The sequence below is a fragment of the Asticcacaulis sp. W401b genome (genome assembly GCF_046503825.1).
Lineage (GTDB): Bacteria > Pseudomonadota > Alphaproteobacteria > Caulobacterales > Caulobacteraceae > Asticcacaulis.
Window position 1 is genome coordinate 113669 of the sequence record NZ_JBKFEE010000002.1, and the last position, 56614, is coordinate 170282.

Sequence of the window (56614 nt, forward strand, 5' to 3'; positions counted from 1 at the left end):
GCCCTTACGGCTATGGAAAAACGCACCTTCTGAACGCCATCGCCTGGGAAGCGAAGGCCCGTCGTCAGGACGCGAAAGTCGTCTATCTGACCGCGGAAAAGTTCACCTCGACCTTTGTGAAATCGCTTCAGGACCGCTCCACCGCGGCCTTCAAGGATGAGCTGCGCAGCGCCGACCTGCTTCTGATCGACGATGTGCACTTTATCGGCGGCAAGACCTCGTCGCAGGAGGAGCTGTTTCACACCTTGACCGCGCTGCTGGAAAACAATAAGCGCGTGGTGTTTACGGCGGACCGTCCGCCGTCGCACCTCAACGAAATCGAAGCGCGTCTCAGATCGCACCTGTCCTCCGGACTGGTCTGCGCTCTGGATGTCGCCGATCAAAGCCTGAGAATGGGCATTATCGAGCGCAAGCTCGATCAACTCGCTAAGCGTCTGGGCGTCGCCCAGAAGCCGCAACATGATGTACTGCAATTTTTAGCAGATCGCGTACCGGGTTCTATCCGAGAGCTGGAAGGGGCCGTTAATACCCTGGCCGCTTCGGCTGGTGCGCGTCTGGGGAGTTTGACTTTGGACGAAGCTATGGCCTTGCTGCAACCCAACCTGAAGGTATCGGCTGAGCGCCGCGTGACGGTCGATGAAATCCAGAAGCTGACGGCGGATCACTTCGCCCTTAAGCAGGCGGACCTTCTTTCGGAGCGCCGCACGCGCTCGGTCGCCCGCCCGCGTCAGGTGGCGATGTGGCTGTGCAAGCAGCACACGACGCGTTCCTATCCGGACATCGGACGCCGTTTCGGCGGGCGTGACCACACCACGGTTCTGCACGCCGTGAAGAAGGTTGAGGAGCTGCTGCAAAGCGACGAACAGATCGCCAAGGACGTGGAAGCCCTGACCCGCAAACTGCGTGGCTGATTAACCGGTTTAACCGGTTGACGCCGCTTAATAAACATTTAAGGTCTTGCGGAGCGCCGGGGCAACTGCCCCGGCCTTTTGCTCTATACCTACACGGCCGCAAAGGCTGGCTAATGATTCGGCCAATAATTTTGGCCAATAGCTCTGGGATGCCAAGATGCAGCTAATCATTGAACGTGGCGCACTCCTGAAGGCACTGGGCCACGTCCAGAACGTGGTGGAACGCCGCAACACCATCCCCATACTGTCGAACGTGCTCCTCTCGGCCGAAGGGTCTCAGGTGTCGTTCTCCGCGACCGATCTCGATATGGAGATCGTGGATTCGGCCGAAGCCATCGTTGCCGTGCCGGGTCAGATCACCGCACCGGCCCACACCCTCTACGAAATCGTGCGCAAGCTGCCCGACGGGGCCGATGTCGAACTGCGCTATCAGGCCGGTGACGATCCGCGCCTGTCGGTTCAGGCCGGGCGGTCGCGCTTCGCCCTGCCCGTTCTGCCCGCCGGCGACTTCCCGGTCATGTCGGGCGACCACGACGGCACGACCTATGCGCTGCTGAAAGAAGACTTGAAGCGCCTGATCGACAAGACGCGCTTTGCCGTCTCGACCGAAGAGACGCGCTACTATCTCAACGGCCTGTTCCTGCACACTCTGACCGAAGACGGTTCGGGTTATCTGCGCGCTGTGGCCACCGATGGTCACCGTCTGGCCCTTGCCGAAATGCCGGCGCCGGACGGCTCGATGGGCAGCGCGGGGGTCATCATCCCGCGCAAGACGATTGATCAGGCCCGCCGCCTGCTGGACGACGGCACGGGCTATGTCGAACTGACGGTCTCGCCCGCCAAGATTCGCTTTAACTTCGGCACCGCCGCCCTGACGTCGAAAATCATCGACGGCTCCTTCCCGGACTACGGCCGCGTGATTCCGAAGAACAACGACAAGCTGATGCGTATCGACACGGGCATCCTGTCGCGCGCCGTCGATCGCGTTTCGACCATCTCAGCGGAAAAGAGCCGCTCGGTGAAGATGGCGATCGAGCCGGGCCGTCTGACGCTCACCGTGCGCAATATCGAAGCCGGTCAGGCCGTCGAAGAAGCGGAAATCGACTACGATTCCGACGCGCTCGAAATTGGCTTCAATGCCCGCTACATCCTCGACGTGATGGGTCAGATTGCCGGTGAACAGGTCGAACTGCGGCTCAACGACGCGGCCTCACCGACCCTGGTGCTTGATACCGCCGATCAGGGCGTTCAGTACGTACTAATGCCGCTACGGGTCTAGGCTCAATTCTTCGCCCCGCTCACATCTTGGCAATGAGACAAATGGTCAGATCGAAACCCGGGGTTACCGTGTGTTTCGATCTGACCTTTTCGTTTAAAGGGCGCACATGAAAACCCGCCTTCACGCCCTGAGCCTGACTGATTTTCGCGGCTATGACCGGCTTGATGTCGATCTGGCCGGGCGGTCGCTGTATCTGTTCGGGCCTAATGGCGCGGGGAAGACCAATTTTCTCGAAGCGATCAGCGTCCTCAACCCCGGTCGGGGTCTGCGCGGGGCCGCCGTCAGCGATCTGGGGCGTCGCCTGCCGCAGGAGGCCAAGGGGCGCGCCTGGGGCGTGTCGGTCGAGCTGAAAAGCGCCGAGGACGACATCCGCATCGGTACGGGGTCCGACCCACGCAGCCTTGAAAAACGTCTGGTGCGCATCGACCAGCAGACCGTCCCGGCGGGCCGCCTGCTCGACCACATTCGCCTGGTTTGGCTGACCCCGGCTCAGGACCGCATCTTCCTTGAGGCGCGTGCCGAGCGGCTGCGTTTTTTTGACCGGCTGGTCTTCGCCGCCGCGCCTTCACACGCCACGACGGTAAGCGCCTATGAAAAGGCCCTGCGGGAGCGCCTGAAACTGCTGGTGCAGGGGCCCGCCGACGCCGTATGGCTCGATGCGCTGGAGGAGCGTCTGGCGGAAGCGGGAAGCGAGATGATTGTCGCCCGACGTCGCGCCTTAAGCGATCTTCAGGCCGAGATCGAAGCGCACGAAAGCGCCTTCCCCAAGGCCGATCTGGGGCTGACCAACGAGGCGTCGGATGCCCATGAACCCGATGCCCTGAATATCGCTTTGCGGGAAGGATTTGCCCGCGCCCGCGCCCGTGATTCGGCGGCGGGACGCTCGCTTTTTGGCCCCCATCGCACCGATCTCAGCGTCTTTCACCGCGAAAAGGACCGTCCGGCGGCGGACTGTTCCACAGGGGAGCAAAAAGCCCTCGTTCTGAACCTGATTTTGGCGCAGGGGTCGAGACTTTCGCGTGTCAAAAGCGCGCCGAATCCTGTAGTGTTACTTGACGAAGTCGCAGCCCACCTCGACCCGATTCGCCGGGCGGCGCTGTTTGATGAAACCGATCGTCTGGGCCTGCAAACCCTGTTTACAGGCACGGACGAAAGCCTCTTCAACGGATTGTCCGGGCGTGCGCTTGGGGTTCGTGTCGAAGGGGGCCAATGGGTAGAATTTAGGGACTAGGCATGGCCGAAAACGAAGAGCATCCGGAAATCGTCGAAAACGCCTATGGCGCGGATTCGATCAAGGTTCTCAAGGGGCTGGATGCGGTGCGTAAGCGCCCCGGCATGTATATCGGCGACACGGATGACGGGTCGGGCCTGCACCACATGGTCTACGAAGTCGTCGATAACGCCATCGACGAAGCCCTGGCCGGTCACGCGACGCGCGTGGAAGTGATCCTCAATGCAGATGGGTCCTGCTCGGTGTCTGACGACGGGCGCGGGATGCCCGTCGATATCCACGCCGAAGAAGGCGTGTCGGCGGCCGAAGTCATCATGACGCAGCTGCATGCGGGCGGCAAGTTCGACCAGAACAGCTACAAGGTCTCCGGCGGCCTGCACGGCGTCGGCGTCTCGGTCGTCAACGCCCTTTCCGATTATGTTGAGCTGAAAATCTTCCGGAATGGCAAGACGCACGAAGCGCGCTTTGAGCTGGGCGAAACCGTGCGTTCGGTTGAAGTCACCGGCGACGCGCCGCTACGCGAAAACGGCAACCCTCTGACCGGCACCATCGTCACCTTCCTGCCGTCGCTGAAGACCGGCCCGGACGAAGGCACCTTCACCTTTATCGATTTCGACCGCAAGACGCTGGAACACCGCCTGCGTGAGCTGGCCTTCCTCAATTCAGGTGTCCATATCCGCTTCGCCGACCTGCGTGAAGCCGAGCCCTACGACATCATCCTGCATTACGAAGGCGGCATCGTCGAATTCGTCAAGCATCTGGACAAGTCGAAATCGCCCATCATCAAGGAGCCGATTGCGGCGCGCGGCCTGCGCGACAAGGTCGAGGTCGATCTCGCCCTGCAATGGAACGACAGCTATCACGAGACGATGCTGTGTTTCACCAACAACATCCCTCAGCGCGACGGCGGCACCCACCTGGCGGCCTTCCGTGGCGCCCTGACGCGGGTGATGTCGGCCTATATGGACTCCTCTGGCCTCGCCAAGAAGGAAAAGGTGTCGGTATCGGGTGAAGACGCCCGCGAAGGCCTGACCTGCGTGCTGTCGGTCAAGGTGCCGGACCCCAAATTCTCGTCGCAGACCAAGGACAAGCTGGTCTCTTCCGAAGTGCGCCCGGCCGTTGAAGGCATCGTCTTCGAAAAGCTGTCGCAGTGGTTTGAGGAAAACCCGGTCGAAGCCAAGCAGATCGTCTCCAAGATCATCGAAGCCGCCGCCGCCCGCGAAGCGGCGCGCAAGGCGCGCGAACTGACCCGCCGCAAATCGGCGCTGGACATCAACTCGCTGCCGGGCAAGCTGGCCGACTGTCAGGAACGCGACCCGGCCAAGTCTGAATTATTTATCGTCGAGGGTGACTCGGCCGGCGGCTCGGCCAAGCAGGGTCGTAACCGTGAAAATCAGGCCATCCTGCCCCTGCGCGGTAAGATTCTGAACGTCGAACGCGCCCGTTTTGACAAGATGCTGTCGTCGGAAATGATCGGCACGCTGATCACGGCGCTCGGCACCGGCATCGGGCGCGACGACTTCAATATCGAGAAGCTGCGCTACCACAAGATCATCATCATGACCGATGCGGACGTGGACGGCGCGCACATCCGTACCCTGCTTCTGACCTTCTTCTACCGTCAGATGCCGCAGATCATCGAAAACGGCTACCTCTATATCGCCCAGCCGCCGCTGTATAAGGTCGCCAAGGGCAAGTCGTCGCGTTACCTGAAGGATAATACCGAAATGGACGCCTTCCTGATCGAGGAAGGCACGTCTGAGGCGGTTCTGGAACTGCGCACGGGTGAGCGCATCACCGCTCAGGACCTTGAGGCTCAGGTGCGTATCGCCAAGACCTTCAAGGGCAGTGTGGACCGTCTGGCCAGCCGCGCCCCGGCCTTTGCCATTGAACAGGCGGCTCTGGGGGGCCTGTTCGGCGACAAGCCCGATCTGGCGCTGGTCGCCAAGCGTCTCGATCGTCTCAAGGAAGACGGCGATGGTGACTGGAGCGTCGAAGCCAATACGACCAGCCACGGCGGTTACGTGTTTACCCGCGTGCGTCGCGGCGTGTCGGAAAAGATCGTGCTGGATGACGGCCTGATCCATTCGCAGGACGCGCGCCGCCTCAATGAGCGGACGCTGGAACTGGGCGACCTGTTCAACGAAGTCTCGACCTTCCGCCGCAAGGACAAGGCCGCCGACATCCGCGGGCCGCTGGACCTCGTCGCCGCCGTTCTCGATGCCGGACGCAAGGGCCTGAGCATCCAGCGCTATAAGGGTCTGGGCGAAATGAACCCGGATCAGCTGTGGGAAACCACGCTGGATAAGGACGCCCGCACCCTGCTTCAGGTCAAGGTCAACCTGACCGATGAAGCCGACGACCTGTTCGTCAAGCTGATGGGCGATCTGGTCGAGCCGCGTCGTGAGTTCATTCAGGACAATGCGCTCGATGCCGAGGTGGATGCGTAAGGACGGGCAGGGGTTAGGCCCCGCCCCCTTGTCATGAGCAAGATCATTCACCTCGCCACGGCCGTTGTGGTCGATCCGCAGCGCAAGCGGGCGCTCGTCGTGCGCAAGCACGGCTCAGCGACCTTCATTCAGCCGGGCGGCAAGATAGACGCCGGTGAGACGGCCATCGAGGCTTTGCGCCGCGAATTACGCGAAGAAATCGGGCTGGAGATCACAGAAGACGAAGCTGTCTACCTGGGTCATTTCACGGCTCCGGCTGTCCATGAAACCGGCTTTACGGTCGCGTCGGAAGCCTTTTGGGTTGAGACAGACAAACCCGTCTGTGCGGCATCAGAAATCGCCGAAATACAATGGATTGATCCGCTTGAGACACCTAACTTGCCGCTGGCACCACTCTCGAGGCAGCTCATGGCGCTGGTGGTGGAACGACTCAAGTTAAGGGGTGTGGGGTCCGCGACCCCACGAACCTTTGAGCCATAAAAAACCCTGCTTAGTGAAAGCAGGGTTTCTTATTGCTTGAAAAGACTCTGGGGCCGCAGGCCCCAGACCCCCTACTTCGCGTCGCGCGCGTCGCGCTTGGCCGCCACACGCAGGCGCAGCGCGTTGAGCTTGATAAAGCCCGCCGCATCGCGGTGATCATAGGCCACCTTACCTTCTTCAAAGGTCACCAGATCCTGATCATAGAGGCTGTAGGGGCTCTCGCGGCCGATGACCGTCACGTTGCCCTTATAGAGCTTCACCGTCACGCGGCCCGTAACCTTGGCCTGCGAATAGTCGATGGCGGCCTGAAGCATTTCGCGCTCCGGCGAGAACCAGAAGCCGTTATAGACCAGCGAGGCATATTTCGGCATCAGCTCGTCCTTCAGGTGCATGGCTCCGCGGTCCAGCGTGATCGATTCGATACCGCGGTGCGCCGCCAGCAGGATGGTGCCACCGGGGGTTTCATAAACGCCGCGCGACTTCATGCCGACGAAGCGGTTTTCGACGAGGTCCAGACGACCGACGCCATTGTCGTGACCCAACTGGTTCAGCCTGGTCAGCAGCGCCGCCGGCGACAGGGCTTCGCCATTGATAGCGACCGGATCGCCTTTTTCGAAGTCGATGGTGAAGACCTCGGCCTTGTCCGGCGCGGCTTCCGGGGAGATGGTGCGCTGATAGACGAACTCGGGGGCTTCGACCGCCGGGTCTTCCAGCACCTTACCTTCGGACGAAGAGTGCAGCAGGTTGGCATCGACCGAGAAGGGCGCGTCACCGCGCTTGTCCTTGGCGATGGGGATCTGATGCTGTTCGGCAAAGGCCAGTAGGGATTCGCGCGACGCAAAATCCCACTCGCGCCACGGGGCGATGACGCGGATATCGGGCTCAAGGCCGTAATAGCCCAGTTCGAAACGCACCTGATCATTGCCCTTGCCCGTCGCGCCGTGGCAAACGGCATCAGCACCGACCTTGCGGGCGATTTCGATCTGCTTCTTGGCGATCAGCGGACGCGCGATCGACGTGCCGAGCAGGTATTGGCCCTCATAGACGGTATTGGCGCGGAACATAGGGAAGACGAAATCGCGCACGAACTCTTCGCGCAGGTCTTCGATATAGATGTTTTCCGGCTTGATGCCGAGCAGTTCGGCCTTCTTGCGCGCCGGTTCCAGCTCCTCACCCTGACCGAGATCGGCGGTGAAGGTCACCACCTCGGCATTATATTCGGTCTGAAGCCACTTCAGGATGATCGAGGTGTCGAGGCCACCCGAATAGGCAAGGACGACTTTCTTGACGGGCTTTTCAGTAGGGGAGGTCATGGGGCAACCACTCCGGTCAGGGGGTAAAAACAGTTGCTCGCGCCTTTAAGACCTGAGGGGGGCGGATGCAAGTTTGTTTGTCGTTCGCGGCAAACAAATTACTCAGGTCAGGAAACGAAAAAAGTCTCACCGAGCGGGCCCGTGAGACCTTTCGTGTTGTTGGAAGGGAGCACGTGGGGGAAAGCCTTTCCCCCACGATCAGACGGAAACCTGCGTCCCAAGCTCGACCACGCGCCCCGGCGGGATATGGAAGAACTCCGTCGGGTTGGTGGCGTTGCGCATCAGGAAGATGAACAGGCGATCCTGCCACAACGGCATTCCCGACGTCGCTGAGGCCACCACGCTGCGGCGGCCGAGGAAGAAGCTGGTGGCCATGATGTCGAACTTCAGACCCTGCTTGCGACAGATGCCCATGGCCTTGGGCAGGTTCGGGCTTTCCATGAAGCCATAGTGCACCGTGACGCGTTTGAAGTCCTCATCCAGCTTTTCGATAGTGATGCGCTCGGACTCGTGCACGCGCGGGATGTTGCGTGTATCGACCGTCAGGATGATGTTCTTCTCATGCAAGATCTTGTTGTGCTTGAGATTGTGCATCAGGGCCACGGGTGCGACTTCGGAGTCGGAGGTGAGGAAGATGGCCGTGCCCGGCACGCGGTGCGGCGGGCGCGCCTTCAACATGTCGATCAGGTCGGTCAGCAGGACGCTGTCGCGGCGGGACTTTTCAAACAGGATGCCCGAGCCGCGCACCCAGGTCGCCATGATGGTGAACAGGCACGCCCCGATCAGCACCGGCAGCCAGCCACCGGAGAAGAAGCGCAGCATGTTGGCGCTGAGGAAGGACAGGTCGAGGATCATGAATGGGACGATGAAGGCCAGAACGCGCGGCCAGCCCCACTTCCACATCTGACGCATGACGATGGCCGCCATCATGGTGGTCACCACCATGGTCCCGGTCACAGCCAGACCGTAGGCGTGTGCCAGAGCCGAGGAGGTCTGGAAGGTGACCATCACCACGACCACGCCGACCAGCAGCATGGTGTTTAGCTGCGGGACGAAGATCTGACCTTCCTGCGTTTCCGACGTGCGCTTGACGTTCAGGCGCGGCAGGAGACCCAGTTGAATGGCCTGCTGTGTCAGCGAGAAGGCCCCGGTAATAACCGCCTGAGACGCCACGACCGTGGCCATACCCGCCAGCAGCACCAGCGGCAGGCGCAGGGCCAGTGGCGCCATTTCAAAGAACCAGTTGAGTTCCTCAAACGGACGACCCGCCGCCTGAGACGCGTCCAGAACCGTCAGCGCCAGTGCCCCTTGCCCCAGATAGTTGAGAGTAAGACATGGCAGCACAAAGAACAGCCACGCCGCCTGAATAGGCCAGCGACCGAAATGGCCCATATCCGCCGTCAGGGCCTCAGCCCCGGTCACGGTCAGAAAGACCGCGCCAAGCACGATAAAGCCGGCCATGCCGTGTTCAGACAGGAATTTTATGGCGTAGTAGGGATTGATAGAGGCCAGAATCTGCGGATTAGCGATAAACTGGCTGATACCCAGCACCGCCATGGACGCAAACCAGACGGCGCAGATGGGGCCAAACAGCAGACCCACCTTGGCCGTGCCGTGGCTTTGGAAGGCAAACAGGCCGATCAGCATGACCCCGGCAATCATCAGCACCAGTTCATTGGAGATGCTGTTTTCCAGAGCCGGAATGGTACGCAGGCCTTCGACGGCCGACAGGACCGACATGGCCGGGGTAATCACCGCGTCACCATAGAACAGCGCGGCGCCGATGATGCCGAGCGTAAAGACGACCGCCGTGCGCTTGCCGATGGCTTGCTGCGCCAGCGCCATCAGCGACAAAACGCCGCCTTCGCCCTTGTTGTCGGCACGCATGATGAAGCCGACATATTTGACCGTCACCACAAGGATCATCGCCCACAGGGCCAGCGATACGACACCGAGAATTTCCGGACGCGTCACACCATCACCCGCCGCCGCGTGCAAGGCTTCCTTGAAGGCGTAGAGCGGCGAGGTGCCGATATCGCCAAACACCACGCCGATGGACCCCAGAGCCAGCGCCCAGAAGCCCGCATGTTTGGCGTGGCCTTCGGTGGACTGCGGTTGTGAGGGTTTGTGCGCGGACGCAACGTCCGCTCCGGGCCTGTCGCCGGTGGAGACCGAAGCGTCCGGGGAGGGACTGGCTTCGGGAGGGGTATCCCCGATCATGCAATATCTCCTGAGAGACCACACAGGAGGGTCCTCGCTTGAACGGCGGGCCTCTTACGCCCATTTCTAGACAGATTCAATCCACATTGCATCAGGCCTCTGCTCAGGCACGCCGATTCCACTAGTATCGTGAATTTGAAGTTCGCATCATCTTTATATCCAGAGCTGTGCGAACTTCAAATTCAAAACGATACTAGATACAATAAGTTGCTAGTGTCCTGTTGAATCTGAAATTCGCCAGAGGTCGATATCAAGCGCACGCGAATTTCAGATTCAGGACACTAGGAATGGCAGTCAAATTATCGTAATTACAGAGAGATCATGTCCGACAGTCAGAGATTTCCCGTCGCCGCGCACACCCTGGCCTATCTGGCCCACAAAGGGGCCTATTCGCGCGAACAGGCGGTATCTTCGTCTGTGCTGGCGGCCTCTATCCCGACCAACCCGGTGGTTATCCGTCGCATGACCACGCAACTGGCCAAGGCCGGTCTGGTCGATACCTGCTCAGGTGTCTCCGGCGGCACGTGGTTGCTCAAACCCGCCGAAACCATCCCGCTGGATCAGGTGCTGCACGCCGTGCACGGTTGTGCTCATCTGGGCTCGGCCCCGCCGGGGGCCGATGGCTGCCCCGTCGGTCAGGCCATCCCCAAGGCGGTATCGGGCGCGATGAAGGCGGCCAATGCCGCCGCGACTGAAACACTGTCGAAAATTACCGTCGCCGACCTTATCCGGAATATCTGATGCGCAGACTGGCCCTCATTACCGGCGCAACTTCGGGCATTGGCCTGGCCTTCGCCCGCGTCTATGCCAGCCACGGCTGGGACGTGGTGGTGACGGGCCGCCGTCAGGAGCGGCTGGAAAAGCTGGTTGAGGAAATCCGCCTGCGCTTCGGCGTCGAAGCCTATTTCGTCGTGGCCGACCTGTCCGAATCGGGCGCGCCGCAAAAGCTGATCGATTATGTAACGTCTCTGGGGCGCAAGGTCGATGGGCTGGTCAACAATGCCGGCTATGGCCTGCCCGAAGGCTTTATCGGCAATGCCTTTTCGTCGCATGAGGCCTTTTTGCGGGTACTGATGCACACGCCGACCGAACTGGCCTATCTGGTCCTGCCCGGCATGATCGAACAGAAGTTCGGCCGCATCGTCAATGTGTCGTCTCTGGCCTCCTACCTGCCCGCCTCACCGGGCGACACCCTCTATGCCCCGGTCAAGGCCTATCTGACGCGCTTTTCGCAAGGCCTGCACCTTGAGGCGCGCGACCACGGCGTCCACGTCAGCGCGCTCTGCCCCGGCTACACCTACTCAGAGTTCCACGACGTCACGGGCTCGCGTGAGCGCATCAGTCAGGCGACGCCGGAATGGATGTGGATGGGCGCTGATGAGGTGGCCCGCGAAGGCTATCAGGCCGCCGAGGCCAATCGCGCCATCTGCGTGCCAGGCGCGCCTAACAAGTTCCTGTCGGCGCTGTTGAAGATTATCCCCGACGACTGGGCGCTGGAGCTGATCTCCAACCACCTGCGCAAGATGGTGCGCTAGAGCGAAATGACTTTCAGTCGAATCGCCATTTCGCTCTAAATTTTTGTTTTGTCGCGATGGTTTTTTCGGAAAACCGCTCACACTTTTCCGCACATCGCTCTAAAACTAAGACCCGCTATAGGGGTGCGCGGCCGCCGGGACGATAATGTCGTGCGTGACGGTCGAAATGGCTGAAATGATGATCTGCACCGACAGGGCACAGAGAATAAGCCCCAGCACGCGGATGACAACCACCATGCCGACGCGACCGAGCATCTTGGAAATATGGCCCGTAAACAGGAAGGTGAGTAGCACCGCCAGCGAGGTGGTGACGATGGCCCCAAGGCCAACCGCCATGCCCGTAATGCCGTATTTCTGAGCCTCGCCCGCCTGAATGATGACAGTCGAGATGGCCCCCGGCCCGATCAGCAGCGGGATGGCAAAGGGCACGACGAACTTTTCAAAGGTCTTTTTGGCGCGATCGCGGCCACGGATAGGCGCGCCATGGGCATCGACAGTATCTTCGGTCAGGGATTCGGTCTCTTCGAACATGGCCAGAAAATCGCCGCGCGTCATATCGAGCCCCAGCAGGAACAGCAGGATGCCGCCGGCGATACGGAAGGCGTCCATCGAAATGCCAAAGAACTGAAGCAGGGCCAGGCCGGTAAAGAAGAAGAAGCTGAGGAACAGGGCGGCAAAGGCCGAGATATAGACCACCAGCCAGCGCCGCGCCGATTCCGACTGCGTGCGCGTGGCCGCCGCAAAGATCGGCACATTGCCGATGGGATCGAGTAGGGCGAACAGGGTGATGAAGAAGTTCACATAAAGCTCAATCAGACCCAAGGAGCCACCCGACATCATTCACCCTCCTGCAACCGATTCATTTTGTAACAGACCCGTCTATCCGGTTACAGGAAAAACTTTCGCCGCGACAGAGGCCATAAAGGGCGCGTTTTCCCATTGTGCCCCGCAAAATCCGGTGTATGTGAAACCGACTGTTACCGGAGCGCCGTTATGACCCTGCCCGCCGATCCCCGTATCATCGTTGCTCTCGATGAGCCCGATCTAGCGTCTGCCCGCCATCTGGTCGAGGCGCTGGGCGATCACGTCAGCTATTACAAGATCGGCCTGACGCTTCTGGGACAGGGCGGTCTGTCTCTGACTGAAGAACTGGGGGCGCGCGGCAAGCAGGTGTTTCAGGACTGGAAGCTGCACGATATTGGCGCTCAGGTCGAAGGGGCCGCTGAGGCCATTTCGCGCGGGGCCTGCGATATGCTGACCGTTCATGCGGAGCCGCAGGTGATGAAGGCCGCCGTGCGCGGCCGTCAGGGCCACACCAAGCTGCTGGGCGTCACGGTTATGACGACGTTGAAGCAGGACGATCTCGATGAGATGGGTTATGGCATGGCGCTGGAAGATCTGGTCAAACGCCGGGTCGATCAGGCGGTCGAAGCTGGAATGGACGGCGTGGTCGCCAGCCCGCACGAAGCGGCCATGATCCGCGCCCGCGTCCCGGCGGACTTCCTGATTGTCACCCCCGGCGTGCGCCCGGCCTGGGCTTATGCCAATGATCAAAAGCGCATCGCCACACCGGCCGATGCCATCCGCAATGGCGCCTCGCATATGGTGATCGGTCGCCCGATCACCCGTGCGCCTGATCCCGTGGTGGCAGTGCAGGCCATTCTGGCGGAATTGCAGGGGTAAGCCCCTGTAATTAGGGGGTTCCGATTAAAAATCGCTGACGATGCCCTTGCGTTCCCAGTCGCCAAAGCGCGTGGGTTCCAGACCGGCCGGGCCACCCTCTTCGTAGGGACGCTCAACAGCCTCTTTTTCGGCTTGCGCCCGGCGTCGCGCCGCTTCGGCCAGAGCGCGTTGCGCCGCCGGGGTCAAAATACGCTCCGGCGCCTCAGCTTTTTCAGCATCATCAATCGATTGCGAAGTCGTTTCGTCGTTTTTTTCAGCTGACATTTTCGTAAGTGCCTTAAATTTGTCTGCGCTTTCCTTATATGTATTTCGCAAGGGCTGCTGTCGCAAGCCTAATACTTAACATTCAGGAGAGCTTCTTACCCATGAACCCGTTCAAGACCTTTATGCTTCTGGCGGGTATGACCGCGCTGTTTGGCGCGATCGGACTGGCGATTGGCGGGCCTGCGGGTATGCTGATCGCACTTGGCCTGGCCCTGGCCGTGAATGCGTTTGCCTACTGGAACTCCGACAAGATGGTGTTGAAGGCCTACCGGGCGGAACCCGTCGATCCCACCACCGCTACCGGCCTGATCCGTACCTATTACGATGATATCGCCGAAATGAGTCACCGCGCGGGCTTGCCCATGCCGGCGGTCTATATCATCCATAATGATCAGCCCAACGCCTTCGCCACCGGACGCAATCCGCAAAACGCCGCCGTCGCCGCCACAACCGGTCTGTTGCGTATGCTGGATCGCAGCGAGATTCGCGGCGTGATGGCACATGAACTGGCGCACGTGAAAAACCGCGACACCCTGATCATGACGGTGACGGCGACGCTGGCCGGTGCCATTGCGTCGATCGCCAACTTCGCCATGTTCTTTGGCGGCAGCAATGACGACGAAGACGGTATCAACCCGATTGCCGCCATCCTGATGGCCATTGTCGCGCCTCTGGCCGCCATGCTAGTGCAGATGGCCATTTCGCGGGTCCGCGAATACGAGGCCGACCGCGTCGGGGCCGAACTGTGCGGCGATCCGGAAAGCCTTGCCCGTGCCCTGCACAAGATCGAGCAGTACGCCCACGGTATCCCGAACCACGAGGCCGAGCGCAACCCGGCATCGGCGCACATGTTCATCATCAACCCGTTGTCGGGTAAGCGGATGGACAATCTCTTCTCAACCCACCCGGCGACGGACAATCGCGTCAGGGCCCTGATGGAGCTGGGCGTGCGGATGGGCAATCGCCGTGGCGGCATAACCAGCGTGCCGACGACTTAGAGCGCAATCCGATAAAGTGGACACCACTTTTCAGAAAAAGTGCGCAACTAAACAAAGACGAGGCTGTCTTATACGTATCAGCGACATAAGACAGTCTCGAAAGGCATACCCAGAGTCATTTCCAATGACCCTGGGCATAAGCGGGTTGGGGTGCGGGCCTTTTGCTGATATAGCGGCGCCTCATCCGGCCTTTAAGCCCACTGTCTTCCCTTCAAACGGGAGACAGACGTAACGCACAGCATCTTCTGAGAGTTTGCATGTCCCAACATTCCGGCCGCCCCTCTGGCAAGCCTTCCCGCACCCCCGCCGCCAAGCCCCGACCTTCCGCCCGCCCCAGCCGCCCGAAGCCGGACGCTTCGGAAAGCATGGAAAACGATATCGGCATCGCGGCCCGCGTAGCGGCCATTAACCTGATCGAAGCGGCGCTTGAAAAGCGCAGCGGCTTTGATGAGGCGGCGGCGAGCGCCGACTTCCTCAAACTGTCGGAAACCGAACGCGCCTTTGCCCGCGCCCTGGCGCTACTGGTCCTGCGCCGTCTGGGGCAGCTTGATCACGTTATCCACAAAAAGACGCAGAAGATGCCCCCCGAAGCGGTGCGTCAGCTTCTGCGCATCGGCATGGCGCAAATCTTCTTCATGCAGGTGCCCGATTTCGCCGCCGTTTCGACCACGGTGAAGATCGCCGAGCGTGAGAACAAGACCCGCCCGTTCAAGGGGCTGATCAATGCCATCCTGCGCGGTCTGATCCGCGACGGCAAGCTGTCCGACGTCAATCCGAAGCGCCTTTTGCCCGACTGGCTATGGCAGCGCTGGGTGCAGACCTATGGCGAAGACACTGCGGCGGGCATAGCCAGCGTCCTGACCGAGGAACCGGCGACCGACCTCAGCTTCCGCAATGCCGCCGACCGCGACGCGCTGGCCGAGGCCCTGCAAGGCGAAGCCGTCGGTCCGGTTAATCTGCGCTCAAGCCTGCGCGGTGATCTGCGTCAGTGGGCGGACTACGAGGCGGGGAAGTGGTGGGTGCAGGACATTGCGGCCGCCACCCCGGTCAATCTGCTGGGTGACCTCAGCGGCAAGACCGCGCTCGATGTCTGCGCCGCACCGGGCGGCAAGACGCTGCAACTGATCGCCAAGGGCGCGCAGACCGTCGCCATCGACCGCTCCAAAAACCGCCTCAAGCGCGTTGAGGACAATCTGGCGCGCATAGGTATGAGCGCCGAAATCCACAATGCCGACGCCTCGACCTTTGATGATCCACGCACCTTCGACGTGGTGCTGGTCGATGCGCCCTGTTCGGCCACCGGCACCTATCGCCGTCAGCCGGACGTACTGTGGGCCACCCGCCCCGCCGATGTCGCCAAGCTGGCCGATGTTCAGCACCGCCTGCTCGATGCGCTGGCCCCGCGCGTCAAACCCGGCGGGGACTTCCTCTACTGCACCTGCTCGCTGGAGCGCGAAGAGGGCGAAACGCAGATTCTGGCCTTCCTGCGCCGGAACAAGGACTTTACTCTGGTCAAGCACACAGCCGATCAGCACCCGGACATACCCGCCGCCTCATTTGCGCCCGAAGGCTGGTTGAGATTGCTGCCGCATCAGCGTAAGGGAGGGCAGGACGGGTTCTTCGTCGCGCATATGAAACGCAACCCCGCTTAAGAGTTCTGCATGACCACGCCGCTGATTTGCCCCTCGATTCTGGCCTCCGACTTTTCCAAGCTGGGCGAGGAGGTGCGCGCCATCGACGCCGCCGGGGCCGACTGGATTCATATTGACGTGATGGACGGGCATTTCGTGCCCAACCTGACCATTGGGCCGGATGTGGTGAAAAGCCTGCGTCCGCATACGCAAAAGACCTTCGACGTGCACCTGATGGTGACGCCGGTTGATCCCTACCTTGAGGCCTTCCGCGCCGCCGGGGCCGATTATATGAGCGTTCACCCGGAATCGGGCCCGCACCTGCACCGCACGCTGAAGCAGATCCGCCACCTGGGGGCCAAGGCCGGGGTGGTGCTCAATCCCGCGACGCCGCTCGACGGTCTGGAATGGATCATGGACGACCTCGATCTGATCCTACTGATGAGCGTCAATCCGGGCTTTGGCGGCCAGAGCTTTATCGAGAGCCAGCTGCGCAAGATCGAAGCCGTGCGCAAAAAGCTGGACGCGCTGGGTCATCCCGCCGTGCTTCAGGTCGATGGCGGCGTGAATCTGCAAAACGCCGCCGCCTGTGTGGCTGCCGGGGCCACGGCGCTGGTCGCCGGGACGGCGGTCTTCAAGGGCGGGCCGGACGCCTACGCCGCCAATATCAAGTCGCTCAAGGGTCTCTGACCCGATGCAGGTCTATGAGCAGCCCATTGCCATAGCCGGTCATGCCGCGGTGCGTACACCGTGGGGCAAGGTCGTGCGGGCGTGGGCGCGCCGTCAGGCCGCTGCCGAAATCTTCGGGATGCCGGGCTATCGCCTGTCCTTACGCGGCCCCGCTATCGAAGGCTTTATCGCCGCCCCCCACGAAATCCGCCCGCCCAATCCGCATCTGGGCAAGGCCATGATGTCGGGTCGCTATAGCCTCGGTGGCGCGCGCATGAGCGTGCAGGGCACAGGTGATCCGTGGAACCGCCCCTCGCCCACCCGCGCCTTTGCGATTGAGCTTCACCGCTTCTGCTGGCTGCGCCACCTGTTCACGCAGGGCGAGGACGGGGTGAAGGAAGGCCTGCGCCTCTTCCTCTTGTGGGACAAGACCTTCCGCAAATGGACGCCCTTTGCCTGGGATCAGGGGGTGCTGGCGCGCCGCCTGATTAACCTGAGCGTCTTTGCGCGCCGCCTGTCGGCCTACGCCTCCGAAGCCGAAGCCCACTGTCTGGCGCAGTCGATGGCCGAACAGGCCCGCCACCTGTGGCGACTGCCGCGCAATCTGGCCTGGTATGCCCAAAAAGCCACGGCGCTGGTGCTGGTCGGTTGCGTCCTGTCCGGACGCGCGGGCGACAGTCTGCGGCGCAAAGGGCTGCACATCCTGCCCAAGGCGCTGAAGCGCACCATCCTGCCCGACGGTTCGCACGCCTCGCGCAGCGTGCAGGCCGGGCTGGAACTGCTCTACGATCTGCTGCTGATCGAGGATGGGCTGAATCAGCGCGGGCTGGCCATTCCGGAATATCTCGAAACGGCTATCGAACGCCTCAGCCGCTTTGTGCGCACCCTGTCGCATCCGGACGGTTCCCTGTGCGCCTTTCAGGGGTCGGAATCCCTGCTGGCCGAACAGGTCGCGCCCGCCCTGCTGCACGAAGAAAAGCGCCCTCTGGCCCCGACCTCCCTGCCGGTATCGCTGGAGCATGGGCGTTATCAGCGGCTGATCGGGCGCTCGCTGACCGTCTTTGTCGATACAGGCGAACCGCGCTTTGGGCCTCTGGGTTACGCGGCTTGCGACCACCCTATGAATTTTGAAGTGTCGGGAGGCCGCGACAAGCTGTTTGTCACGCCGGGCTGGGCACCGGGGCATTCGGACCACCACGAATTCCGCATCATCAATGCCGCCAACACCCTGACACTGGGGGATCTGCCCATCCTCAGCCCCATCACCGGGCGTTTCGGGGAGTTGCTGCATTTCGGCCTTGAGGGGCTGCGCTATCGCATCCGCAGCCGCCGCATCGAATCCGAAGACGCCGGTTCGCTGATCGAGATGGAACACGAAGGCTGGCGCCCCGTCTTCGGCCTCAAGCACGAGCGCCGGCTCTATGTCGATCCGCAGCGCGACGAACTGCGCGGCGAGGAAAAGCTGATCCCCGTCGAGCCGAAGAAGGACCTGCCGGAACAGGCCCCCTACGCCCTGCGCTTTGTGCTGCACCCGGAGGTGCAGGCCTCACTGGCGCGTGACAAACGCTCGATCCTGCTTCGCGGTCCCGGCGGGCGCGGGTGGTGGCTCAGGCACGACGCGCGTGAGGTCAGTATCGAAGAGTCGAGCGTCTTTGAACGCGGTCAACCGCGCAAATCGACAACGCTTCTGCTGCGCGGCACGGTGCGGCTGGCCACCCCCCTGCGCATCCGCTGGAAGCTGTCACCGGCGGAGGCGTGATTTATGCTGAAATTACATCGCATATTTGTGCCGGTAGAAGGCTCAATTAAAATCTATTATTGTTATGAGAACCTGCTGACAAATAGGTTCTACGTGCAATTGTCGCATATTGCTCGTCTTCCACTCGAAGAGGGTGGGTATATTCAGGCCGAGCGAGAACACCATGAAAGTTTTGATGTTCTCACTGAATATCAGAGTTTTGAATGGCAGGATTCCATCGCTGAAGCCATCCGACACCACGACGAAGAGTTCGGCGAAATGATTGCCGATATTAAGGGTGGAAAGTTTGACACATCCCACTGAGTAGCTGTGAACTTGGACGAAATTCAGCGTGACACAAACTTAAACGTTTAAGCTCAGCGCCTCACATTTTCCGTTACAAATGAAGGGGGATTGTGGGTTTTCTTTTGTGCCCCCCTTGTGTAAACCGCGCGCATCTTTCCCCCTCTTCTGTACGGATGCGCCCATGCCCGCCGCCCCTGATTTCCCGCCCGCTCCCGATCTGGTTACGCCGAAGCGCGCGCTTATTTCCCTGTCGGACAAAACCGGCCTGATCGAGGTGGCGCAGGCTCTGGTGGCGGCGGGTGTCGAAATCATCTCGACCGGCGGGACGCGCGCCGCCATCGACAAGGCCGGTATCGCCGTCAAGGACGTGTCAGACCTTACGCAGTTTCCGGAAATGATGGATGGCCGGGTCAAGACTCTGCACCCCAAGGTGCATGGCGGTCTTCTGGCCTATCGTGACGCCCCGGAGCACGCCAAGGCGCTGAACGATCACGATATCGCCCCTATCGACATCGTGTGGATCGACCTCTATCCCTTTGAAAACACTGTGGCTTCGGGCGGTGGGTTCGAAGCGGCCATTGAGAATATCGACATTGGCGGGCCGGCCATGATCCGTTCGTCGGCCAAGAACCACCCCTACGTCGCCGTCTGCGTCGATAAGTCGGGTATGGACGAGGTGATCGCCGCTCTGCAAAGTAGTGGTCAGACCCCTCTGTCTCTGCGAAAATCGCTGGCCGCGCGCGCGTTTGCCCGCACTGCCGCCTATGACAGCGCCGTTTCGACCTGGTTCGCGGCGCAACTGGGCGACGATTATCCGCTGCGCAAGACCCTTGCCGGGGCGCGCCTGCAAACCATGCGTTACGGTGAAAACCCGCATCAGTCGGCCGCCTTCTACAAGACCGGCGAGGACCGTCCGGGCGTCGCCACCGCCAAACAGCTCCAGGGCAAGGAACTGAGCTATAATAACGTCGCCGACACCGACGCGGCGATCGAGCTGGTGGCCGAGTTCGAGCAACCGGCGTGCGTCATTGTTAAGCACGCCAATCCCTGCGGCGTGGCCGTCGGCCCGGACCTGCTCACCGCCTATAAGCGCGCACTGGAATGCGACGACGTGTCGGCATTTGGCGGCATTGTGGCGCTGAACCGCAGGCTGGACGCGGCCACGGCGGAAAAGATCGTCGAAATCTTCACTGAGGTGATCGTCGCCCCCGAAGCCGATGACGAGGCGCTTGAGATCGTCAAGGCCAAGAAGAATCTGCGCCTGCTGGTCACTGGCTCTCTGCCCGATCCGCTGTCGGGCGGTCAGGTGTTCCGCAGCGTGGCTGGCGGGCTTTTGGTGCAGTCGCGCGACACGGCGCGCATCACCGCCACCGACCTCAAGATCGTCACGAAGCGTCAGCCGACCCCGACCGAGATCGAGGACATGCTGTTCGCCTTCACCGTCGCCAAGCACGTCAAGTCGAACGCCATCGTCTATGCCAAGGACGGCCGCACGGCGGGCATCGGGGCCGGTCAGATGAACCGTCGCGATTCGGCCCGCATCGCCGCCCTGCGCGCACAGGAAGCGGCTGAGAAGATCGGCCTGAGCGAGTCTCTGGCCAAGGGTTCGGCCTGCGCTTCGGAAGCCTTCTTCCCCTTCCCGGACGGGCTGCTCGAAGCCGCCGCCGCCGGGGCCACAGCGGTGATCCAGCCGGGCGGCTCGATCAAGGACGCCGATGTCATTGCTGCCGCCGATGAGGCGGGCCTGACCATGGCGTTTACCGGCGTCCGCGTCTTCCGCCACTAAACCGGCTACATCCCTCCCTGCAACAGCGGGGAGGATGTACAAAGTCATATCGCGTGGTATCTATCCCTCGGGGACGTGTTTCCGAGGGATTTTTCATGCCTGAGACCCTGGCTGAGCGGTGGGCGCGCCTGTCGCCCTGTACCGAGACGTTCGGACCGGCCGATGCCGTACCGCGCCCGGCCCTGATCCTGTTCCACGGCTGCGGCGGCGTGCGACCGCACATCTATCACTACGCCGAAGCCGCCGCCGCCATCGGTGTGCGGGCCTATGTGGTCGATTCCCTGAAAGCGCGCGGCTGGGGCCGGTCGCACGGCGTGTCGCTGGTCTGTACGGGGCTGGCCCTGCAAGGCTATGAGCGTTCCGGCGACGTGCTGGCGGCCATCAAGGGCATTTCGGCCCTGCCGGAGGTGATATCGGATCAAATCGTCCTGTCGGGCTGGAGCCACGGCGGCTGGTCGATCATGGACCTGATGACCGAACCCCTCAAAAGACCCGGCGAGGCCAAGCTGGCCGATCCCGACCCCACCCTGATCGACCACGTGCGCGGCCTGTTCCTCGTCTATCCCTATATCAGCTTCCCGGCGCGCAGCCTGCGTCACCCCTGGCTCTATCGTCCGCGCACCCGCGTCGCACTGGCGCGAAAGGACCATCTGACCCCCTATGCCCGCGCGATTTCAATGCTGGAGCGACTGAAAACCGACGGCCTTCCGGTTGATATCCTCAGCTTCGACGCCACCCACGCCTATGACGAAGAAAGCTTCGGCGGCCTTAACCCCATGCACCACGATCAGGCGGCGGTGGATGGCACCACCGAAGGCCTGATCGGCTTCCTGCGTGAGGTGTTTAAGATGGAGGCCTCCGCTCCGGCTCAGGCCGCTGCGGTTGGTTGATGGACAGCCTGCAACAGCGCTTTGAGCGGTTATGGCCGCATGTCACGGTGCGCGGCGCGCCCGACTCGACGCCGCGCCTGACCGTTGTGCTGTTTCATGGCTGCGGCGGCGCAGGTCGAAACATCACCCTGTTTGCCGACTACGCTGTCTCGCTGGGTCTGAGAGCGGTGATCGTCGATTCCTACGCCCCGCGCGGTATGAAGCGGCGCCTGGCGGCCTTTCTGGCCTGCAATGGGCTGTGGCTGAGGGGCTATACGCGCTCCGGCGACGTGCTGGCCCTGCTGTGGGGCCTGTCGCAACGGCCGGAGGTGAACGGCATCCTGCTCGCCGGCTGGAGCCACGGCGCATGGGCGATTATGGACCTGATGACGCAGCCCCTGACCCGCCCCGGTGAAGCGCGGCTCAGCGACCCCAGCCCCGAACCCCTGACCCAGGTGCGTGGCCTGTTTCTGATGTATCCCTATGTCAACTTCCTCGCCCGTTCGATGGATAAGGCGTGGCGGCGGCAGATCCCGACCCTGATGGTCATTGCGCTTAAGGATCATCTGGCGCGCTTCAGCCTGTCTTTGAAGGCCGTGCGTCGCCTGCGGGCTCAGGGCGTGCCACTTGAGACGGTCGTGGTCGATTCCACCCACGCTTTCGATGAGCTGGGGGCCGATCGCTTCGGCTTCATGAAATACGACCCGCAATCGGTATCCACCGTGCGGGCCGCTCTTGCCGAGTTTGTAAGGCGCTTTAAAACTTAATGCCCGCTGTGCTCCGCCGCACCCGAAAGAGGCGCGTTCGACACAGGGGCCTCGATCTTCACCGCCCCGGCCTTGGCGAAGTTGAGCGTCAGGCTGAGCGTTTCGCCATCGGCGGGACGGGTCTTAAGCCCCATCAGCATGATGTGATTGCCACCGGGCTTCAGCTCGAGCGTCTGACCGGCCTTGACCTCAAAGCCTTCGGGCACCGGCGACATCATCATCTTGTTACCGTCCATCCTCATGGTGTGCAACTCGACCTTTTCGGCGCAATCACAGGCCACGGAGACCAGACGGTCGTCGTCCTTGCCGATATTCTTGACGGTGACATAGCCGCCCGTATTCGGGTTTTGCCCAAGCGCCGCGCGCACCGCATAGTGCGACAGCTCAAGACCGCTTTCGGTCTTGACGCCATCGACGTCGGTCTTGGTCTTCACGGTGGTGACGCCGTGGGATTCCGTTTCGGTCTTGACCTCAGCGGTCGAATGGCCGCCGTCACAGGCCGCCAGAGCGCCCAGCGAAAGCGCCGCCACTGACAGAACGATAAACTTACGCATGGTATCCTCCCTAAAAAGCACCTCCCCTGATTTCAGGGGAGGTGGATTCGACGCCGTTAGGCGGAGAAAACGGTGGGGTTAAACTGAGAATGTTAGCCCCACAGTCCAACGATCTTTTTGACGTCCCTGACCACCGGTTCCGCCGCCGCTTCGGCCGCTTCGGCACCCAGCTTTAGCACGCGGTCAACCTCTGCCGGGTCGTTCAATAACCCACGCAGGCGCTCGGAGATAGGCGACATCTTGTCCACCACCACCTCGGCCAGCGCCGGTTTGAACGCGCCAAAGCCCTTGCCGCCAAAGTCGTTGAGCACGTCCTGCACCGACACCCCGGCCAGAGCTGCATAGATACCGACCAGATTCTTGGCCTCCGGGCGCTCAGACAGACCGGTCTCCTCGGTCGGCAGCACTTCGGCGTCCGACTTGGCCTTCTTGATCTTGGAGGCGATGGTGTCGGCATCGTCGGTTAGGTTGATGCGCGAATTGTCCGAAGGATCGGACTTCGACATCTTGGCCAGCCCATCGCGCAAAGACATGATGCGCGCGCCCGGCCCCTGATAGAGGGTGTCCGGCAGCGGGAAGTAGTCCACCTTATAGTCGTGGTTGAACTTCTTGGCCACGTCTCGGGTCAGCTCAAGGTGCTGACGCTGATCCTCGCCCACCGGTACGTGGGTGGCCTTATAGAGCAGGATGTCGGCGGCCTGAAGCACCGGATAGGTATAGAGGCCGATCGAGGCGCGTTCCTTGTCCTTGCCCGCCTTGTCCTTGAACTGAGTCATGCGGTCGAGCCAGCCCAGACGCGCCACACAGTTAAAAATCCACGCCAGCTCCGAATGGGCGCGCACCGCCGATTGCGGGAAGATGGCCGACTTCGCCGGGTCCACGCCCGCCGCGAGGTAACAGGCGGCGATTTCGCGCGTCTGCGACAACAGCTTGTCCGGGTCCTGCCAGACGGTGATCGCGTGCAGATCGGCAATCATGTAGAAGCGCGTGGCCTCAAGGGACTGCATGTCGGCGAACTTTTTGAGCGCACCGAGATAGTTGCCGAGGTGAAGCGAACCGGACGCCTGAATACCGGACAGAATACGCATGTGTGGACCCTCTTACCCCTTACGCAGGGCTTTCCTGATGTCGGACGGGCGGACGGCCCGTGTTGCGAACAGAAGGGCGATATAAACGAAAAGTCCGACGAGACAAACGCCCACAATGGCGATTTCCTTGGTCAGATGATGCGTCAAAGGCTCAATCACCCCTTCGATCACCGCGCGATAGTGCGAAGCCAGCGCGCAGAAGGCCCCCATCAGCGCCCCGGCCATGATGATCTTCAGCAGGCCCGCTGCGGCTTTGGGGCCCAGCGACCATGTCTTGCGGCGGCTCAGCGTCCACCACATCAGGCCGACATTGACCCAGGCCGCTGCCGAAGTACCGATGGCCAGCCCCGCCACGCCGATCAGCGGGAACAGGGTCAGGCCGCAGGCCAGATTGACCACCACCGACACCATGGCGAACTTCATCGGCCCATAGGTGTCCTTACGCGCAAAAAAGGCCGGGGTCAGTACGCGCGCCAGCACGAAGGCCGGCACACCCCACCCGTAATGCAGCAGGGCGCGGGCCGTTTCCTGCGCGTCGTGCTGCAGGAACTCCCCCCGCGTATAAAGGCCGTCGATCAGGAAGAAGGGCATAGCGATCAGCGCGGCTGCGGCGGGCAGGGTCAGGGCCATGGCAAACAGCACGGAATCGTCCATCACGCTTTGCGAGCGTTCCGTATCGCCCGACTGCACCGCCCGCGACAGGGTCGGCAACAGCGCCACACCAATGGCCACCCCGACCAGCCCCAGCGGCAACTGATACAGGCGATCGGCGACGCTCAGCCAGGTACGCGCCCCGTTGACGCCCGACGCCAGAAGCGAGGAGACGAAGACATTGATCTGCGTCGCGGCGGCGGCCAGCGCGCCCGGCACCGCCAGCAGCAGCAGGCCGCGCATTTCCGGGGTCAGCTTCGGCCATACAAACCCGATGCGAGCCCCTGTCCTGCGGCAGCCCCAGACGAGCAGCGCCGCCTGCGCCAGACCGGCGGTCAAAACCCCGATGGCCGCCAGATAGGAGGCGTGTATCGGGTCCTTACCGAACCACACGAACACCAGCATGAACAGGTTGAGCAGGGTCGGCACAAAGGCCGACAGGGCAAAACGCCCGCGCGCATTCAGCACCCCGGACAGAAGCGCCACCATGGTCATGCACGGCAGATAGGGCATGGTGATCTGCGTCAGTATGATGGTCAGGCGCATCTTCGCCGGATCGTCGGCGTAACCGTGCGAGAAGACGGCCATTACCTGCGGCATGAAGATCATGGCCAGCGCGCTCAGCACAATGGCGATCATCGTAATGGTGGCCATTGCGTCGCGCGCCAGCCGGTCGGCGGCTTCGGGGCCTTCTTTTTCCAGCGCCGCTGAATAGGCCGGGACAAAGGCGGCGGTAAACGCACCTTCGGCAAAGATGCGGCGGAACAAATTGGGGAAGGTCAGCGCCGTGGCATAGGCATCGGCGGCGATATTGCCCGACGCCCCCATGACGGCGGTGATGACCAGATCACGGGCAAAACCCATGACGCGGCTGACCAGAGTCATGCCGCCAAAGACAAGCGAGGAACGCACAACGCTGGTGGGTTTCGACCCGGTTTCCTGAGACACGCGGCATGGCCTTAAAGGGGAGCAATCGGTTTCGCTCTTACCCTAGCCGCAGGAATTAGCAAGCGCGGAGGGGTTAATGGGGAGGAAGACCGTTGGACGGCACAGGACATCGAATCATTTGTGACCGCAACGGGCGCAAAGCGGTCAGCACCCAACGCCAGTGAATGGGTGCGTAACGGGTTGCGGATTATTGAGGCGCGGGAATGCCGTCTCGCTGAGCTGGACCGCGCGTTGCACACCGGCCTGCCCAAAGAGGTCGCCGGAGCACTGATCTCGCACGATACCCTGATGAATGAATTAAAGCAGCGCTACACCCGCATGGCGGCTGAGCGGAGCGAATAATTTACCACCGGTTCCATGGGCCGCGTCGCCGTTTCTGCTATGTAGGCGATAATGGCTTAAATTTTGTCACTCAAGCCACGAGACCATGCTGGGTTGATCACTCGATTTTTAGCGCTCAGGCGGCGCGGACGATGTTTTCGGCTTCCGAGGAGGCAATCTGCATATTGCGCGCCATGTCCTGAGATGTGGCGCTTTGTTCTTCGACCGCACCTGCCGTGAACAGGACCTGCTCCTGCACATTGGAAACGGTGGCGCGGATGGCATCGAGCGCATTGACCACGGCGGCAGAGGAGGCGCGCACGCCGGCGATTTCGCCGACAATCTGTTCGGTGGCCCGTCGCGCCTGCGTCGCCAGATTTTTAACCTCGGTCGCCACGACGGCGAAACCGCGCCCGGCTTCGCCTGCGCGGGCCGATTCTATGGTGGCGTTCAGAGCCAGAAGATTGATCTGGCTGGTGATATTGCTGATCATCTCGACGATGCCGTCCATCTGCGCCGCCGCAACGGCGAGTTGCCGGGCGCTGTCGTCGGCCTCGTTTACGGACTGATTGGCCTGATCGGCCGCCGCCTTGGTTTGCGACATGGTGTCGGAAATCGACCGGCCCGTGGCCGCCATTTCCTCAACCGCCGCCGACAGGTCCTGAAGCGAGTGGGACAGTTCGGTCGTCCGGTTGAGCGCTATGCGTCGGGCGGTGACGTCGGTGGCGTATTTCATGACCTTGTACGGCTTGCCATTCACGTCGAGAATGGCGTTGTACGAGGCCTGAATATAGATGGTTCGCCCACCCTTGGCCTGACGCTGAAACTCTGCGGAAACGAATTCACCGTGCGCCAGCCGGGTCCAGAACGCGCGATAGGCGTCGCTGCTGGCCGTGGCCTCATCGACGAACATCCGGTGGTGCTTGCCACGGATTTCGTCCAGTCCATAGCCCATGACCTTCAGGAAGTTGTCATTGGCGTTGAGGATGGTACCGTCCAGACTGAATTCAATGACCGCCTGCGCGCGCGACATGGCCTCCACCTGGCTCAGAAGGTCTGCGTCCTTCTGCGCCTGCTGAGTGATGTCAGAGGCGAATTTGACGATCTTCAGGAGGCGACCATCTATGCCCAGTATGGGGTTATAGGTGGCCTGAAGGATGACCTCACGCCCGTCCTTATTGATCCGCTTGAACTGCGAAGAGACGAACTCGCCCGCCAGTAGTCGCCGCCAGAAATCGGCATAGGCCGCGCTTTTGGCGTCGTTATCCGTGACAAACAGGCGGTGATGCCGTCCGACGATTTCGTCCAGACGATAGCCCATCACCTTCAGGAAGGCGTCATTGGCGGTAATCACCGTGCCATCCAGAGCGAACTCGATGACAGCCTGAGACCGCGAAAGCGCCGCGACCTTACCTTCCAGATCGAGGTCGCGCAGCTTGCGTGCGGTCACGTCGGAGGCGATTTTGATAATCTTGTAAGGCTTGCCCGAACGGTCGAGAATAGGGTTATAAACGGCTTCCAGATAGACGTTGCGCCCGTCTCTGGTCTGACGCCGGAACTCTCCTTTTTGCGCGACCCCGTGTTTCAGGTCGGCCCAGAATTGCCGATAGGCGGGCGTTTGCACCTCACCCGCATCGACGAACGCCGAATGGTGCTTGCCTACCAGTTCAGAGGCCGAATAGCCCATCAGGTTTAGAAAATTGGCGTTGGCAGAGAGCACATGCCCGTCAAGGTCAAATTCGATAAGACCTTGACTAAGGTTAATTGCCGTCAGCAGGTCCTGATTAAGGCCATCAGCCTTATGCGACTTTTTTCCACCAAACGCTGACCACATGGACGGCACTCCGCAACGCAATGAATGACATTGTTACGGAAGAGTCTCAATAAGAGGTAAATCTGCTCCTTAACGCGCCATCGACGCCCTTGCCCGCGTAGGGGTGGCACGTGACGGGGCCGAGGGGGGGTCCAACACGTCGGTCAGGGCGCGGTGAACCTTGTCGCGCTGCGCTTTTGTCAATTGCTTGCGCGTAAAGTGATCGACCACGTAGAAGGCATCGACGGCGCGTTCGCCGTAACAGTCGATGTGGGCCGAGGCCGTATCGAGACGCGCGCGCGCCAGCACGCTGGCTACATCGGCCAGAAGCCCCGGACGGTCACGGCCCGACACCTCAATAATGGTCATTTGCGGGTTGGACTCGTCGTCGAACACCACGGTCGGCGCGATGGCAAAGGCCGCCGTGCGGTGGGCATTGATCGCCTTATGGATCAGGGGCGCCGCCACTTCACCACCGACGGCCTTTTCCAGAGCCTGTTCCATCTGACGAATGCGGCCCGGATCGTCATGGCCAAAGGGCTTGCCCTGCGTGTCCTGCACGTAGAAGACGTCGAGCGCCTGAGCCGTGGTGGAGGTAAAGACCTGTGCCCCCACGACGTTGGCGCCCATATTGGTGAAGCAGCGCGCCAGATCGGCAAACAGGCCCGGCCGGTCTGGCCCCATTATGCAGAAGCGGGCGGCGTTGCGGGTGGTGTCGATATGGGCCTGAGCCGAGGCCTTGCCTTCAGCAGCGTTCCACACCTGACGGGCGTGCTGGCGAATTTCGTCGGCAGAAAAGGCAAACAGATACGACTCTTCCATCGTATCGAGCCAACCGCGCATCCGGGCATCCCCGGCGCTCAAAGACTCGCGCAAGGCGGCGGCGCGCGCCTGAATCTCTTCACGCACCTGGGTCACGGCGTCGCCTTCGCTGCCACGCCCGCCCCGGAAGGCGGCTTCGGTGGCGGCCTGAAGCTCACGCATCAACTGCCCTTTCCAGCCGTTCCACACGCCCGGCCCCACGGCGCGGATATCAGCGACGGTGAGAACCAGAAGCTGACGCAGGCGCTCAGGCGTTTCGACGATGCGCGCAAAAGACGCCACGGTTTCGGGGTCCGACACATCGCGCTTTTGCGCATAGTCAGACAGGACAAGGTGATGACGCACCAGCCACGCCACCTGATCTATCTGCCACTTTTCGAGGCCCAATCGCGCACAAGCGCGCCGCGCAGCGATTTCGCCCTCGATCTCCTGCCCCAACTCGCCACCCTTGCCCACATCGTGCAACAGCATGGCGAGGTAGAGGGTGTCCTTATTGGCCAGATTGGGGATCAGCGAGGTGGCCAGCGGATGGTCGTCCCGGTGCTGCCCCAGTTCGATATCGCGGATGATACCGATGGCGCGCAGGGTATGCTCATCGACCGTATAGGTGTGGTACATGTTGAACTGGGTCTGGGCCACAATGTGCCCGAACTCAGGGATATAGCGCCCCAGAAGCCCCGTCTCGGTCATCAGGGACAGGGTGCGATAGGGGTTTTTGCCGCGCACCAGTATATCCAGAAAGACCTCGGCCACGGCCTTGTCGCGGCGCAGAGCGGCGTTGACCAGCTTGAGGTTACGCGCTACCGCCGTGAAGGCGTCCGGGTGCAGGTCCATCTCCAGCCGGTCCGCCATGCGAAACAGCTTGAACATGGCGATCGGGGCCTTTTTGAACACGTCCGGGCTTTGCACGCTCAGACGGCCGGAGTCGATGATGAGGCCCGGATGTTCAGGCTTGCTCAGCGACAGAAGCCCCGACTGAAAGAGTTGCGTCAGGCGTTGCAGCGGCTTGGTCTGCTGCGCCTCCAGCTTGGTGCAGAAGATGCGGGTCAGCGCGCCCACCTCCTTGGCCACCAGAAAATAGCGCCGCATGAAGCGTTCGACCGCCGGCTCGCCATCGGCTTCGACATAGCCCATGCGGCGGGCGATTTCCGGCTGAAGGTCGAAGCTCAGGCGTTCTTCGGCGCGCCCCGCCGTCATGTGGATCAGGATGCGGACCTTCCACAGGAAGTCGAAGGCCTGCACAAAGGCGGTGCGCTCTTTTTCGGTCAGAAGCGGATCAAGGACGCCCCAGCCGCCTGCCGCCTGCGGTTTCTGGCTTTCGCGCAGCACCGGCGCAGGCGTCGCCCCCGCCAGGTATTTGGCGATCCAGAACAGGGTATGCAGGTCGCGTAAGCCCCCCTTGCCTTCTTTAAGATTGGGCTCAACGACATAGCGCGTCGTTCCGGCCTTGGCGTGACGGAAATCGCGCTCCTCCAGCTTGGCCGTGACGAAATCAGACGCGCCGTGACGCATGACATCGAGCGCCAGCTTTTCTTTCAGATACTGCACCAGTCCGCTGTCGCCAGCCAGAGGGCGGTATTCGAGAAGCGCGGTCATGACCGTGTGGTCTTCGCGCGCCATCTTGAGGCTTTCATCGACCGTGCGCGAGGCGTGCCCAACCTTCAGGCCCAGATCCCACAGCGAATAGAGGATGAATTCGATGACGCTTTCGGAGTGCGGGGTTTCCTTCCACGCCCGCAAGAACAGCAGGTCGAGATCGGAATAGGGGGCCAGTTCGCCGCGCCCGTAGCCACCCACCGCCACCAGCGCCAGACGCTCACCCTCGGTCGGGTTGCGCGCGCGATAGACGTGGGTCAGGGTAAAGTCCCACAAAGCCGTGATGATTTCGTCAGCCAGCTTCGACAAGTCACGCGCCGTCGATAGCCCGCCACGGTGGTCCTCCACATGTGACAGAAGGCTTTCGCGCGCCATATCCCATTCACGCTTGAGGATGGCCACCGCCTTACGCCGAAGGTCGGCCACGTCACCGGTCGAGTCCTCATAGGCCTCGGTCAGTTTGCGGCGCAGCAGAGCGCCGTCAATACTGTGGCTCAGCAGGGCGGGACTGGTCTTGGTCAGCATGGGGGCGGGTTCACCTGCGGGCGGCATTGACGTATCCCTGTATTACACCAAACCCCTTAAACGATAGATAACTTCCAGGGCCTCGCGGGGGCTGAGGTCGTCCGGATTGAGGCCCTTGACCGCCTTTTCCAGCTCGGTTTCAGCGGGCTTTTGCACCGCAGCAACCGCAACCTGTGCCTGAACCGTGGCAAACAACGGCAGATCGTCCAGTTTAAGCTGATGTGCCTTATCGGTCTCCAGCCGCTCCAGTATGTCCCTGGCGCGCGCCACCACCACCGGCGGCATTCCGGCCAGACGCGCCACCTGCACGCCGTAGGATCGATCCGCGGCGCCACGTTTGGCTTCGTGCAGGAAGATCAGCTCGCCATTCCACTCACGCGCCGTCATGGAGATATTGTGGGTATGGGCCAGTAAGGATTCAAGCTGCGCCAGCTCATGATAGTGGGTGGCGAACAGGGCGCGGGCCTTGACCACCTCATGCAGATTTTCAGCGCAGGCCCAGGCGATGGCCAGACCGTCAAAGGTCGCCGTACCGCGCCCGATCTCATCCAGAATAACGAAGGACCGCTGGGTCGCCTGAGTGAGGATGGCCGCGGTTTCAACCATCTCCATCATGAAGGTCGAACGCCCCTGCGCCAGATCGTCACCGGCCCCAACGCGCGAAAAGAGACGATCGACCACGCCAAGCCGGAAGGACGCTGCCGGAACGAACAGACCGGCCTGTGCCATGATGACCAGCAGAGCGTTCTGGCGCAGGAAGGTCGATTTACCGGCCATGTTCGGCCCCGTCACGAGGTCGAGCCGTGGCCCGCTCTGACCCGACGCATCAAGGCAGCAATCATTGGGCGTGAACGGCTTGCCTTCGGCGCGCAGGGCCGCAACCACGACCGGGTGGCGCGCCCCCCTGGCATCAAAGACAAGGCTGTCGTCCACCACGGGGCGGGTGGCTTCAAGGTCTTCGGCCCATTCGGCCGCGGCGGCGGCAACATCCAGCGCGCAGAAGGCGTCGAACATATCCTGCAACGGATGCGCGTTGCGGCGGACCTCCTCGCGCAGGTCCTCGAAAATGGCCAGTTCGAGATTGAGTGCATCGGACCCGGCGCGGGCGATGCGCGCGTCAAGATCGATCAGGTCCGGCGTCGAAAAACGCATCTGGTTGGCGAGCGTCTGACGATGGATAAAGCGCTGACGATGGGTGTCGCTCAAGGCCTCGGCCTGTTTGGCCGTCAGTTCGATGAAATAGCCCAGAACCGCATTGTATTTGATCTTCAGCGGCAGGCCGGTTTCCTGCTGGAGGTCGGACTCCATGCGCAGAATGATCTGACGCGAGTCGTTGCGCAGGCTGATGGCGTCCTGAAGATGGCTGTTGTAGCCGGGCTTGATGAAACCCCCATCGCGCGTCGTAAGGGGCGGCTCATCGACCAGCGCCATGTCGAGCTTAAACAACAGGTCCAGCACGTTTTCCGACGCCGTCAGGGCCTCGACATGGGCATGAATTTCAACGGGCCAGTCAGGGTCGAGCCGGGTTTCCGGGTCATTGGGCTGCAACAGGCCAACCATATCTCTGGCCAGATCGAGGCAGTCGCGGATGACCTTCAGATCCCGCGGCCCGCCGCGCCCCAGACCCAGCCGCGACAGGGCGCGCGCCATATCGCTCATACCGCGCAAACGGCCGCGCACCTCCTGACGCAGCGACCGCTGAGCCAGGAACCACTGCACGGCGTCCAGTCGGCGATTGATCTCGACCGGGTTGTTCAGCGGGCGCGACAGACGCGCCGCCAGAAGTCGGGAGCCACCGGAGGTGATGGTGCGGTCGATGGCAGACATCAGCGAGCCTTCGCGGCTGCCCTTTTGCGTGCGCTCGATCTCCAGACTGAGGCGGGTGGACGGGTCGATGGCCAGATAGGCCAGAGAGGCGACCTTTCTGGGGGCCTTGAGCACCGGGGCCTTGCCCGCCTGCGTCAGGTCGATATAGGCCGCCAGCATCCCGAGCGCCGACAGTTCGGACGGGCTAAACGCCCCAAACCCATCCAGCGTTTCAACGCCATAGAGCCGCTTCAGCCGCGCCTCGCCCGCCGCCGGATCGGAGAGAGACGCCGGTTGCGGCTGGATAGCCCCACCGCAATATTTCAGCAGGGCATAGAGGTTTTCATCCTGAAGCAGGCGGTCAGACACAAGGCTTTCGGAGGGCCGCAGGGCCGACAGGTGCGTGCCCAGCGTCTCCGGGGTCAGCTCCAGACACTCCACCTCACCCGTGGACAGTTCCAGCGAGGCCAGCGCCATCACGCCCGCCCTCTGTGACAGGGCCACCAGACGGTTGGCGCCGCGCTCTTCCAACAGACTGTCTTCGGTCAGGGTACCCGGCGTGACGATGCGCGTAATGCCGCGTTTCACCACCGCCTTATAGCCGCGCTTTTTGGCTTCTGACGGGTCTTCGAGCTGGTCGCAGATGGCGACGCGGAACCCCAGGCGGATCAGCTTGGCGATATAGGCTTCGGCGGCGTGGGCGGGCACGCCGGCCATGGGGATGTCTTCGCCCTGATGCTTGCCCCGCTTGGTGAGCGCCAGAGACAGGGCCCCGGCCGCCTGCTCGGCATCCTCAAAGAACAGCTCGTAAAAATCGCCCATGCGAAAGAACAGGAGCGAGCCCGGATTGGCGGCCTTGACCTCCAGATACTGGGCCATCACCGGCGTCGCGCCGTCGAGTTGCGCCTTGAGGTCTTTTTCGGATGGAGGGATCGCGTTCATGGGATTGGTTTAGAGCGCATCCCGAAAAGTGTGAAGCGGTTTTCGGACCCGATGCGCGTTCTTAAGTCAGTGTTAACAAACCTCACCAGCGCGAAATGCGCTGTTGCGGGGATTTCCACAACCGTCCTCATCCGGCGGCCCCGCTTATGTGCGGAATTCCGCCCTCCGTTTCAGATATTGAAATGAAATAAAACCTTTTTTGACGGTTTTAGGGGGAATAGGGTGTTTATCCCGAGCCTATACTGCCATACTAACACCCTAAGTAAACCTATAATTGTCAGACAAATAACCGCGAGACGGAACGCCGGAATGCCCATCGACAAGACCAAGGTCAGCGACGAAGAAGCCCTGAATTTCCACCAGTACCCTACCCCCGGGAAGATCGGACTTCAGCCGACCAAGCCTATGGCGACGCAGCGTGATCTGGCGCTGGCCTATTCGCCGGGTGTTGCCGTGCCGGTGCGCAAGATCGCCGAAAATCCCGATGCCGCCTATGACTATACGTCGAAGGGCAATACGGTCGCGGTGATTTCCAACGGCACCGCCATTCTCGGTCTGGGCAATCTGGGGGCTCTGGCGTCCAAGCCCGTGATGGAAGGCAAGGCCGTCCTGTTTAAGCGCTTTGCCGATATCGACTCGTTCGATATCGAAGTGGCGACGCAAGACCCCGATGAATTCATCACCGTGGTCAAGAACATTACGGCCTCTTTCGGCGGTATCAATCTCGAAGACATCAAGTCGCCGGAATGCTTCATCATCGAGTCGGCGCTTCAGGACCTCGCTGACATTCCTGTCTTCCATGACGATCAGCACGGCACGGCCATCATCGCCGCCGCCGGCCTGATCAACGCGCTGGAAATCACCGGTCGCCGGATCGAAGACACCAAGGTCGTGCTGTGCGGCGCAGGCGCGGCGGGCCTGTCCTCCATCAGCCTGATCAAGGCCATGGGCGTGAAGCCGGCAAACACCACCGTCGTCGATATTCATGGCGTGGTCTATAAGGGCCGCACGGTCGAGATGGACCAGTGGAAGTCGGTCCACGCCACCGATACGGACAAGCGCACACTTGCCGAGGCGATGGTCGGGGCCGATGTGGTGCTCGGTCTGTCGGCCAAGGGCGTCATCACACCGGAAATGGTCGCCACCATGGCGCCGCAGCCGATCATCTTCGCCATGGCCAATCCCGATCCGGAAATCACGCCGGAAGACGTGGCCAAGGTGCGCGATGACGCTATCGTCGCCACGGGCCGTTCGGACTATCCCAATCAGGTCAATAATGTTCTGGGCTTCCCGTATATCTTCCGCGGCGCGCTGGACGTGCGCGCCCGCCGCGTCAATCACGAGATGAAGCTGGCCGCCGCCATGGCGCTGGCGCAACTGGCCCGCGAAGACGTGCCGGACGAAGTGGCCGCCGCCTATCAGGGCCGTCACCTGAAGTTCGGCAAGGACTACATCATCCCGACGCCGTTCGACCCGCGCCTGATCTGGTACATTCCGCCCTTCGTGGCGCAGGCCGCCATGGATACCGGCGTGGCGCGCAAGCCGATCGAGGACATGGATTCCTATCGCAAGACGCTCGAAAAGCGCCTCGATCCGTCGGCAGGCTTCCTGCAAAACATCACCGCCACTGTGCGGTCACGCCCCTCCAAGCGCATCGTCTTTGCCGAAGGCGAAGACATCTCGGTCATCCGCGCCGCCCACGCGTTCAAGGCGCAGGGTCTGGGCACGCCCATCCTTTGTGGCCGCGAAAACCTTGTCACTGCCAATATGCGCGCGGCAGGTCTCGACCCGGCGGAAGAAGATATCGAAATCGTCAATGCCCGCTTAAGCCACCGCAATTCGGCCTATTCACAGCTTCTGTACAGCCGCCTGCAACGCAAGGGCTTCCTGAAGCGCGACGTTGACCGTCTGATCAATCAGGACCGCAACTCGTTCGCCGCTGCCATGGTCCTGTCCGGCCACGCCGACGGCATGGTCACCGGCGTCACCCGCTCCTTCGATCAGGCCTTTGAGGAGGTTCTGCGCGTCGTCGACCCGGCCCCCGGTGGCCGCGTGATGGGTCTGTCTATAGTGCTGGCCCGCGGCAAGACGGTGTTTATCGCCGACACCACGGTGGCCGAGCTGCCCGATCCCGAAGAACTGGTCGAAATCGCGGTTGAAGCGGCCATGGCGGTGCGCGGCATGGGCCACACGCCGCGCGTTGCCTTCATGTCTTATTCGACCTTTGGCAATCCGGCTGGCGAGCGTTCCGACCGAGTGGCCAAGGCGGTTGAGCTTTTAGAACAACGCGGCGTCGATTTCGAGTTCGAAGGCGAGATGCCGCCCGACGTGGCGCTTGACCCGGCCCTGTGGGCCAACTACCCGTTCCAGCGCCTGACCGCTCCTGCCAATATCCTGGTCATGCCGGCCATCCACTCGGCGTCAATCTCGACCAAGCTTGTACAGGCTCTGGGCGGTGCGACCGTCGTGGGCCCGCTGCTGCTCGGCCTTTCTAAGCCCGTGCAGATCTGTCAGCTGTCAGACTCGGTTACGAAGATCCTGACTATGGCCACCTTTGCCGCCTACGACATCCGGGCAAATATCAACAGCTGAGCGAGAAAAACTTAACGAGAGGTATCAGGGCGGAGCCGTCAGGCTTCGCCCTGTTCTTTTATGGCGCCCAAACGTATCAACCAGAAGGCCAGCACCACCGCTATCAGGCCGACCAAAGCGGTAAAAGTGAAAAACAACATATAGCCCGCTCCCAGCGCTTCACGCGAGACGCCCAAGGCCGCAGCCGGTTTGGAAAAGCTGACCGCTGGCAGGTTGTTGAGATAGCCCATAAACGGTGTCGCCAGGTTGCCGCTGTCTGCGCCCCGCGCGGCCCCTTCGACGATGCGGCCTGACTGTGAGGCGAGAAGCTTACCCGGCAGGGCGTAGACGGAGGACAAAAGCGCATACTGTGGGGCGGCGAAGCGTTCGGAAATCAGGGACGACATGAAAGCAATCAGCACCACGCCGGCATAGCCGCCGGAGATGTTGTCGATAGCCAGAGCGATGGAAAAGGCCGCAATGCTGTTGCCCTGCGTCGCGAGCCAAGCATAGGCGAGATTCGAAAGGGCGCAGGCAAAGGCCCCGATCATCAGGCTCTTTTTCATGCCCAGGCGAGTCATCGAAAGTCCACCGGCCGTCACCCCGATAATAGTCATGATGACGCCGAACACCTTGCGCACTTCACCGATAACAGCCTTGTCGAAGCCCATATCGAGATAGAAGGCCCCGTTGATATTGAGCAGGAAGTCCGACAAACGGTACACGCAAATGCCCGCCAGAATAAGCCAGGCCAGATTTTCGAAACGCGCAAGGAAGTCCGCCATCGGCTCGACAAACGTCTGGCGCAGGTAAGCCCCAGGACGGGTCGGCATCTGCGGCAATGGCAGGCACGCGACGATCAACAGCCCGAGGCCGGTCAGCACCGCCGGAAACTGCAGGAATATACCGGTTTCGCGGCTAGTCCAGATGGCTTTGGCCGCCTCATAGGCGTCTGCGGTCGGGAACAGGAACTGAAACAAAGTGATATTGGCAGTCAGACCAGCGCCCATCAGTAAGGCGGCAACTAGCATGATAAGAACACGCACCCCCCATTCCAGCGCTTCGGTGCCCGGGTGCGGTGGCAGACCGCGATAGTCGATGGGACGAATAATGTGTTCACCTTCACGCGCCAAAAGCGTACCCGTAATGCCAATCAGCATCATGGCCGCCATCATCGCATAGGCGGGTCGCCAACCATAATATTGGGCTATCACAAGCGGCAGAATACCCGCCACGAAGGTCGAAACCCGCGCCCCCCAGGTATAGGCGGTGGTAAGCACGGCCTGCCCGCCTGCACCGAGACTGTTGGCATTTTCGATCCGCCAGGCATCGACTACGATGTCCTGCGTCGCGCCCATAAAGCCAAGCAGCACAGCGATCAGCGCCATCAGCATCAGGTGATCCTGAGGGTTTAGGCCCGAAATGGTCCATAACCCAATGAGGATCACAGCTTGCATGATCAGCATCCAGCTACGTCGATGCCCCAAAAGCGCCGTCAGGCCGGGCAAGCGCACCCTGTCAACCAGCGGGGCCCACATGAATTTCAGGCTGTAGGCAAAGGTGGCCAGCGAGAAGAAGGCGATGACCTCAAGCGACAGACCCTCTTCACGCAACCAGATGGACAAGGTGTCAAAAATCAAGGTCAGCGTCAGGCCGGACGAGAACCCCAGACAGATCATAGCCAGGGTCCGCCGCGTAAAAAAGGGCTTCACGGCCTGCCACAGTGTCTTGGTCTCAGGCTGCGCGGGCGGCGGAGTGGTCATGAGTATCCCCGATAAGAATCCTGAGCAGGATCATCGGGGGAAGCCATTGATTTGGCAAGCGTGCAAAAGGCTTCTTATAGGGCAGTTTGTCAGGCCGCGTTGGCGCGCCCGCACCATTGGCTCAGGCGGTGACGCAAGGCCGGCAGCTCTATGGGCTTGGTCAGGAAGTCGTCCATACCCGCCGTCAAACAGGCGCGGCGATCTTCTTCATAGGCGTTAGCGGTCAGGGCGATGATTGGCAGCCTGACGCCCTTGGCACGTAAGGCTTTGGTGGTGCCAATACCGTCCAGGCCCGGCAAACCAAGGTCCATGAACACGATGTCGTAGGGGTTTTCCGCTTCGATCAGCTTCAGCGCCTCTTCACCGCTGGCGGCGCGCTCCACACGGCAGCCCTCACGTTGCAGAAGAATTTGAGCCAAAAGTGCGTTGACGGGATTGTCTTCGACGAGCAGCACCTTCACGCCGGGAGCAACCACCGGCACGATACGATCATCTTCGGTCGCGGCCACCATTTCTTCGTTGGGCAGCGGTTTGAGCGACAGGGCCTCAATGCGCTCCTTCAACGAACTGCGGCGCAAGGGCTTAATCAGGTAGCCGGCCCAGCCCTTATCTCTCCAAGCCGGAATTTCATCACGTTCTTCCGGGGCCAGAAGGATCAGACTTCGGTTGTTGGGCGCGGGCACAGGTTCAGGCAAAAGACGACGATCCGCCAGCACTACGGCGCGTGAACGACGGCCAATACTTTTGAGTTGTGTCCCCTGACGTACCCGGATGCCGCAACTATCGAGATGCGATTGTGCCGCCTCGGCCAAGACGGAATTAGCCGTAAGGCAGACCACATCAGGGGTAGCACGCGGTTCAGGAGCAGTGCGCAGGCTACAGGGAACGGGGAAGGTGGCGGTGAATAATGACCCCATGCCCGGCTCTGACTGAAGGTCGAGTTCGGCGTTCATCGCCTCAATCAGCTTTTTGACGACCACCAGTCCCAGTCCGGCACCGCCGTATTGCGCCCCCGCGTGCGAAGGATCGACCTGCCCGAAGGCCTCAAAAATGCGCACTCGCGCCTCTTCGGGGATCCCGGCGCCTGTATCACGAACGCCGAAACGTACAGCTCCGCCTTCAGTCAGCGTCACCCCAATGAGAACGCCCCCGCTTTTAGTAAACTTAAGCGCATTACCGGCCAGATTAAACAAAATCTGACGCAGACGCCCTTCATCTATTTCGATGGCTTCAAGCCTTGGATCAAGGCTCCACGCAATTTCGATTCCCCCCGCATAGGCGCGCGGTGACAACAGCTCCGCCACGCTTTGCAGGAGGGGTTCGAGTTCGATGAGATGGCTTTCCAGATGGATATGCCCGGCTTCGATGCGCGCATAGTCGAGCAGATCGTTGACTAGAGTGAGCAGATGTTCACCCGACTCACGCGCCGTTTGAAGGTAGGACTGCTGTTCAGCAGTCAAAGAAGTACGGTTAAGCAGCGACAACATCCCCAGCACACCATTGAGCGGCGTGCGGATTTCATGGCTCATCAGCTTAAAGAAATCCTCGCGTGCCTTAAGCTTCTGCGCCGCCTCGCGGGCTTCAGCTTCGGTCATCAGACGGCTGTCAGTTTGTTCCGGCGCGAGGGACATCTGGCGTCTGGACATGGGGTTCGCGTGTCTCCGTACTTCGTTTTGAAGTCCTCTCCAGCCTAGCGGCAAATCCTTAACATCGGCTCAAGCCATCGGTGTTTTACCCGATGAATATACGGTTTTCTGGTGTTCAGAAGCCGCTCGTCACTAGAGGAAGGCGCGCGGCCGGACGGACACCTCCCAACCTTAAGCTCACAACTGAAAGCGAGTGATACCATGCGTATGACTGCCTTTTCCAAAACGGCCTTCGCGAACCCGTATGTTCGTACCGGTCTGATCGTCGCGCTGACGGCGCTGTCCATGGCTAATCCGACATTTGCCCAGATCGCCAAGCTCAGCATATCGCGCAGAAAGGCTGAAAGCCCTGGCACTGTCGGGTAAGATTGCGCCTCCTCGCAACGCAACCCGCCCTTACCCCTCAAACGCCGTGAATGTCCTGCGCGACGGCAAAATGTCTTTCAAGTCGCCGTAAGGAAACGCCAAAGCCGTCATCTTACGCAAATCTTATCCACACCCTGCGGAATGAATTTAGACAAATCAAGAACAAAGATTGAACAAATGGGCACAAATACACATAACTGTAGTATACGACCCGGCATAACCACGAAATCTCGGATATTTTCCTTTAGATTCTAGGCCTTGGCTGTGGATAGCTTACGTTCCACCGCGTTCCATAAGGCGTCGCCCGCATCTATGCCATCAAACGCTTTAAGTTGCACCGCGCCCGTCGGCGACGTCACGTTGATTTCTGTCAGATAATCCCCGATGACGTCAAGTCCCACAAAGATCAGGCCCCGTTCACGCAGGGCCGGACCCACCGCCGCGCAGATTTCCAGATCACGCGGCGTCAGCGTCGTGGGCGCCGCCGTGCCGCCGACGCGCAGGTTGGAACGCACCGCGTCCTTTTGCGGCACACGATTGATGGCCCCGACCACTTCGCCATCGACCAGAATGATGCGCTTGTCGCCCGCCGAGACGGCCGGGATGAATTTTTGCAGCACCAGAGGCTCACGACCAATCGCCGCGTGCAGTTCGATCAGGGCATCGAGATTACGATCATCCGCCTTGAGCTTGATGATGCCGCCACCGGCCGCCCCATGCAGCGGTTTCAGGATCACGTCACCGTGGCGCTGCTGAAAATCGCGCAGAGCTTCGGGGTCGGCGCTGATCAGGGTCGGCGGCTGAAGACCCTGAAAATGCTGGGCGAACAGTTTTTCCGGACAATCGCGCACGCTGCGCGGATCATTGACGACCAGAGTCTTCGGATGGATCATTTCGAGCAGGTAGGTGGCGGTAATATAGGCCACGTCGAACGGCGGGTCCTGACGCATCAGCACCACATCAACATCGCTGCCCAGATTAAGCTTATGGTAAGCCCCGGCCGTAACGTGATCGCCCTTGACCGGCCGCAGCGTTACCTTACGCGCGCGGGCGAAAATCTCACCGTCTTCCAGAGACAGGTGTTGCGGTTCATAGACCCACAGTTCGTGCCCGCGCGCCTGCGCCGCCATCATCAGCAGGAAGGTGGTATCCCCGGCGATATTGATGGTTTCGATCGGGTCCATCTGGACGGCAACGCGCAGGGTCATAGGGCTAACTCTCGTTTCTTGCCATCTATTTATAGAGCCTGAGCGTCAGCACAAGGGGACGGGGGTCAGATTCCGTCGGCAAAGGCGTCGCGCACATAGCGCACACAGCGTGGCGTCACAACATAAAGATCAACGTGCAGGCTGAGTTTGGCCAGTTGCGGGCGACGGGCCTGAAGCTGATGACCCGCCTGCCATAGACGGTATTTCTGGGTGGGATAGACCGCTGTCAGGGCCTCCATAGCGGTGCGGCGTTGCTTGACCTCAATGACCGCAAGGCGCTGACCGCGCTGGGCCAGAATGTCGATTTCGCCTTCGGGTGTTTTCAAGCGAAACCCCAGGATGCGATGCCCGGTGAGCAAGAGATGGACGAGCGCGATATATTCGCTCAGATGCCCGCGTTTGTGCGCCTTCTGCCCGCGTTCTACCTTGTGGGCATTGAGGCGTTTCATTTCAAATCCAGCGCCCGCTTGTAGATCACCTTACGCGGCAGGTCGAACTTCTGCGCCAGGAGAGCCGCCGCTTCGGACGGCGGCAGAGTTTTCAGCGCGTCGATAATAGCCACATCCAGATCGTCGGCAGAGGCTGCCTCGGCCTGACCCGGCCCGATCAGCACGACAATCTCGCCCTTCGGTTCCTGAAGTTCGCGACAATCGATCAGTTCACCCAGTGAGCCGCGCACGCAGGTTTCATAAAGCTTGGTCAGCTCACGGCACACGGCCGCCGGGCGCTCGCCTAAAACGGCGCGCATATCACTCAGAGACTCATGCAGACGGGGACCGGTTTCAAAGAAAACCACAGTCGATTCAAGTGCTTTAAAATCGGACAGAAAGGTCTTCCTGGCTGCCGACTTGTTCGGCAAAAACCCCGCAAACATAAACCGATCCGTCGGTAGTCCGGCCAGACACAGAGCCGCCATCACCGCCGACGGGCCCGGAATGGGATGCACCCGTGCGCCGGCTTCCAGCGCCATATTGACCAGCCGGAAGCCCGGATCAGAGACCAGAGGCGTCCCGGCATCCGACACCTGGGCTACGATGTCACCAGCATGCAGGCGCGTCAGAATTTCCGGAATAACTTGTGGCCCCGAATGGTCGTCGTAGCGGATCAGCTTTTTTTTGAGATCATAGGCCGAGAGCAGCTTGCCCGTCACCCGCGTGTCTTCGCACAGCACCACATCGGCGGCGCGCAGCACGTCAAGCGCGCGCAGGGTGATGTCGCGCAGATTGCCGATCGGCGTCGCAATAATATAGAGCCCGCCTTCGACAGGACGGGGCGGTGGGGCAAAGAAATCGCTCATGCCCCTATCTGGCGCATGGGCCGCCGTTTGAAAAGCCGGGAGCAGGGTGATTTGTGATACAAGCCTCATCCCGCTCTGGATTTTTGTTTGGTCGCGATATTTTTGTCGAAAACCGCTCACACTTTTCGACATATCGCTCTAGGGTTTGTGGGGATTCATTTTGAGTTTATGACGGCGGCTGCGAGATAGATCATGGCCTTGAAGCTGTTATCGGTTTTGTCTGCTCTCATGGCGATGCGTTTGAACTCTTTGAGTTTGCAAAAGAAGTTCTCAACCAAGTGTCGCCATTTGTAGATTTCTTTGTCGATGTCCAAAGGCTTTGAACGCCGTGGATGTTGGGAAATGACGATCTTCGCCCCGCGTTCATTGAGATTATCGACGATCGAGTTGCTGTCGAAAGCCTTGTCGGCCAACAAGGCTCCGAAGCTGATGCCTGTCAGAAGCGGTTCAACGCCCACCGTATCGAACCGATGCCCCGGCAACAGTTCAAAGCGCACGAGATTGCCAAAGGCATCTGTCAAGGCGAGGATTTTAGTGGTCATGCCGCCCTTTGAGCGGCCTATGGCCTGGCTCTGAGTCCCCCTTTAGCGCCCTGGCCATGACGGTGGACCTTGACTATCGTGGCGTCGACCATCGCGTATTCCATATCTGGATCATCCGAGCAGGCATCAAATATCCGTTTAAAAACATCGGCTTTGCGCCAGTCACTGAAGCGGCGAAACGCTGTGCTCCAGTTGCCGTAATGCGCCGGAAGGTCGCGCCAAGGACTGCCGGTACGAGCAATCCAAAGCACGGCCTCCATAAAGCGCCGGTTATCTCCGCCGCTGCGTCCGGGGTCAGTGCGCTTCCCCAAACAGTGCGGTTCGATCTTGGCCCATTGGGCATCTGTCAGAATATTGCGGTCCATTAACAGTATGAATCACAATTCGATCCATCTGTGAATCCCCACAAACCCTAAATAATACCCGCGCAGGTGCGGGCCAGTGCCTTGCGCCGCGCCACACTCAGCTCAAGCCCCGTGACCTTCCAGTCGAGACCGTTGCGTGACACGACCAGATAGTCGTCGCCGCTGATGCGGTACTGGCGCGCGGCAAAGCTACCGTAGCGGATGCGCGGGTCCGGCTTCCAGTTGAGCTTGGCCGGTTGCGGTTTGAGGTATTTGAGCAGGGTGACAAAGCCCTGCGGCTCGCCCGCCGTCTGGGCGCACAGATGCAGGTCAATGGTCTTTTGCGGTTCGGGTTCAGGGGCCGATTTGGGTTTGCCACCAAACAGCGACGCGCCCTTGTCCCACATACGTTTCAGGAAACCTTCCTTGTGTTCGGCAGGCTTTGGTGCCGCTACCGGGATCACCTCATAGGGGGCGATCTCGATATAAAGACGGTTGGTGATGGACGTGCCGTCGATCAGAGCCTCTACGCGGGACACCTTACCGGCGCTGGCATAGGTCAGGGTGTCGATGGCCACGGCCTGCGCGCGATAGACATCCCAGCAGACAAGACCGCCGATGACCACCACCAGAACCGTCAATACGATCAGAATTCTGCGCCATTTGTGCATGGGAAGCCCCCTTTTCACCGCTTGTTTAAGCGTCAAAACGGCAAAAATTATGACAGAAGTTCCAGAAGCAGCCGGTCGAGTACCACCCGGCCCTTCGGCGTGGCGCGCAGACGCTGCGGCGTCAATTCCAGGAAACCCTCCGCGATAAGCTCATCCTGCTTGTTTAGCGGCAACCCGGCAATGCGTTCAAGCCGCACCCCTTCGATCAGACGCAACCCCAGCATCAGCGCCTCTTCGCTGGCCTCTTCGGCCGATAAGGGTTCGGGCGTCACGCTGTGGCCGGTTTTGCGGACACGGGCGATATAGGCTTTGAGATCAGCCTCAGCGACCGTGGCGTGACGTGAATTGTCAAAAGTCAGGCGACCATGAGAGCCGGGTCCCACCCCCACATAGTCCACGCCTTCCCATACGTTGATATTGTGCTGCGAGCGCGCGGCCCCGCCGCGCGCATGGTTCGACACCTCATAGGCCTCATAGCCCAGTTCGCTCAGAACAGACTGGGTTGTATCATAGAAGGCTTCGCCCTGTTCCGGGTCGGGAATGCGCAACTGCCCCCGCCTGGCGGCACGCCCGAAGGCGGTCTCGGATTCGAGGGTCAGTTGATAGGGTGAGATATGTTCGACACCCAGATGGGCGGCCCGGCGTAGCTCAGCCTCCCAGTTTTCAAGGCTTTGCTCCGGCAGGGCATAGATCAGGTCCAGCGACACGCGGTCAAAGACAGACAGGGCGGTCTCTAGTCCTGCGAGCGCTTCCCGCGCCGAATGGTTGCGCCCGAGAAAGCGCAGCGCCGCGTCATCCAGCGACTGAATCCCGATCGACAGCCGGTTGATACCCGCCGCCTGAAAGGCGCGATAGCGGGCGATTTCGGCATCGGTCGGATTGGCCTCAAGCGTGATTTCAATATCCGTTTCGACCGGAAACAGGGTTTTAGCCTCGGCGATCAAAGCCGCCACCCACTCCGGCTTCATCAGCGACGGCGTGCCGCCACCAAAAAACACCGAGGCCAGACGGCGCGGCCCCAGCCATGACGCCTGCGTCCTCAGGTCGGCGCGGATGGCCTCAAACAGGGCCTGCTGCGTGTCGGTCTGACCGCGATCGCGCGTGACATTAAAATCGCAGTAGGGACAGATGCGCGAACAATAGGGCCAGTGAATATAGAGGGCGACGGGGGCCGGGTTCAGAACAGCCATCCCTTCAACTGTTCGAAGGCCAGATGGCGGTGGCTGAGGCTGTCCTTCAGCGCTTCGTCCATCTCGGCATAGGTGATCTCATAGCCATCCGGCTGAAAGATGGGGTCGTAACCGAACCCCTTGTCACCGCGCGGCGCGACGATGTCGCCGTGCACCACGCCTTCGAAGACGACCGCGTGGCCTTCAGGCCAGGCGACAGCCAGAGCCGAGGTAAACCACGCCCGCGTCGAATAGGTGTCGGGATTGTGCACCTCGGCCTGAATCATCTTGTGATGGATGATTTCCATGGCGCGCGGAAAATCCTTCTGCGGTCCGGCCCAGCGCGCGCTGTAGATCCCCGGATCACCGTTTAACGCCGCGATGCTCAGGCCGGAATCGTCGGCCAGAGCCGGCAGGCCCGCCGCCATAGCCGCATGACGGGCCTTAAGGATGGCATTGCCAACAAAGCTGTTTTCCGTCTCATCCGGCTCCGGCAGGCCCAGACTGCCCGCCGAGACGATCTCAAACCGGCCATTGAGCAGGGTGTCGATTTCGCGCGCCTTGCCCGGATTGTGGGTAGCGGCAATCAGTTTCTGACCGGCAACAAGCGCAATCGACATGAACAGTCTCCGTTTGCCGACTGTGTAGCCTATGCCGCGCGCAATGAAAAAGCCGTAATTTGGCGATGACGGTTTTTTGTGGCAGAGATCGTTTTCATTTCTCGGCATAGGGTAGCTCATGCGTTTCTTAGGCCCGCGTTCGATTTCCAGCCTGCTCAAGACGGCCCTCGATGTCGTCTATTACGGCCTGTTCGCCATGATCGTGGCGGTGGGGATCGCCGCCCTGTGTTTGTTGTCGGTGCCGACTCTCGCCGCCGAGGTGATGGCGCGGATGAAGATGGTGGCGCAGATCAACGGCACGCAGCAGGCGGTGCTGATGCTGGCCTTTGCGGTGTCTCTGTCAGGCTATCTGCTGATCATGCGCTGGACACGACAGGTGTTCCGAACCTTGGCCGAAGGTGATGTCTTCCACCCGGACAATACGCTGCGCCTGCGCTGGATCGGCTTCGGACTGGCCGGGGTGGAGCTTTATTCCTACGCCTCGCGCGCTCTGGCCGAGGCCATACTGAAAATGCCGGTGGAGCCGGTCTATGGGATGCGGGCGGTAACGGCTTGGTTTTCGGTGCTGGTCGTCTTCGTGCTGGCCGAAGTGTTCAAGGAAGGGGCGCGGCTGAGGGCCGAAGCCAATCTGACCATATGAGCGTGACGATCTGTCTGAGTGAGCAACTGGCGCGGCGGCGTTTATCTCTGGTCGAACTGTCAGACCGGACAGGAATCGCCGTGCGGCATCTGGAATTGCTGCGCGATCAGAAGGCCGTGGCAGTGCGGTTGCGCACGCTGGAATCTCTGTGCCGGGCGCTCAACTGCACGCCCGGCGATCTGCTGGTTATCAATGACGAGGAATAGGTATTACTTGCCCGCCGCTACGCGTTGCAGGGCGAACAGTTCCGCCGCCCCTTGGGTGGCCAGATCGAACAGGGTGTTGAATTCATCGCGTGAGAAACCACGCTTTTCGCCGGTGGCCTGAATTTCGACGATGTGGCCCGAACCGGTCAGCACAAAGTTCGAGTCCGTCTCTGCGGTCGAATCCTCATCATAGTCGAGGTCGAGCACCGGTACGTTTTCATAGACACCACAGGACACGGCCGCGACCTGATCAATGATCGGGTTGGCGGAAATCAGCTTTTGCTCCAGCAGCTTGTCGCAGGCCAGAGACAGGGCCACCCACGCCGCCGTGATCGAGGCGCAGCGCGTCCCGCCATCGGCCTGGATCACATCGCAATCCAGCGTAATCTGACGCTCACCCAGTGCCTTGAGATCGACCACGGCGCGTAAAGAGCGCCCGATCAGACGCTGAATTTCCTGCGTGCGACCCGACTGCTTGCCCGCCGCAGCTTCGCGACGCGAACGGGTGTGGGTCGAACGCGGCAGCATACCGTATTCCGCCGTCACCCAACCCTGCCCCTTGCCCTTCAGGAAGGGCGGCACGCCCTGCTCCACGGACGCTGTGGCCAGCACCTTGGTATGGCCCACCGTGATCAGGCACGAACCTTCGGCATAGCGCGTCACACCCGTTTCGAGCGTCACCTTACGTAACTGATCCGCCTGACGGTTGGACGGACGAAAGGTTTTCAGGGCATTCAGGGCGTCGAATTGCGACATGGCGGGGACCTCCATTGTATGCGGACGTGCCTATCAGCATAGGTTCGCTTGGGCAAAGGTTTTTGTGGCGTGCTCCATAAACATAAATAATAACACAAGAATCCGACTTAAGCCCGCCGTCCCGTGTACCAAAGCACCTGTCGTAGACACGTCGCTTCGCTCAGCTATTGTGATAAAAAAGAAGGGGTCGTGTCAGACGATATTGTCTATTCCGCCGTCGTACACACCGACTATACGCCGTTCTTTCTGAGCCTGTTTGCAGGCTGGATAATCCTGTTTGTGGGGGTTTTATTCCGTGGCCGGCGCTTTGCGCTTTTCGCACTCCCGTTGGGGATCGCAATACCATTGGCCCAACTTGTTTTGGCGGGCTTTTGGAGAAGTCTGTTTGATTTCGAAATAGTAGCTTGGAATACGATCTACTGGCTAATACCCGGTCTTGTTGTGACCGGCCTCGGTCTGTTAATCCGACGGCTAACGATGAAAAACTAAACAGCACACCAGCCGTTTTTTAGTCCCGCTTTTCATCGACCTTGCGCGACACCTTGCAGTCCTTATCGACGCAGGCATAGGTGTTGCCGTTCTCATCGACCGGCTCTTTGCCCTTGTTTTTCAGCGATTTGGTAACGCGCCACGGGCCTCTGAGGGGCTCAAAATCACGGGTTTTGGTCTTTGGTTTCGGCTTGTAAGCGCTGGGGATTTCGGTCGTCGCAGTGTCGGTGCGCGTTTTGAACACGGGGGGTTTGGTCAGGGTCACCACCTCATCGGCTTGCGCCGCCCCCGCCATCACCAGCCCCATCGCGACCGTCATGCAGACTATGTTACGCATCAAGACCTCCCTGTTCAGATATTCTGATTGAGTCCTGCAATCGTGGCAATTTGGCGGCAAATGCGACGGCCCTCGCGAAGCCTCTTCACAAGCGCGCAAAGGCTTCTATATCCTTAAGCCATGAAAACATCGCTCTCGACCCTGATGAGTGGCACGGCCTCGCTGACCGAACTGGACGCGCGGGCGCGTGAGGTATTCCGTCACGTGGTAGAGGCCTATCTGGAAACCGGTGAGCCGGTGGGATCGCGCACCCTGTCCAAGGGCGGGATCGCCCTGTCCCCGGCCTCGATCCGCAACACCCTGTCCGATCTGGCCGAACTGGGTCTGCTCAGTGCGCCGCATATTTCTGCCGGGCGGATGCCAACGCATCAGGGCCTGCGCCTGTTTGTCGATGGCCTGCTGGAGGTCGGCGACGTGGCGCAGGACGCCAAGCGCGAAATCGAAGCGCGCCTGACGGCCAAGGGCATGACCTTCGACAGCGCCCTGCGCGAAGCCTCCAACCTGCTGTCAGGCCTTGCCGGTGGGGCGGGCGTGGTGATGACGCCGTCGTTTGAAGCCGGGGTGCGTCACGTTGAATTCGTCAAACTGGCCCCGGATCAGGCGCTGGCGGTGCTGGTCTTCGACGACGGACGGGTCGAAAACCGCCTGATGGCGCTAGATCTGGGCGTGACGCCCGCCGACCTGATCGAGGCCTCCAACTATCTCAGTACGCGCCTGAGGGGGCGCACGCTCAGCGAGGCCGGGCGCGATCTGCGCGCCGAGCTTGAGGCCGAACGTCAGCAGCTCAATGAGGCGGCGACGGGTCTGATTGCGCGCGGACTGGCCGCCTGGGCGGGCGGCGAGGCGGATAAGCGCGCGCTGATCGTGCGCGGACAGGCCAATCTGCTGGAGGCTTCGGCTCTCGAAGACCTTGAGCGCGTGCGCGCCCTGTTCGAGGATCTGGAAGAAAAGGAAGAGCTGATCAACCTGCTCGACAATGTGCGTTCGGCGCAGGGGGTAAGAATTTTCATCGGATCGGAATCGAAACTGTTTTCTTTGTCCGGTTCGGCTGTTATTGCAGCGCCCTATATGTTGGGCGGTCAGAGCCAGAAGGTCGTCGGCGCCATCGGCGTCATCGGGCCCGCCCGGTTGAATTATGCGCGCATCATCCCACTTGTGGATTACACCGCGAAAATCCTCGGCCGCCTGCTGGAGCAGGAACGGTCCTAACCCACAGAGTCTAAAGAGTAATGAGCGAAGAACATACTGAACAAGACGCCCCGTTCGCCAATGACGCCATCGACACCCTGAACGCGGCGCTGGAGCAGCTTCAGGCTGAAAACGCCGCACTCAAGGAACAGGCGCTGCGCTACGCCGCCGAGGCCGAAAACGTCAAGCGCCGCGCTGAGCGCGAAATGAACGACGCGCGCGCCTATGCCATTCAGCGCTTTTCGCGCGACCTTCTGGGCGTCGCCGACGTGCTGCAACGCGCGCTTCAGGCCGTCCCGGCGCAGATCGAAGACCCGGCTTTCAAGAACTTCGTCTCCGGTATCGAGATGACGGAAAAGGAGCTGGCCGGGGCCTTTGAAAAGAACGGCGTCAAGAAGATCGCACCGCTTAAAGGCGACAAGTTCGACCCCAACTTCCATCAGGCCGTTATGGAGCAGCCCTCCACCGAGGTCGAGGGCGGCAGCGTCCTGATGGTTATGCAGGCGGGCTATGAGCTGTTTGGCCGCACCATTCGCCCGGCCATGGTCGTGACAGCGGCCAAGACGGCCAGCGCCGCCAACGGGGCCTATAACGGTGGCGACAACGCCTCCGGCGGCACGGTCAATACGCAGGCCTGACCGACGAAAAAACCTCCCCGTCTCACGGGGAGGTTTTGCTTACAAATAGGTCTCAAACCACTTGAGCAGTTCGGCCCAGCCTTCCTTGGCGGCCTTTTCGTTATAAAGGGCGCGGTAGTCGGCGTGGAAGCCGTGCTTGGCGTCCTTATAGACCTCGATATGGCTGGGAGTCTTACCCGACGCTTTAAGCGCCGCGTTCATGCGCTCAACACTTTCCAATGAAATGCCGCCATCCTGCCCGGCATAGAGACCCAGCACCGGGCGGCGCAGGTCCGCCGCGCGGTCGATCGGCCATTGGCGGTCTTCCTTACCCAGAAAATCGGTCGCCGCCGGACGCTCCAGACGCCCGTACCACGCCACGCCCGCCTTGATGTCGGGGATGGACGACGCCGCCATCCACGTTACGGCGCCGCCCCAGCAGAAACCGGTAATGCCGATGCGCGAGGTATTGGCGAACTTCGTCTTGCCGAACACGCCCTTTGACTGACCGACATCGGGGTTGGTTTTCAACCAGGCGATCAGGGTTTTCAGGTCGCCCATCACCTGTTCATTGGTCGCGGTTTCGACCAGCTTGCGGATTTCGGCGGTGTCTTTCAACGCCGCCGCATTGCCCTTACGCGCAAAGGGGTCAAAGGTCAGGGCCACATAGCCCTGATGCGCCAGACGGCGGCAGACATCACGCAGATAGTCGTGCAGGCCGAAAATTTCCGGCACGACCAGCACCACCGGACGGCGCTTGGCGTCTTGGGGCAAGGCAATATAGGCCGGGATGGCGTAATCGCTATCGGTCGGCACGGTCAGGTCCTTGGCGATCAGACCGGCCGAAGGGGTGGACACCGGCGATTGCGCTGCGGCAGCCCCGGCCCCCAGCGCATAGCCGGCGAAGAACAGCCCGGCTATGCCGCGACGACTGACGTGGAAATCCCGCGCTTCGCTGCCTTCGGGGCGCGTCAGGGGCAGATTGTTCGTGGTCATTGGCAAGTCTCCCGGCATCTGTCTTTGTGTGCCCTACCTAACAACAGGATGCGGGCCACTGCAATACGGACCACCTTTATGACCGCGTTCTGAAAAACCCTAAAAATAATGCCAGCATTGCGATGGCCCCTCTTGCAGGCCGCCACGCGCCCCTTATATCGGTTGCAGATTTGGGGGTGCCGAAAATCACCGGCGGCTTCCAAAATTGGTAAAATTCATCTCACCGGGGATGGACAAGCGGGGTGCTTATCTTCAAAAGGCCTCGAAAGCCCATTGCCTTAAACGGAGTAAATCTGGACTCATGGCTAAAATCATCGGTATCGACCTTGGTACGACCAATTCGTGCGTCGCCGTCATGGACGGCAAGAACCCGAAGGTCATCGAAAACGCCGAAGGCGTTCGCACCACGCCGTCGGTGGTCGCCATCGTGGACGACTCGGAGCGCCTGATCGGGCAGCCCGCAAAGCGTCAGGCGGTCACCAACCCCTCCAATACCTTCTTCGCCATCAAGCGCCTGATCGGCCGCACCTATAACGATCCGATGGTCCAGAAGGACAAGGGCATGGTGCCCTATGAAATCTCCAAGGGCCCGAATGGCGACGCCTGGGTCAAGGCCCACGGTAAGGACTATTCGCCGCAACAGATCTCGGCCTTTATCCTGCAAAAGCTGAAGGAAGACGCCGAAGCCTATCTGGGTGAAACCGTCACTCAGGCCGTCATCACGGTTCCGGCCTACTTCAACGATGCCCAGCGTCAGGCCACCAAGGACGCGGGTAAGATCGCCGGTCTCGAAGTCCTGCGCATCATCAACGAGCCGACCGCCGCCGCTCTGGCCTATGGCCTCGACAAGAATGACGGCAAGAAGATCGCCGTCTATGACCTCGGTGGCGGTACGTTCGACGTCTCGGTGCTCGAAATCGGTGACGGCGTCTTCGAAGTGAAGTCCACCAACGGCGACACCTTCCTGGGCGGTGAAGACTTCGACATGCGCGTCGTCGATTACCTCGCCGACGAGTTCAAGAAGGAAAACGGCGTCGATCTGCGTTCGGACAAGCTGGCACTGCAACGCCTCAAGGAAGAGGCCGAAAAGGCCAAGAAGGAACTTTCGACGGTCGCGCAATACGACCTGAACCTGCCCTTCATCTCGATGAATGCGTCGGGCCCGCTGCACCTGAACCTCAAGCTGACCCGCGCCAAGCTGGAAAGCCTCGTTGAGGACCTGATCCAGAAGACCATCGCCCCCTGCCAGCAAGCGCTGAAGGATGCCGGTCTGAAGGCGTCGGACATCGACGAAGTCGTCCTCGTCGGCGGCATGACCCGTATGCCCAAGGTCGTTGAAGCCGTGAAGGCCTTCTTCGGTCGCGAGCCGCACAAGGGTGTGAACCCGGACGAAGTGGTGGCGCTCGGTGCCGCCATTCAGGCCGGCGTGCTGCAAGGCGACGTCAAGGACGTGCTGCTGCTCGACGTGACCCCGCTGACGCTCGGTATCGAAACCCTGGGCGGCGTGTTCACCCCGCTGATCGAACGCAACACCACCATCCCGACCAAGAAGTCGCAGACCTTCTCGACCGCCGACGACAATCAGTCGGCCGTGACCATCCGCGTCTTCCAGGGCGAGCGTCCGATGGCTGCGGATAACAAGCTGCTGGGTCAGTTCGACCTTGTCGGCATCCCGCCCGCCCCGCGTGGCGTGCCGCAGATCGAAGTCACCTTCGACATCGACGCCAACGGTATCGTCAACGTCAATGCCAAGGACAAGGCGACCAACAAGGAGCACTCGATCCGTATTCAGGCCAATGGCGGCCTGAGCGACTCGGACATTGAGGACATGATCAAGCAGGCCGAGGCCAACAAGGCCGAAGACGAAAAGCGCAAGGCGCTGATCGAGGCCCGCAATCAGGCCGACGCTCTGGTCCATTCGACGGAAAAGGCCCTCAAGGACTTCGGTTCGAAGGTCGCCGCCGAAGACAAGACCGCTATCGAAACCGCTCTGGCCGATCTGAAGACGGCCAAGGACGGCGAAGACGTCGAGGACATCAAGGCCAAGCATCAGGCGCTTCTGACCGCTTCGATGAAGCTGGGTGAAGCCATGTACGCCGCCCAAGGCGCGGGCGAAGCCGGTGAAGAGGCTCAGGCCGATGACGGCGTCGTTGATGCCGAGTTCGAAGAAGTCGATGGCGACGGCAAGAAGAGCGCGTAAGTCAGCGCTTTGACAAGTCAAAAGGGGGAGTCTGATTTCGGTTGGGCTCCCCTTTTTTTGAGTTTTTTATAACATCGGATATGCTGCCGGTGTGAATGTTGCAGGCAACCTAGGCGTGGGCTTGGGTCATGTTTATCGCGCATCTGGTTTCGGAACCCGTAAGGCTGTTTTCCGAATGCGCTTAGAGGACTGCTGAGTAAAAATGGCGCGTGATTATTACGAAATTCTGGGCGTGGCCCGCGATGCGGATGACGCGACGCTGAAATCGGCCTTCCGCAAGAAGGCGATGGAGCATCACCCTGACCGCAATCAGGGTGATGATCAGGCCGAGGCGCGCTTCAAGGAAGTCAATGAAGCCTATTCGGTCCTGTCCGACGCCAACAAGCGTGCGGCCTATGATCGTTTCGGACACGCCGGTGTCAATGGTCAGGGCGGTGGCGGCTTCGGCGGTCAGGGCGGCTTTGGCGGGCAGGGCTTCGGCAATGTCGAAGACATCTTCTCCGAAATGTTCGGCGACATCTTCGGTGGCGGGGGCGGTGGCCGCCGCTCAGGCCCGCAACGCGGCCCCGATGTGCGCTATGATTACGAAATTACGCTGGAACAGGCCTATAAGGGCGCGGATGTCGAGCTGAACGTGCCGACGACCCTGACCTGCGAAGTCTGTAAGGGCTCAGGGGCCAAGGCCGGCACCAAGCCGGTCACCTGCCACACCTGCGGCGGCGCGGGCCGCGTGCGTACCTCCAACGGTTTCTTCGCCGTAGAGCGCACCTGTCCGACCTGTAACGGTCAGGGTCAGGTGATTAAGGAGCCCTGCACCAACTGCCACGGTCATGGTCAGGTGCGCGCCAATCGCAAGCTGAACGTGCGCATCCCCGCCGGGGTCGATGACGGCGCACGCATCCGCCTGTCCGGTGAAGGTCAGGCCGGCGCCAATGGCGGGCCGCGCGGCGACCTCTATATCTTCCTGTCGGTGGCCGAACACGAAATTTTCGAGCGCGATGGTGCCGACCTGCACTGTCAGATCCCCGTACCCATGCCGACCGCCGTTCTGGGCGGCGAGGTCGAGGTGCCGTGCCTGATGGGCGGCGAAGGCTGCGACGGCACCTGCAAGCTGGAAGTCGCCATCCCCGAAGGCGCGCAGACCGGCCACAAGGTCAAGATCAAGGGCAAGGGGATGCCGGTGCTCAATTCGAAACAGCGCGGCGATTTGCTGGTCGAACTGTTCGTCGAAACGCCAAAGCACCTCAGCGCCCGTCAAAAGGAACTGATGAAGGAATTTGCCGAAATCGCCGAGGCACAGTCCTACGCCCAGTCGCAAGGCTTTATGCATAAAGCGAAGCGGTTCTGGGACGACATCACGGGCACGGCATAGCCCCTCATGAAAAAGTCTTGCGCTGACGCGCAATACGTTTTTCATGGATCTGAATAGACAAATCCGGCTCGGGGCGGCCCGTCGCCGGATTTGACTTATTGGCGCCCGCTCCCTAGAGGAGCGGGCAGCTTATAAACCTCCGGAGTGATCATGACCCAGATTCGTTTTGCCGTTGCCGGAGCTAAGGGCCGCATGGGTCAGGCGGTTATCCGTGTACTGAATGAGCGCGAATTGATCGTCGCCACCACCTTTGACAAGGGCGACGCCATTGACCTGTCGCAGGCCGATGCGGTGATTGACTTCACCACCCCCGTGGCCACTCTGGCTTTGGCCGAAGCCTGTGCCGCTGAGGGTCAAGAGCGCGGCAAGGCTTTGGCGCATATCATCGGTTCGACCGGCTTCATGCCGGAACAGATTGCCGCCCTCGAAGCCTATGGCGACCGCAACATTGTGCTGCGTTCGGGGAACTTCTCTCTGGGCGTCAATATGCTGATGGGGCTGGTGAAACAGGCGGCGGCCAAGCTGGGGCCAGACGCCTGGGATATCGAAGTGCTGGAAGCCCATCACAAGCGCAAGGTCGATGCGCCGTCGGGCACTGCCCTGATGCTGGGGGACGCCGCTGCCGACGGGCGCGGGGTCGATCTCAAGGATGTGCGCGTGGCGGCACGCGACGGCCTGACGGGTCAGCGTGAACCGGGAACGATCGGCTTTTCGGTCATTCGCGGCGGCGGCATTATCGGCGAACACAGCGTGCTGTTTGCCGCCGAAGACGAGGTGATCACCCTGTCGCATTCAGCGCGCGACCGCACCTTGTTCGCGCGCGGGGCCGTCGAAGCGGCGTTATGGGCGACGGCGCAGTCGCCCGGCCTTTACGATATGCAGGACGTTCTGGGCTTTCGCTGAGTCAATCGCCTTACACCCAGCGCTTCGGTCAGCCAGACAGGCCCAATGGCCACCAGCGCCATGAGCGCAAACTGGATGCTGTATTCCGGCTCACCAAAGTCGGGGGCAAGGGGCGGCAGGCCGTATAGCAGGGGCCAAAGGCTACTGAAAACGAGGGTCAGGCACAGGGCGACCAGCAATCGCGCCGCCACCGGCAGCCAGATCAGGAGGGCGGCGATCACACCCGCCAACAGCGCCGGCCACAGATTGAGGCCGTTCAGCGCCGCTTCGACCAGATCGCTCAGCAATCCGTACAGTTCGAGGGTTTCTGTCATGGCTCATCACCCAGATTCGCGTATTGGGCGAGTCTGAGGTGCTTCGCCGGGCGGGTAAACCCGGCGATCCTGCACAATTGCGTGAAATAAGGGGATTAGCCCCGCCCGGTCGAGCCGAAGCCGCCCGCCCCGCGCGCCGTGTCGTCAAGGCTTTCGACCACTTCCCATTCAATGCGGGCGTGACGCGCCACCACCATCTGCGCGATGCGGTCGCCGCGGCGGATTTCAAAATCCTCGGTGCCCAGATTGACCAGAATGACCCCGACCTCGCCGCGATAATCGGAATCCACCGTTCCCGGCGAGTTGAGGCAGGTAATGCCGAATTTCAGCGCCAGCCCTGAACGCGGGCGCACCTGCACCTCAAACCCCAGCGGTACGGCAACCTTCAGCCCGGTAGGGACCAGCGCCCGCCCCAGCGGCCTGAGCGTCAGTACCTCACCCTCGGCGATAGCGGCGCGCAGGTCGAGACCCGCCGAGCCCTCCGTCTCATAGGCGGGCAGGGCCAGACCGGCGGCGTGCGGCAGCTGGATGATATGGGCGGTCGGAGTGTAGGTCATTTCAGCCTTGTCGTCAGATACTGGATGAGGTCGGCGGCCACTTCGGCCTTGGTCAGGTGCTCGCCGGCCGTCGGGCCCGAAGCGTCGATAAGGATCATATTGGTGGTGTCTCGGTCAAAGACGTCCTTCGACACGTCATTGGCCAGAATGGCGTCGGCCCCCTTGCTGCGCAGCTTCGTCTGGCCATAGACCTCGACATTGCGCGTTTCCGCCGCAAAGCCGATGACCAGCGTCGGACGCAGCGTCGGGTGGTGGCCGATACTGGCCAGAATGTCGGGATTTTTGACCAGCGTCACCGTCAGTTCGCCGTCCACGCCCTTCTTCTGCTTATCGCGGGCAATCTCTTTGGCGCGCCAGTCGCCCACCGCCGCCACACCGATAAACACGTCGGCAGGCAGAGCCGCGTGCACCGCCTCGTGCATCTCCGCCGCCGTTTCCACGTCGATACGGGTGATGCCCGCCGGGGTCGGCAGGCTGACCGGGCCAGACACCAGCGTCACGCGCGCCCCGGCCTCGGCTGCCGCGGCGGCGATGGCATAGCCCTGCTTGCCGGAGGAGCGGTTGGTGATGCCGCGCACGGGGTCGAGAGGCTCAAAGGTCGGCCCCGCAGTGATCAGCACATGGCGGCCCTTTAAGGGTTGCGCCT

Annotated in this window: 52 protein-coding genes (2 of these 52 cut by a window edge); 27 read left to right on the plus strand and 25 right to left on the minus strand. The window is 61.1% G+C overall.

The features are described 5' to 3' along the window. The 5 genes from dnaA to ACK8OE_RS05270 all read left to right on the plus strand — a co-directional run. A protein-coding gene (gene dnaA / locus ACK8OE_RS05250) for a chromosomal replication initiator protein DnaA (RefSeq protein ID WP_126422272.1) crosses the window boundary here: on the plus strand, positions 1–911 show its 3' portion. 523 nt of this gene lie to the left of the window's left edge; only the last 911 of its 1434 coding nucleotides appear in the window; its start codon lies beyond the left edge, outside the window; the stop codon is at positions 909–911. A gap of 157 nt (positions 912–1068) precedes the next feature. Further along, complete coding sequence (gene dnaN, locus ACK8OE_RS05255) at positions 1069–2190, plus strand: DNA polymerase III subunit beta (protein WP_126422270.1); 1122 nt, start codon at positions 1069–1071, stop codon at positions 2188–2190. Between the two features lie 106 nt (positions 2191–2296). Beyond that, on the plus strand, positions 2297–3421 hold the full coding sequence (gene recF, locus ACK8OE_RS05260) for a DNA replication/repair protein RecF (RefSeq protein WP_410271693.1): 1125 nt from the start codon (positions 2297–2299) through the stop codon (positions 3419–3421). A 2-nt stretch (positions 3422–3423) separates the two neighbouring features. After that, complete coding sequence (gene gyrB / locus ACK8OE_RS05265; RefSeq protein ID WP_410271694.1) at positions 3424–5871, plus strand: DNA topoisomerase (ATP-hydrolyzing) subunit B; 2448 nt, start codon at positions 3424–3426, stop codon at positions 5869–5871. A gap of 33 nt (positions 5872–5904) precedes the next feature. Next, positions 5905–6351: an NUDIX hydrolase gene (locus tag ACK8OE_RS05270; protein WP_410271695.1), complete on the plus strand. Its 447-nt coding sequence runs from the start codon at positions 5905–5907 to the stop codon at positions 6349–6351. Between the two features lie 71 nt (positions 6352–6422). On the opposite strand, the gene ACK8OE_RS05275 is transcribed toward ACK8OE_RS05270, so the two are convergent. Further along, on the minus strand, positions 6423–7664 hold the full coding sequence (locus ACK8OE_RS05275) for an argininosuccinate synthase (protein WP_126422257.1): 1242 nt from the start codon (positions 7662–7664) through the stop codon (positions 6423–6425). A 198-nt stretch (positions 7665–7862) separates the two neighbouring features. Next, positions 7863–9884: a potassium transporter Kup gene (locus ACK8OE_RS05280; protein WP_410271696.1), complete on the minus strand. Its 2022-nt coding sequence runs from the start codon at positions 9882–9884 to the stop codon at positions 7863–7865. Positions 9885–10205: 321 nt separating this feature from the next. On the opposite strand from ACK8OE_RS05280, the gene ACK8OE_RS05285 reads away from it, so the two are divergent. Continuing rightward, positions 10206–10625 (plus strand): Rrf2 family transcriptional regulator, encoded by a 420-nt coding sequence (locus tag ACK8OE_RS05285; protein WP_013477548.1) that lies wholly within the window; start codon positions 10206–10208, stop codon positions 10623–10625. Beyond that, a complete protein-coding gene (locus ACK8OE_RS05290; protein ID WP_410272020.1) occupies positions 10622–11419 on the plus strand; it encodes an SDR family NAD(P)-dependent oxidoreductase in 798 nt (265 codons plus the stop codon). The genes ACK8OE_RS05285 and ACK8OE_RS05290 overlap by 4 nt, the downstream gene beginning before the upstream one ends. Positions 11420–11524: 105 nt before the next feature. Here ACK8OE_RS05290 and ACK8OE_RS05295 read toward each other — a convergent pair whose 3' ends face one another. Then, complete coding sequence (locus tag ACK8OE_RS05295; RefSeq protein ID WP_410272021.1) at positions 11525–12256, minus strand: MarC family protein; 732 nt, start codon at positions 12254–12256, stop codon at positions 11525–11527. Positions 12257–12418: 162 nt separating this feature from the next. Here ACK8OE_RS05295 and pyrF point away from each other — a divergent pair, with 162 nt between their 5' ends. After that, positions 12419–13102: an orotidine-5'-phosphate decarboxylase gene (pyrF, locus tag ACK8OE_RS05300; RefSeq protein ID WP_410272022.1), complete on the plus strand. Its 684-nt coding sequence runs from the start codon at positions 12419–12421 to the stop codon at positions 13100–13102. Positions 13103–13126: 24 nt separating this feature from the next. Here the strand turns inward: pyrF and ACK8OE_RS05305 are convergent, their stop codons facing one another. Further along, the gene (locus ACK8OE_RS05305) at positions 13127–13366 is read right to left on the minus strand and encodes a DUF1674 domain-containing protein (protein ID WP_410271697.1); all 240 of its coding nucleotides are present in this window, start codon (positions 13364–13366) and stop codon (positions 13127–13129) included. A 101-nt stretch (positions 13367–13467) separates the two neighbouring features. Here ACK8OE_RS05305 and htpX point away from each other — a divergent pair, with 101 nt between their 5' ends. From htpX to ACK8OE_RS05345, 8 genes are all read left to right on the plus strand, one after another. Further along, positions 13468–14364 (plus strand): zinc metalloprotease HtpX, encoded by an 897-nt coding sequence (gene htpX / locus ACK8OE_RS05310; RefSeq protein WP_410271698.1) that lies wholly within the window; start codon positions 13468–13470, stop codon positions 14362–14364. Positions 14365–14621: 257 nt separating this feature from the next. Further along, the gene (locus ACK8OE_RS05315) at positions 14622–16016 is read left to right on the plus strand and encodes an RsmB/NOP family class I SAM-dependent RNA methyltransferase (RefSeq protein ID WP_410271699.1); all 1395 of its coding nucleotides are present in this window, start codon (positions 14622–14624) and stop codon (positions 16014–16016) included. A 9-nt stretch (positions 16017–16025) separates the two neighbouring features. Beyond that, positions 16026–16685, plus strand: a complete 660-nt coding sequence (gene rpe, locus ACK8OE_RS05320; RefSeq protein WP_013477555.1) for a ribulose-phosphate 3-epimerase — start codon at positions 16026–16028, stop codon at positions 16683–16685. A 4-nt stretch (positions 16686–16689) separates the two neighbouring features. Next, on the plus strand, positions 16690–18423 hold the full coding sequence (locus ACK8OE_RS05325; RefSeq protein WP_410271700.1) for a heparinase II/III family protein: 1734 nt from the start codon (positions 16690–16692) through the stop codon (positions 18421–18423). Between the two features lie 3 nt (positions 18424–18426). Beyond that, positions 18427–18726: a hypothetical protein gene (locus ACK8OE_RS05330; RefSeq protein ID WP_410271701.1), complete on the plus strand. Its 300-nt coding sequence runs from the start codon at positions 18427–18429 to the stop codon at positions 18724–18726. Positions 18727–18889: 163 nt separating this feature from the next. After that, positions 18890–20494 carry a bifunctional phosphoribosylaminoimidazolecarboxamide formyltransferase/IMP cyclohydrolase gene (gene purH / locus ACK8OE_RS05335; protein ID WP_410271702.1) on the plus strand — a complete coding sequence of 535 codons (1605 nt, stop codon included), beginning with the start codon at positions 18890–18892 and terminating at the stop codon, positions 20492–20494. A 95-nt stretch (positions 20495–20589) separates the two neighbouring features. Beyond that, the gene (locus ACK8OE_RS05340) at positions 20590–21384 is read left to right on the plus strand and encodes a dienelactone hydrolase family protein (RefSeq protein ID WP_410271703.1); all 795 of its coding nucleotides are present in this window, start codon (positions 20590–20592) and stop codon (positions 21382–21384) included. Beyond that, a complete protein-coding gene (locus tag ACK8OE_RS05345; protein ID WP_410271704.1) occupies positions 21384–22130 on the plus strand; it encodes a dienelactone hydrolase family protein in 747 nt (248 codons plus the stop codon). Before ACK8OE_RS05340 ends, ACK8OE_RS05345 begins: the two co-directional genes overlap by 1 nt. On the opposite strand, the gene ACK8OE_RS05350 is transcribed toward ACK8OE_RS05345, so the two are convergent. The 3 genes from ACK8OE_RS05350 to murJ form a co-directional block, all read right to left on the minus strand. Further along, positions 22127–22684 (minus strand): copper chaperone PCu(A)C, encoded by a 558-nt coding sequence (locus ACK8OE_RS05350; protein ID WP_410271705.1) that lies wholly within the window; start codon positions 22682–22684, stop codon positions 22127–22129. The genes ACK8OE_RS05345 and ACK8OE_RS05350 overlap by 4 nt on opposite strands. 92 nt (positions 22685–22776) lie before the next feature. Next, positions 22777–23772, minus strand: a complete 996-nt coding sequence (gene trpS / locus ACK8OE_RS05355) for a tryptophan--tRNA ligase (protein ID WP_126422228.1) — start codon at positions 23770–23772, stop codon at positions 22777–22779. Between the two features lie 12 nt (positions 23773–23784). Beyond that, positions 23785–25371, minus strand: coding sequence for a murein biosynthesis integral membrane protein MurJ (murJ, locus tag ACK8OE_RS05360; RefSeq protein ID WP_410271706.1), 1587 nt, complete (start codon positions 25369–25371; stop codon positions 23785–23787). 120 nt (positions 25372–25491) lie between these two features. Between murJ and ACK8OE_RS05365 the strand changes: the two genes are divergently transcribed. Next, positions 25492–25713: a type II toxin-antitoxin system ParD family antitoxin gene (locus ACK8OE_RS05365; RefSeq protein WP_410271707.1), complete on the plus strand. Its 222-nt coding sequence runs from the start codon at positions 25492–25494 to the stop codon at positions 25711–25713. Positions 25714–25828: 115 nt separating this feature from the next. Here the strand turns inward: ACK8OE_RS05365 and ACK8OE_RS05370 are convergent, their stop codons facing one another. From ACK8OE_RS05370 to mutS, 3 genes are all read right to left on the minus strand, one after another. Continuing rightward, positions 25829–27526, minus strand: a complete 1698-nt coding sequence (locus ACK8OE_RS05370) for a PAS domain S-box protein (protein WP_410271708.1) — start codon at positions 27524–27526, stop codon at positions 25829–25831. Positions 27527–27595: 69 nt separating this feature from the next. After that, positions 27596–30475: a [protein-PII] uridylyltransferase gene (locus ACK8OE_RS05375; protein ID WP_410271709.1), complete on the minus strand. Its 2880-nt coding sequence runs from the start codon at positions 30473–30475 to the stop codon at positions 27596–27598. A gap of 15 nt (positions 30476–30490) precedes the next feature. Next, positions 30491–33196, minus strand: a complete 2706-nt coding sequence (gene mutS, locus ACK8OE_RS05380) for a DNA mismatch repair protein MutS (RefSeq protein WP_410271710.1) — start codon at positions 33194–33196, stop codon at positions 30491–30493. A gap of 309 nt (positions 33197–33505) precedes the next feature. On the opposite strand from mutS, the gene ACK8OE_RS05385 reads away from it, so the two are divergent. Further along, positions 33506–35788, plus strand: coding sequence for an NADP-dependent malic enzyme (locus ACK8OE_RS05385; RefSeq protein ID WP_410271711.1), 2283 nt, complete (start codon positions 33506–33508; stop codon positions 35786–35788). Positions 35789–35826: 38 nt separating this feature from the next. Here the strand turns inward: ACK8OE_RS05385 and ACK8OE_RS05390 are convergent, their stop codons facing one another. Continuing rightward, positions 35827–37530, minus strand: coding sequence for an AmpG family muropeptide MFS transporter (locus tag ACK8OE_RS05390; protein WP_410271712.1), 1704 nt, complete (start codon positions 37528–37530; stop codon positions 35827–35829). A gap of 89 nt (positions 37531–37619) precedes the next feature. Beyond that, a complete protein-coding gene (locus tag ACK8OE_RS05395) occupies positions 37620–39176 on the minus strand; it encodes a response regulator (protein WP_410271713.1) in 1557 nt (518 codons plus the stop codon). Between the two features lie 201 nt (positions 39177–39377). On the opposite strand from ACK8OE_RS05395, the gene ACK8OE_RS05400 reads away from it, so the two are divergent. Beyond that, positions 39378–39542: a hypothetical protein gene (locus ACK8OE_RS05400; protein ID WP_410271714.1), complete on the plus strand. Its 165-nt coding sequence runs from the start codon at positions 39378–39380 to the stop codon at positions 39540–39542. Between the two features lie 251 nt (positions 39543–39793). Here the strand turns inward: ACK8OE_RS05400 and gshB are convergent, their stop codons facing one another. From gshB to ACK8OE_RS05435, 7 genes are all read right to left on the minus strand, one after another. Then, positions 39794–40750 (minus strand): glutathione synthase, encoded by a 957-nt coding sequence (gene gshB, locus ACK8OE_RS05405; RefSeq protein ID WP_410271715.1) that lies wholly within the window; start codon positions 40748–40750, stop codon positions 39794–39796. 65 nt (positions 40751–40815) lie between these two features. Continuing rightward, positions 40816–41199: a YraN family protein gene (locus ACK8OE_RS05410; protein ID WP_410271716.1), complete on the minus strand. Its 384-nt coding sequence runs from the start codon at positions 41197–41199 to the stop codon at positions 40816–40818. Next, entirely contained in the window at positions 41196–42047 is an 852-nt protein-coding gene (gene rsmI, locus ACK8OE_RS05415; RefSeq protein ID WP_410271717.1) for a 16S rRNA (cytidine(1402)-2'-O)-methyltransferase, read from the minus strand. The genes ACK8OE_RS05410 and rsmI overlap by 4 nt, the downstream gene beginning before the upstream one ends. 155 nt (positions 42048–42202) lie before the next feature. Continuing rightward, a protein-coding gene (locus ACK8OE_RS05420) for an IS5 family transposase (protein WP_410271718.1) occupies positions 42203–42954 on the minus strand; the annotation gives its coding sequence in 2 pieces (ribosomal slippage) (positions 42203–42624 and positions 42624–42954; 753 coding nt in all). Between the two features lie 47 nt (positions 42955–43001). After that, on the minus strand, positions 43002–43604 hold the full coding sequence (locus ACK8OE_RS05425) for a hypothetical protein (protein WP_410271719.1): 603 nt from the start codon (positions 43602–43604) through the stop codon (positions 43002–43004). A 47-nt stretch (positions 43605–43651) separates the two neighbouring features. After that, on the minus strand, positions 43652–44794 hold the full coding sequence (gene hemW, locus ACK8OE_RS05430) for a radical SAM family heme chaperone HemW (protein WP_410271720.1): 1143 nt from the start codon (positions 44792–44794) through the stop codon (positions 43652–43654). After that, positions 44782–45393 (minus strand): non-canonical purine NTP pyrophosphatase, encoded by a 612-nt coding sequence (locus tag ACK8OE_RS05435; RefSeq protein WP_410271721.1) that lies wholly within the window; start codon positions 45391–45393, stop codon positions 44782–44784. The genes hemW and ACK8OE_RS05435 overlap by 13 nt, the downstream gene beginning before the upstream one ends. A gap of 118 nt (positions 45394–45511) precedes the next feature. Between ACK8OE_RS05435 and ACK8OE_RS05440 the strand changes: the two genes are divergently transcribed. After that, positions 45512–46033, plus strand: coding sequence for a DUF2975 domain-containing protein (locus tag ACK8OE_RS05440; RefSeq protein WP_290793682.1), 522 nt, complete (start codon positions 45512–45514; stop codon positions 46031–46033). Then, positions 46030–46239 carry a helix-turn-helix domain-containing protein gene (locus tag ACK8OE_RS05445; RefSeq protein WP_410271722.1) on the plus strand — a complete coding sequence of 70 codons (210 nt, stop codon included), beginning with the start codon at positions 46030–46032 and terminating at the stop codon, positions 46237–46239. Before ACK8OE_RS05440 ends, ACK8OE_RS05445 begins: the two co-directional genes overlap by 4 nt. Before the next feature lie 3 nt (positions 46240–46242). On the opposite strand, the gene rph is transcribed toward ACK8OE_RS05445, so the two are convergent. After that, positions 46243–46995 carry a ribonuclease PH gene (gene rph, locus ACK8OE_RS05450; protein ID WP_126422193.1) on the minus strand — a complete coding sequence of 251 codons (753 nt, stop codon included), beginning with the start codon at positions 46993–46995 and terminating at the stop codon, positions 46243–46245. 189 nt (positions 46996–47184) lie between these two features. Between rph and ACK8OE_RS05455 the strand changes: the two genes are divergently transcribed. Next, on the plus strand, positions 47185–47484 hold the full coding sequence (locus tag ACK8OE_RS05455; RefSeq protein WP_410271723.1) for a hypothetical protein: 300 nt from the start codon (positions 47185–47187) through the stop codon (positions 47482–47484). Between the two features lie 19 nt (positions 47485–47503). Here the strand turns inward: ACK8OE_RS05455 and ACK8OE_RS05460 are convergent, their stop codons facing one another. Beyond that, on the minus strand, positions 47504–47821 hold the full coding sequence (locus ACK8OE_RS05460) for a hypothetical protein (protein WP_410271724.1): 318 nt from the start codon (positions 47819–47821) through the stop codon (positions 47504–47506). A gap of 120 nt (positions 47822–47941) precedes the next feature. Here ACK8OE_RS05460 and hrcA point away from each other — a divergent pair, with 120 nt between their 5' ends. Together hrcA and grpE are read left to right on the plus strand one after the other, a co-directional pair. Then, positions 47942–49030 (plus strand): heat-inducible transcriptional repressor HrcA, encoded by a 1089-nt coding sequence (gene hrcA, locus ACK8OE_RS05465; RefSeq protein ID WP_410271725.1) that lies wholly within the window; start codon positions 47942–47944, stop codon positions 49028–49030. 20 nt (positions 49031–49050) lie between these two features. After that, the gene (grpE, locus tag ACK8OE_RS05470; RefSeq protein ID WP_126422185.1) at positions 49051–49647 is read left to right on the plus strand and encodes a nucleotide exchange factor GrpE; all 597 of its coding nucleotides are present in this window, start codon (positions 49051–49053) and stop codon (positions 49645–49647) included. A gap of 39 nt (positions 49648–49686) precedes the next feature. Here grpE and ACK8OE_RS05475 read toward each other — a convergent pair whose 3' ends face one another. Further along, positions 49687–50622 (minus strand): dienelactone hydrolase family protein, encoded by a 936-nt coding sequence (locus ACK8OE_RS05475; RefSeq protein WP_290793697.1) that lies wholly within the window; start codon positions 50620–50622, stop codon positions 49687–49689. A 301-nt stretch (positions 50623–50923) separates the two neighbouring features. Between ACK8OE_RS05475 and dnaK the strand changes: the two genes are divergently transcribed. The 3 genes from dnaK (at position 50924) to dapB (ending at position 55097) form a co-directional block, all read left to right on the plus strand. After that, positions 50924–52822, plus strand: coding sequence for a molecular chaperone DnaK (gene dnaK, locus ACK8OE_RS05480; RefSeq protein ID WP_126422181.1), 1899 nt, complete (start codon positions 50924–50926; stop codon positions 52820–52822). A gap of 202 nt (positions 52823–53024) precedes the next feature. After that, positions 53025–54194 carry a molecular chaperone DnaJ gene (gene dnaJ, locus ACK8OE_RS05485; protein ID WP_290793703.1) on the plus strand — a complete coding sequence of 390 codons (1170 nt, stop codon included), beginning with the start codon at positions 53025–53027 and terminating at the stop codon, positions 54192–54194. 150 nt (positions 54195–54344) lie between these two features. Next, the gene (gene dapB / locus ACK8OE_RS05490; RefSeq protein ID WP_290793706.1) at positions 54345–55097 is read left to right on the plus strand and encodes a 4-hydroxy-tetrahydrodipicolinate reductase; all 753 of its coding nucleotides are present in this window, start codon (positions 54345–54347) and stop codon (positions 55095–55097) included. Here the strand turns inward: dapB and ACK8OE_RS05495 are convergent. The 3 genes from ACK8OE_RS05495 to coaBC form a co-directional block, all read right to left on the minus strand. Continuing rightward, positions 55064–55411 carry a hypothetical protein gene (locus tag ACK8OE_RS05495; RefSeq protein WP_410271726.1) on the minus strand — a complete coding sequence of 116 codons (348 nt, stop codon included), beginning with the start codon at positions 55409–55411 and terminating at the stop codon, positions 55064–55066. The two genes, dapB and ACK8OE_RS05495, sit on opposite strands and share 34 nt — an antisense overlap. Positions 55412–55506: 95 nt before the next feature. Next, the gene (dut, locus tag ACK8OE_RS05500; RefSeq protein WP_410271727.1) at positions 55507–55968 is read right to left on the minus strand and encodes a dUTP diphosphatase; all 462 of its coding nucleotides are present in this window, start codon (positions 55966–55968) and stop codon (positions 55507–55509) included. Continuing rightward, a protein-coding gene (coaBC, locus tag ACK8OE_RS05505) for a bifunctional phosphopantothenoylcysteine decarboxylase/phosphopantothenate--cysteine ligase CoaBC (RefSeq protein WP_410271728.1) crosses the window boundary here: on the minus strand, positions 55965–56614 show its 3' portion. The gene runs 550 nt beyond the window's last position; only the last 650 of its 1200 coding nucleotides appear in the window; its start codon lies beyond the right edge, outside the window — the gene reads right to left on this strand; it ends in the stop codon at positions 55965–55967. The genes dut and coaBC overlap by 4 nt, the downstream gene beginning before the upstream one ends.

Coding starts and splice junctions, on each gene's coding strand:
- purH (WP_410271702.1), top strand. CDS start 18,890: ATGCCCGCCGCCCCTGATTTCCCGCCCGCTCCCGATCTGGTTACGCCG.
- ACK8OE_RS05315 (WP_410271699.1), top strand. CDS start 14,622: ATGTCCCAACATTCCGGCCGCCCCTCTGGCAAGCCTTCCCGCACCCCC.
- htpX (WP_410271698.1), top strand. CDS start 13,468: ATGAACCCGTTCAAGACCTTTATGCTTCTGGCGGGTATGACCGCGCTG.
- ACK8OE_RS05410 (WP_410271716.1), bottom strand. CDS start 41,199: ATGAAACGCCTCAATGCCCACAAGGTAGAACGCGGGCAGAAGGCGCAC.
- ACK8OE_RS05390 (WP_410271712.1), bottom strand. CDS start 37,530: ATGACCACTCCGCCGCCCGCGCAGCCTGAGACCAAGACACTGTGGCAG.
- ACK8OE_RS05425 (WP_410271719.1), bottom strand. CDS start 43,604: ATGCACAAATGGCGCAGAATTCTGATCGTATTGACGGTTCTGGTGGTG.
- gyrB (WP_410271694.1), top strand. CDS start 3,424: ATGGCCGAAAACGAAGAGCATCCGGAAATCGTCGAAAACGCCTATGGC.
- ACK8OE_RS05435 (WP_410271721.1), bottom strand. CDS start 45,393: ATGTCGATTGCGCTTGTTGCCGGTCAGAAACTGATTGCCGCTACCCAC.
- dnaJ (WP_290793703.1), top strand. CDS start 53,025: ATGGCGCGTGATTATTACGAAATTCTGGGCGTGGCCCGCGATGCGGAT.
- dut (WP_410271727.1), bottom strand. CDS start 55,968: ATGACCTACACTCCGACCGCCCATATCATCCAGCTGCCGCACGCCGCC.
- rph (WP_126422193.1), bottom strand. CDS start 46,995: ATGTCGCAATTCGACGCCCTGAATGCCCTGAAAACCTTTCGTCCGTCC.
- ACK8OE_RS05350 (WP_410271705.1), bottom strand. CDS start 22,684: ATGCGTAAGTTTATCGTTCTGTCAGTGGCGGCGCTTTCGCTGGGCGCT.
- ACK8OE_RS05285 (WP_013477548.1), top strand. CDS start 10,206: ATGTCCGACAGTCAGAGATTTCCCGTCGCCGCGCACACCCTGGCCTAT.
- rpe (WP_013477555.1), top strand. CDS start 16,026: ATGACCACGCCGCTGATTTGCCCCTCGATTCTGGCCTCCGACTTTTCC.
- ACK8OE_RS05395 (WP_410271713.1), bottom strand. CDS start 39,176: ATGTCCAGACGCCAGATGTCCCTCGCGCCGGAACAAACTGACAGCCGT.
- mutS (WP_410271710.1), bottom strand. CDS start 33,196: ATGAACGCGATCCCTCCATCCGAAAAAGACCTCAAGGCGCAACTCGAC.
- recF (WP_410271693.1), top strand. CDS start 2,297: ATGAAAACCCGCCTTCACGCCCTGAGCCTGACTGATTTTCGCGGCTAT.
- ACK8OE_RS05280 (WP_410271696.1), bottom strand. CDS start 9,884: ATGATCGGGGATACCCCTCCCGAAGCCAGTCCCTCCCCGGACGCTTCG.
- ACK8OE_RS05460 (WP_410271724.1), bottom strand. CDS start 47,821: ATGCGTAACATAGTCTGCATGACGGTCGCGATGGGGCTGGTGATGGCG.
- grpE (WP_126422185.1), top strand. CDS start 49,051: ATGAGCGAAGAACATACTGAACAAGACGCCCCGTTCGCCAATGACGCC.
- ACK8OE_RS05275 (WP_126422257.1), bottom strand. CDS start 7,664: ATGACCTCCCCTACTGAAAAGCCCGTCAAGAAAGTCGTCCTTGCCTAT.
- trpS (WP_126422228.1), bottom strand. CDS start 23,772: ATGCGTATTCTGTCCGGTATTCAGGCGTCCGGTTCGCTTCACCTCGGC.
- dapB (WP_290793706.1), top strand. CDS start 54,345: ATGACCCAGATTCGTTTTGCCGTTGCCGGAGCTAAGGGCCGCATGGGT.
- ACK8OE_RS05370 (WP_410271708.1), bottom strand. CDS start 27,526: ATGTGGTCAGCGTTTGGTGGAAAAAAGTCGCATAAGGCTGATGGCCTT.
- ACK8OE_RS05440 (WP_290793682.1), top strand. CDS start 45,512: ATGCGTTTCTTAGGCCCGCGTTCGATTTCCAGCCTGCTCAAGACGGCC.
- ACK8OE_RS05475 (WP_290793697.1), bottom strand. CDS start 50,622: ATGACCACGAACAATCTGCCCCTGACGCGCCCCGAAGGCAGCGAAGCG.
- ACK8OE_RS05400 (WP_410271714.1), top strand. CDS start 39,378: ATGCGTATGACTGCCTTTTCCAAAACGGCCTTCGCGAACCCGTATGTT.
- ACK8OE_RS05445 (WP_410271722.1), top strand. CDS start 46,030: ATGAGCGTGACGATCTGTCTGAGTGAGCAACTGGCGCGGCGGCGTTTA.
- hemW (WP_410271720.1), bottom strand. CDS start 44,794: ATGGCTGTTCTGAACCCGGCCCCCGTCGCCCTCTATATTCACTGGCCC.
- ACK8OE_RS05495 (WP_410271726.1), bottom strand. CDS start 55,411: ATGACAGAAACCCTCGAACTGTACGGATTGCTGAGCGATCTGGTCGAA.
- gshB (WP_410271715.1), bottom strand. CDS start 40,750: ATGACCCTGCGCGTTGCCGTCCAGATGGACCCGATCGAAACCATCAAT.
- ACK8OE_RS05340 (WP_410271703.1), top strand. CDS start 20,590: ATGCCTGAGACCCTGGCTGAGCGGTGGGCGCGCCTGTCGCCCTGTACC.
- ACK8OE_RS05295 (WP_410272021.1), bottom strand. CDS start 12,256: ATGTCGGGTGGCTCCTTGGGTCTGATTGAGCTTTATGTGAACTTCTTC.
- ACK8OE_RS05270 (WP_410271695.1), top strand. CDS start 5,905: ATGAGCAAGATCATTCACCTCGCCACGGCCGTTGTGGTCGATCCGCAG.
- ACK8OE_RS05375 (WP_410271709.1), bottom strand. CDS start 30,475: ATGCCGCCCGCAGGTGAACCCGCCCCCATGCTGACCAAGACCAGTCCC.
- ACK8OE_RS05305 (WP_410271697.1), bottom strand. CDS start 13,366: ATGTCAGCTGAAAAAAACGACGAAACGACTTCGCAATCGATTGATGAT.
- dnaN (WP_126422270.1), top strand. CDS start 1,069: ATGCAGCTAATCATTGAACGTGGCGCACTCCTGAAGGCACTGGGCCAC.
- rsmI (WP_410271717.1), bottom strand. CDS start 42,047: ATGAGCGATTTCTTTGCCCCACCGCCCCGTCCTGTCGAAGGCGGGCTC.
- hrcA (WP_410271725.1), top strand. CDS start 47,942: ATGAAAACATCGCTCTCGACCCTGATGAGTGGCACGGCCTCGCTGACC.
- dnaK (WP_126422181.1), top strand. CDS start 50,924: ATGGCTAAAATCATCGGTATCGACCTTGGTACGACCAATTCGTGCGTC.
- ACK8OE_RS05385 (WP_410271711.1), top strand. CDS start 33,506: ATGCCCATCGACAAGACCAAGGTCAGCGACGAAGAAGCCCTGAATTTC.
- ACK8OE_RS05330 (WP_410271701.1), top strand. CDS start 18,427: ATGCTGAAATTACATCGCATATTTGTGCCGGTAGAAGGCTCAATTAAA.
- ACK8OE_RS05325 (WP_410271700.1), top strand. CDS start 16,690: ATGCAGGTCTATGAGCAGCCCATTGCCATAGCCGGTCATGCCGCGGTG.
- ACK8OE_RS05345 (WP_410271704.1), top strand. CDS start 21,384: ATGGACAGCCTGCAACAGCGCTTTGAGCGGTTATGGCCGCATGTCACG.